Source organism: Cohnella sp. (assembly GCF_041640265.1).
In the GTDB taxonomy this organism is placed as follows: domain Bacteria; phylum Bacillota; class Bacilli; order Paenibacillales; family Paenibacillaceae; genus Cohnella.
In genome coordinates this window covers 1-54,019 of record NZ_JBEQAP010000038.1, presented here as the reverse complement: position 1 = coordinate 54,019, position 54,019 = coordinate 1, and the positions used below count along the sequence as shown (strand labels likewise).

The following is a 54,019-nucleotide window of genomic DNA, read 5'->3' as shown; positions in this document are numbered from 1 at the left end:
CTTGATATTTGGTTGTGATTTACTTTGCGGGTGGTGTCAGCTTCGCTGGTACTGCCCCTATATGGGGCATTGGGCGACCGGTGCCCGTTTCATTTGAGTTATAACCTCCTTGACAAACTGCACCGGAAGGAACGGGCTATCGCGCGAAAACGCGGTTTGCCCGTTTTTATAATTTGCCGGAGCTGATGAACGTCTTTAAGGAAGTGGCGGACATTCAGACAGCGGATATGCTCCAGCTTCCGGTTCCCAAAGCCCACTTCCACAACGTCGCTGTTCCGCCGAGCGATTTTCAGCGTGAGATGGTCGCGGATCTCGCCAGCCGCGCCGAACTGGTGCGAGCGAAGCGAGTAGAGCCGCATGAAGACAACATGCTCAAGATCACCAACGACGGACGCAAGCTGGCCCTCGATCAGCGGCTGGCAAACGCCATGCTACCCGATGACGAAGGCAGTAAAGTAAGCGCCTGCGCGGATAACGTCTTTCGGCAATGGGCCGACAGTCGGGATCAGCGGCTCGCGCAGCTGGTCTTTTGCGACCTTTCCATTCCTAAGCAGGACGGAACCTTTAATGTGTACGACGAGCTGCGGCGAAAACTGACGGAGAAAGGCGTTCCGGTTGAGGAGATCGCCTTCATTCACGACGCCAATACAGAAGTGAAGAAGAAGGAACTGTTTGCCAAGGTGCGAACGGGACAGATTCGCATATTGCTCGGATCGACGTTTAAGATGGGTGCGGGAACGAACGTTCAGACCAAGTTGATCGCGCTTCATGACCTCGATTGTCCGTGGCGACCACGCGACCTGGAGCAGCGCAGCGGGCGGATTATTCGGCAAGGCAACCAGAACAGCGAGGTTCACATCTTCCGTTATGTCACAGAGAACACGTTTGACGCTTACCTCTATCAAACGCTGGAGAACAAGCAGCGGTTTATCTCGCAGATCATGACCAGCAAATCGCCGGTTCGTTCTGCCGAGGACATTGATGAGACGGCTTTGTCCTATGCTGAAGTTAAAGCGCTGGCGACCGGAAATCCGTACATCAAGGAGAAGATGGACCTCGACATCCAGGTATCCAAGCTCAAGCTGCTCAAGGCGAATCATTTAAGCCAGCGTTATGCGCTGGAGGATCGGCTGCTCAAAATGCTGCCGCAACAGTTCAAGTCAACGGAGGAACGCATTGCTGGGTATGAGCAGGACGTGGCCTTGTTCATGCGCGCCCAAGCGTCGGAAAAGGCTAGCAGCGACGATTCCCGTTTTCCCGGTATGACCATCAAAGATTACACCTACTCGGAACGTGCTACGGCGGGCGCTGCCCTGCTGGAAGCCTACAAGGGCATGACCTCTCCCGATCCGCAGGATGCAGGCAGTTACATGGGCTTTTCCTTATGGCTATCGTTTGATAGCTTTGCAAAGGAATACAAGGTGACGCTGCGCGGCGCTTTGGGCCATACGATTACGTTAGGACCGGATGCAGGCGGCAATATGAGTCGAATAAACAACACCTTGTCGGATTTGCCGAATAAGCTCGCCTATTGCCGTGACCAGCTCGCAACACTCAAGCAACAGATGGTAACGGCGAAGGAGCAGATCGAGGCACCGTTCAAGCAGGAGCAGGAATTGCAAACGAAGTCCGCGCGGCTCGCGGAGTTAAATGTGCTGCTGAACATGGACAAAAGGGAAAACGAAGCCGTGGACAGCGTGTCGGATGAAGAACCTGAGCTGCCGGAGCGAAAGGCTGTCAATCGTGAACGCTAACCGGCTGATACGTTCGTGTCCTCCTGGCAACGATGGAATCATCGTTTAAACTACAGGCGGAGAGCCCGGTTCGATGAAATGGCTGATCGTTTCCCTGTTATTTGTTGAGGTAATCTATACGACAATGAAAGCCTGTTGTTGATGGAGCGCAAACAGGCTTTTTATTTTTTCGAAAGGAGTGAGGCTATGAGCTACGTCACCAAAGAACAAATCGAACGTGCAAAGCAATTGGACCTGCTCACTTACCTGCAATGCTTCGAACCTTACGAACTTGTACGGTGCTCGCGCAATGTCTATTCAACTCGAACTCACGACAGCCTTAAAATCTCTAACGGCAAATGGTTCTGGTGGTCGCGAGGGATTGGCGGGCGCTCGGCGCTAGATTATCTCATTAAGGTACGTGGCCTATCGTTTCCCGATGCGGTATTGCAAATTGACGATAATTCACCCGTCTATATATCTTCGGCTGCGCCAATCGTTTCTTCAATTGCGCGGCTGGAGCTTCCCGAACCGTATGAGACTTCAAATCGTGTTATTGCTTATCTTTGCAAACGCGGCATTTCCCGCGACGTAATCGATTTTTGTCTCGACTCGGGACGCCTGTACGAAAGCAGAATGTACCATAACGCGGTCTTTGTGGGATTTGATTTGACAGGCGCTCCGCGTTATGCGGCGATTCGCGGGACAACCAAAGCTCGCTACATGGGTGAAGCGCCAGGCAGCGATAAACGGTATTCGTTCGCTATACCAGCCGATGACAACGGCTCCGAGTTGCATTTGTTTGAAAGCGCAATTGACCTATTATCGTACTGCACCCTTGCTGCAATCTCCGGGAAGGACTGGCGACAATCGCATCAATTATCGTTGGCCGGGATATACAGCCCAAAAGAAAAAAAGGATAAAGGCACTGCACCGGCTGCACTCACCAACTATTTGCAAAGCTATCCGGAAGTGGAGCGCATGGTGCTTCATTTGGACAACGACGAACCTGGCCGTTCTGCGACAGTAATGATTCAGCAAATACTCAGCCAATCTTACGAGATTTCAGATGAACCGCCAATCAGGAAAGACGTTAACGATGACCTGATGATTTATCGTAAAGTGCGCGAGCAGCCAACTCGTTAGCATCGCTCGGTACAATGGTATTCAGCGCAGTGTCGGGTGAAAATAGAGGTGGCTTCAAAATTCTGATTCCAAGGAGGTAGGGCATGAGCGAACAGGACAATAATGAGCTTGCTGAGGAGATTGAAAAAGCACTTTTGGAGGCAGAGGAAGAAGCGCAAAGAAACGATCCGACACGTTTAGACCATCAAACGGTGATGACCAATCTACGCCGGGCAATAAACAAGGAACGTTGATGGAAGCCAACCACCATAACGTTTTACACGAAGACGCTGAGCGATCAGCGTCTTTCGTCTTTTCGATGCCCTTCCCCTTTTTCCCGGCAGGTGCCTTTCAGGGCGACGCGAGACGAATGTCTCGTGTTGCAGCAAGCACTGAATTTGGTCTCCCAAATTCGCTTGTTAGGGGCAAGCCCCTAATACCCCTATCTCAACAGCACGCTGTTTTATCGAGAATATAGGTTTCAACAAGGATCGGTATTTTTCAGGAACGCCAGAAACCATTTAGCGTTTCATTCGGGCTATTTCCTTTGAAGAAGGAAGTGAAAATATGAGAAGACGAGCGATCCGCATTCAGGTATGGGTGAACAATGATGAAAACGCAAGACTTCAGGCGAGTGCGAAAAAATCGGGACTTTCACAGGAGGGTTACATTCGATCTCTGATTAATGGCTATGTTCCGAAGGCGATGCCGCCACCGGACTATTTCGCGATGATGCGTGAGTTGCACGCTATCGGCAATAACCTTAACCAATTGGCCGCGAAGGCGCATGCGACCGGTCATCTGGATCGGGGAGCTTTTCAGCAGGAGGCTGATCACTTACGCCGCGCTGTCCAGCAGATTCAACAGGCCGTGACAGCACCGGAACCGAGAAACGTACCACAAGGAAATCCTAACGTACATCCGCCGTAAAGGGGACAGCACATATGGCGACAACCGCAATATGGGACGTTACCGACCGTCTCAAGCGCGTGCTGGATTACGCCACCAATCCTGATAAGACCGATCAAGCACGTGAAGAGCATGATGACTTGCAGAAGGTGCTCGCCTATACCAGTGCGGATGCCAAAACAGAAAAACAGCTTTACGTGAGCGGGATCAATTGCGATCCTCTTACCGCTTACGAGCAAATGCAGCGAACCAAACGACAATTTCAAAAGACCGATGGCATTGTGGCTTTTCACGGGTATCAGGCGTTTGCACCGGGCGAAACGACGCCGGAAATGGCACATGCCATTGGCGTCAAACTGGCGCAGGAATTATGGGGGGAACGCTTTGAAATCGTGGTATCAACCCATTTGGACAAGGAGCATCTGCACAATCACTTCGTCTTAAACTCGGTGTCGTTTCTGGATGGTAACCGCTATTACGATAACAAAGCCTCTTACACGCTGATGCGGCAAACATCCGATCGACTGTGCAGGGAGCATGCCTTATCGGTCATTGAGCAGCCGGAGCCGGGTAAGGCCAAGCATTACGGAGAGTGGCGAGCGGAGCAGGAAAACAAGCCGACCTGGCGTGGTTTGATTCGCGAGGACATCGACGCCGCTATCGCCGCTGGCATGACGATGACGCAATTCTTCACGATCCTTCAAAAGCAGGGTTATGAAATAAAGTCGAACGTAAAGCATTTGGCGGTACGTCCGCCGGGCAAAGAGCGGTTTGTTCGATTGCGTAGTCTTGGCGACGAATACACGGAGCATGCGATTAAGCAACGCATTCTGCAAAACCAGTTACCGCAGCGTCAGCCACCCATGCCGATGCCGCGGCGCAGGCGAGCAGTCATCGTTCGCAGCACCGTACACATCGGACGCAGATTTAGCGGTCTGCAAGCCTTGTATCTACGTTACTTATTCAAGATGGGTATTCTGCCCCGTTCCCGCGCGTCCCGTAAACGGACGTCTTTTTTATTGCGTGAAGACTTGCGACACCTGAAGGCCATCACGGAGCAGACCAAGCTGCTATGTCGGCATCGTATTTCCACTACGGATCAATTGACGGGTTATCTTGAAGGACTGCAAACGGAGTTGAAACAAGGATACGGCTCCCGCAAAATGCTGTACAACCGCCTTCGCCGTTGCCAGCATCCCGAGCAAATAGAGCTGTACAAATCGCAAATTGCTGAACTTTCCCGACGGCTCGCGAAGCTCCGAAAGGAGGTGAGGCTTTGTACGGGCATCCTTGCCCGATCCGACGAACTGGCAAACAAGCTGCAACGTAACGAGGAAGACCAATCGACACGAAGGGAGGCCAATGTCCATGAGCAGTGGAACCGAGGCGGCCGATCAGGTCGTCAGTATGAGTCTCCGTGGCATTGAGGTCATGGCGAAAATTTCCGGTGAAGGCGCGAAGCATCTGGCTGTTTATTTGTTCGCCGCCCTGCAAGGGCAAAAGCGAACAAGAGGCCGCATTCGTCTGGAAAGCTTGCTGCGCAGTGGCAAGGAACTGAAGGTATTTGCGGTGCGAAATGAAGACTTGCCGACTTTTTGCAAAGAAGCGAAGCGGTATGGTGTCCTCTATTGCGCGCTGCGTGACAAGAAAAATGTGGACGGGCTTTGCGACGTCATGGTACGGGCCGAGGATGCGTCCAAGATCAACCGAATCGTTGAACGCTTCAAGCTGGCGACCGTAGATACGGCCAGCATCAAGCAGGAGATTGTGAAATCCCGCAGCGAGAAGCAGTCGGTCGAGCGTGAAGGGGCGGCGCAACCACCGGAGCAACATGCCGGGACACCCGAAGAAGGAGCCAACGAGTCGCCAGCTTCAAATGAGGGAGCGGTAGTGAGCGAAGATTTTTTGGACGATCTGTTGGGAAAGCCCGAGCCGGCGGCGGAGGTGCAGCCGGTAAACGAGCAGCAGGGAACCGATCAACCGGCGGCCGAGGCGTGGGAGGTCGAGCGAACGGAACCGGAGCGTCCGCTTCCCCTCCCGCCGACACAGGAGGAGAGGACAACGGAACCATCCTCTCCGTCCGCGCCTACCTCCGAGCGCAGCGCGGCATACGAAAGGGTTACGATTGACCCTGAAAAGCCGAAGGAAAAAGTGTCCGTCCGCCAATTGCTGCGTGAAATTCGGGAGGAAAACCGGGCGGCAGAGAGCAGACGGCGGCAGCAGGTGCAGGAACCGTCGTTGCCTAAGCGCAGAGATCGCGGGAATTCGGCGTCCGGCAGTAAAGCATCCGTTCCGATGGCCGGGAGTCGAAAGCGAGGGAAATCGAAATGAGCGAACTGGACGAGTTATTCCAGCCCCAAGTCACGACGGCCTCCGGTCAGCGTGAGCAGCCGTTCGACAAAGAAGCGTGGGCGCAAAAAAAGCAAGAACTGCGGCAGTGGACGTATGAGACGATTGATACTGCCACAGCCGCCATTGCGCAAAACGGCGAACAATTTCAGCATTATCTGGACGTACAAAGCCGTTTTGATCTCTACAGCGTCGCGAATGCGCTGCTTATTTTCGCGCAGCGCCCGGATGCCACTCGCATTGCTGATTTTGATAGCTGGAAAGAACAAGGCGTCTATATCCGTCGCAAGGAATCCGGATTTTACTTCTTGGAGCCAGGCGAGGAATACAAGCGAGAAGATGGGAGTACCGCAATCAGCTACAACCCCAAGAAGATGTTCGATGTTGCGCAAACAACCGCACCGAAAAAGGAATCGCCGATCTACCCGGATGACCGCACGCGCATCAAGGCATTGATGGACCGCTCACCTGTTGCGATTACGATTGGAGATGCCTTGCCTGCGGAGGTTCATGCGCTCTATCAGCCGGATACGCGAAACATCGTGATACGTCGCGGGCTTGGGGCCAGTGACATTTTTCGGGCGCTCGCACAGGAGTTGGCGCATGCGGAGATTGATCGCGGCCATAACGACTACAGCCGCTCCCATTACAATTTCCAAGCTTATTGCGCTGCGTATATGCTATGCAAAAAGTTCGGCGTCGAGACGGCTTCTTTCCGCTTCGGCCGGGTTCACGAACGGCTCAAGGAGTTGGAGCCACAGCATATTCGCGCCGAGCTGACGGTGATGAAGGATGCGGCACACGACATTTCCCGTCGTATGCACCGTATGCTGGCCCAGCAACGACAGCAGCAACCGAATCTCAGCGATTCCACCCGCTAGTCGTGGCATGCTTTTCATTTTTCTGTTGGGAGGAGTGGCGATGAAAGAGGAAGAACGCATCCTGAGAATGGATCATTACGAGCATGGCATTGTCATCAACGCCTTGAATGCGCTCCGCAACGACTTGATCGGCCAGCAGCGGCCGACCGATCCTGTTGACGATTTACTGCTCAAAGCGATTGACGCTCCCTATCAAAAAATAAAGCGCCGGAGTCATCATGCGGCGCGCTGAAACCGCAAGGAGTAATCTTTTACTCTTTGCGGTTTTTTTTATTCCGGTCGTGTGGGCGGCGCTGCTTGCCGCCCCCGCTTTGTCAAAGGGATTACCGGCACTTCTGCTGTATCTCAGCGAGGCGATTAACAATCCCTTCCAGATTCAATGGGTCGAGGATACGCCGCGAAGCTTGTTGCTGTTCACGTTGATTTATGGGATTTCGGTCGGCATCTACTTGGCGTCCCCGCGCAACTATCGGCGGCGCGAAGAGCATGGCAGCGCACGATGGGGCAAGGCCGGACGGATAAATGCCAAGTATCGCGACAAGCAACCGGAACAAAACAAGATTCTGACGCAGCAGGTACGCATCGGCTTGGATGGCCGCAAGCATCGCCGGAACCTGAATGTTCTTGTCGTCGGCGGTTCCGGGTCCGGCAAAACGCGGTTTTACGCCAAGCCGAACGTTATGCAGGCGCATACGTCCTTTGTCGTGCTCGACCCCAAGGGCGAAATTTTGCGCGATACCGGGCATCTACTCAAGTCCGAAGGCTATGACATCAAGGTGCTGGATCTCATCAATCCACGACGTTCGCATGGCTACAATCCATTCGCCTATTTGCAAGACGACAAGGATGTTCTCAAACTGGTCACCAATCTGATCCGCAATACGACACCGAAGGGCAGCAATACCAACGATCCCTTTTGGGAGCGATCCGAGACCGCCTTGCTGGAAGCGCTCGTGCTATACCTCCTATATGAAGCACCGCCCGAGGAGCAAAACTTCCCAATGGTCATGGAAATGATCGCGGCTGCGGAGGTGCGGGAGGAGGACGAAACGTACCAAAGCCCGCTCGATGAACTATTCGAGCGGCTGGCCATGCGCGATCCGGAACACCTTGCCGTCAAGCAGTACAACATTTTCAAGCTGGCGGCGGGCAAGACGGCCAAGTCCATTTTAATTGGCCTCGGCGTTCGATTGGAGAAGTTCAATTTGCATACGATTGCGGGGATGAGCATGGTCGACGAAATGGAATTGCCCGTTATGGGGGAGAAGAAGACGGCGATGTTTGCCGTCATTCCCGATAACGACAGCATCTTCAACTTCATTGTCGGCATGCTCTACACGCAGCTTTTTCAATGCTTGATGTACGAGGCGGACTATCGGCATGGCGGACGCCTGCCGGTTCATGTTCACTTTGTCATGGACGAGTTCGCCAATGTAGCGCTTCCCGACGAATTTGACAAGCTGCTCTCCACGATGCGCAGCCGGGAAATTTCCGTTTCTATCATTTTGCAAAATTTAGCGCAACTCAAGGCGCTGTACAAGGATGCATGGGAATCGATTGTGGGCAACTGCGACGAATTTTTGTACTTGGGCGGCAACGAACAGTCTACCCACAAATACGTCTCGGAGCTGCTTGGCAAGGAAACGATTGATACCAATACCTACGGCCAGAGCAAGGGGAGAAACGGCAGCTACTCGATCAACTACCAGCAATCAGGCCGCGAATTGCTCACACCAGACGAGGTGAGGTTGCTGGATAACCGCTTTTGCCTGCTCTTTATCCGTGGCGAACATCCAGTCCAAGACGACAAATATGATTTGCTCAGGCATCCTCATGTCTCGCTCACGACGGATGGTAACGGTCTTCCCTATCAGCATGGCGGCACGGAACACGCTTTGGACTGGCAATCCGTGTTCCTTCATGCAGACGGGGATTATGAACTTCTTTCGGAAGAAGAAGTAGAGTCGTTATTTTTACGAAGGTATTTATTAACTTTAAAATTAAACCGAAACGGCTGCTGGCCCTGTACATCGTGCTGATCTTAACGGGAACTGTATTCGTCTCCACTGCTTATGCAGAGGGCGATCCGATGACGACAGTCAACAACCTGTCTACTTTTATCTTCGGTTTAATCCGTGCGATTGGCATGATTATTCTCGGTTTCGGCATTGTTCAAATTGGATTGTCGCTAAAATCCCATGACCCTTCTCAGCGCGCAAACGGGTTTCTGACGCTCGCCGGAGGGGTCATTATTACGTTTACGAAGGAAATTCTTACCCTGATTGCCGGATGAGCCTGAAGCTTTGCATGAAGGGGGGCGGACGTTTCGTCTGTTCCCCGTTTACGGAAGGGGTGAGCATGTGTCAAAAAACAGTTGGGTGATCGACAACCTCGAAAATGCCTTGGATACCTGGAACGAAAAGATGAATGAAATTTGGCATCTTGTTACCCAATCACCAGCGGATTTTAAGGGCGGCGGCGTATGGCGAGTGATTATTGATATTCACGGTGCGTTGCAAGCTACGGGATTGGCACTCCTGGTCTTATTTTTTGTGATTGGCGTTGTGAAGACGACCGGCAACTTTGCGGAAGTGAAAAGGCCGGAGATGGCCGTCAAGCTGTTTATCCGCTTTGTGCTCGCCAAGGCGGTCGTAACCTATGGTCTGGAGTTGATGATGGCTCTCTTTACGATTGTACAGGGGATCATCTCAACGATGATGGGACGCTCCGGGTTTGGAGCGACAGAGGCTATGGCCTTGCCGGATACGGTAGCGCAAGCGATTGAAGACGTTGGCTTCTGGCATAGCATTCCGCTGTGGATCGTCACCATTCTCGGCAGTTTGTTCATTACGGTGCTATCCTTTGTGATGATCCTTTCGGTGTACGGACGCTTTTTCCGTATCTATTTGTATACGGCAATAGCCCCCGTTCCGCTGTCCGCATTTGCGGGGGAGCCAAGCCAAAATATCGGCAAGTCGTTCCTGAAAGGATACGCGGCAGCTTGTCTGGAAGGCGCGATTATTTTACTGGCGTGTATCATTTACTCCGCCTTTGCTACCGCTCCTCCAGCCGTCGATGCTAATGCGGGCGCGGTTACGATGGTATGGACATATATCGGGGAACTCATTTTCAATATGCTCGTTCTCGTAGGTACAGTGAAGATGGCAGATCGCATCGTGCGCGAAATGATGGGACTGTAACCACCTTGTGAATGATGGGTGTTATCGGATTGCGGTCAGAAAAAGCTTCAATAGCGCCAAAGCATCCTTACGCTGCTTCTCTGTGCATTGATTGAGCGCAGCCATAATCAATGCTGTTTCATCGTAAGGTGTGGCGTTCTCCTCTTGACCCAGAAGCAATTCATTAGGAGAAAGCTTGAGCAAATTGCAAATGCTGAACATCGTTTCAATGGACATCCCGGCTTTACCTCGTTCAATATCGGCGCAAAATCTTGGGACCCGTCCAATTCGTTCAGCCAGTTGTTCACGAGAAATTTCCAAAGCCTCTCGTTGCTTCCGAATGCGTTGCCCCACCTTCTTTTTATCGTAAACAATCATCAAGCGTCACCTCTTTAAAGGGGATGAGTTTATAACTCCCATTATGGAGAAGCACACAATTGACATAAATGAGATTAAAACTTACTATCGATGTAGTCTTCTAACATACACCATGTTTCATTCAAAAATGTCGGCTCTCACAATAAAAACGGGAGGATGGATAAATGGACGAATTGTTAAGAGAGATGGAAGAGGAGCGGCGAAAGCTGAATACGCTTGGTGAACAGTTAATAAAGCAATCCATTTCTTTATCCGGCCATCAAGCATTTCAAGAGCAAAGTCAGAAGGTCGATCAGCTAGTAGCCCGCTATCATCACATGAAAGCCAAGCGGAAGCAGCAGGTAAGGTATAAGAATTGTGGGGGGAAGCAGGCAATGGAAATTCCACCGTGGTTTCGAACAGCTATTCAAGGTCGATTGGACTACGTTTCTGCACGAATTGAACATCATTCCGATCTAAAGCGTGTTCGTGCTGAAGAAAAGAAAGCATTTCAATCCTTGTTTGCTGGTATGGATATGGAGCGCATGCCTGAATTTGATGTTTGGGAGGACAAACACCATTTTAAGCAAGCGATTATGAATGAGTGGTTATATTTACAAGGGATGAAGGATGGTTTTCAGCTTGCTGTGGAACTATTGAGCAATCCTGTGCCATTTGATGACGACACACTGATCAAACCTGAACGCAACGAGCCTGAGGCGTAGACTGCTCATCCGGGAGGGATAAAAGTGGAAGTGAAAATCAACCGGGAAATCCGGGATTATACGGAAAGCTTGTTCTTCGGACTGTCCTTGCGGCAGTTCTTTTTTTCTGTTCTGGCGGTCGCTGCGGCGATTGGACTGTATTTCGGGCTGCGTAGTCATTTCGGACTGGAAACGCTCAGTTGGATGTGCATATTGGGGGCAGCTCCCTGCGCCGCGCTCGGGTTTATCCGCTATCACGGTATGACGGCGGAGCAACTATTGTGGGCGTATGTGAAGTCGGAGTTTCTGATGCCAAGACGGCTTGTCTTCCGCTCGACCAACATATACTACGAAGCGCTAAAAGGAAGCCTGCACAAGCGTGAGCAAGAAAGGATGAAGCGCAATGATTAAGACGCTCAGGCGCACCATGAAGCAGGACAAGGAGCGGTCTGTCATTCCCAAAAGCGTACAACAAGCGATCCCGATCCGCGCCATCTGGCCGGACGGGATTTTTGCTGTCGGCAACAAGTTCTCGAAGTCGTTCCGTTTCGCGGACATAAATTACGCTGTCGCATCGAGAGAGGACAAGGAGACGATGTTCCTTTCCTACTCCGAATTGCTTAATTCGTTTGATAGCGGCGCGACGACGAAAATTACGATTCACAATCGGCGGCTGAATCAGGCAGATGTGGAAAGTTCCATTCTTATTCCGCTCCAGCACGATGAGCTGGATGTGTATCGGCAGGAGTACAACGACATGTTGCTAGGAAAAGCAACGGATGGCAACACCAACGGGACGATTCAAGAGAAATACATCACCATCTCCGTGGTTAAAAAGAACGTGGATGAAGCTCGCCATTACTTCGCGCGGGTCGGCACGGAGTTGACGGCGCATTTCTCTCGTCTCGGCTCGAAATGTACCGAGCTTGATGCGACTGACCGCCTGCGTATTCTGCATGACTTCTTCCGGATTGGAGAGGAAGCCGATTTTCGCTTCGACATGCAGGAGATGATGCGGAAGGGACACGATTTCAAAGATTACATTAGCCCGGACACCTTCGAGTTTGCCAAAGATCATTTTCGGATGGGCGAATACTACGGTCGGGTCATCTTTCTGCGTGATTACGCCAGCTACATCAAGGACAGCATGGTAGCCGAACTGTGCGACTTGAACCGCAACTTGCTTCTGTCGCTCGATGTGATCCCGATTCCGACCGACGAAGCTGTCCGCGAAGTGGAGAAGCGACTGCTCGGCGTGGAAACGAACATTACGAATTGGCAGCGACGGCAAAATCGCAACAACAACTTTTCCGCCGTCGTCCCCTACGATATGGAGCAGCAGCGCAAGGAGAGTAAGGAATTTCTTAGCGACCTGACCACGCGCGACCAGCGGATGATGTTCGGACTACTTACAATGGTACATGTCGCGAACAGCAAAGAACAACTTGATAGCGATACGGAAACATTGCTCACGACGGCCCGCAAGCATCTGTGCCAGTTTTCCACGCTCTCCTATCAGCAAATGGATGGTTTGAACACGGTGCTGCCGTATGGGCTGCGAAAGGTTCATGCTTTGCGGACGCTCACGACTGAAAGTACGGCTGTCTTTATCCCGTTTCGAGCGCAGGAGATCATGCATCCAGACGGCATTTATTACGGGCAAAACGTCATCAGCAAAAATATGATCGTCGCCAATCGAAAGCAACTGCTGAATGGAAACAGCTTTATCCTTGGCGTATCCGGTTCCGGTAAAAGCTTCGCCGCGAAACGGGAAATCGTCAATCAGATATTGGCGAGCGATGACGACATTATCCTGATTGACCCGGAGCGGGAGTATTCCGCTCTGGTAAATGCGCTGGGTGGCGAGACGATTCATATTTCTGCTACTTCGTCGAACCATATCAATGCGATGGATATGAACCGGGATTATGGCGATGGAGCCAATCCGATCATTCTTAAATCGGAATTCGTCCTGTCGTTGTGCGAGCAGTTAATCGGAGGACATCAGCTTGGAGCCAAGGAGAAGTCGCTCATCGATCGCTGTACCGCCGCTGTGTACCGCAAGTATTTGCGGAGCAACTATAAGGGACAGCCGCCGACATTGCAGGATTTTCGTGCGGAGCTGCTCAAGCAAGCAGAACCGGAGGCGCAGGATATCGCGCTGGCCATTGAATTATTTACTTCCGGCAGTCTGAATACGTTCGCCCAATCGACCAATGTCAACGTCCACAATCGGCTGATTTGCTATGATATTCTCGACTTGGGCAAGCAGCTTCTTCCCATCGGCATGCTGGTCGTACTCGACAACATCTTGAATCGGATTACGCAAAATCGCGCTAGAGGCAAGAATACGTTTATCTTTATTGATGAAATCTACCTTCTGTTCCAGCACGAATACAGCGCCAACTTTCTGTTCACGCTCTGGAAGCGTGTCCGAAAGTATGGCGCTTTTTGCACAGGTATTACGCAAAATGTGGACGATCTGCTACAAAGTCATACAGCCCGCACCATGCTTGCAAACAGTGAATTCATCGTCATGCTGAATCAGGCCAGTACCGACCGGATGGAGCTTGCCGAGTTGCTCAACATTTCGGACCTGCAACTGTCCTATATTACGAATGTTGACGCCGGGAATGGTCTGATGAAGGTCGGCAGTTCCCTCGTACCGTTTAACGATAAGTTTCCGCGACACACGAAACTTTATCGCCTGATGACGACGAAGCCTGGGGAATAGCGACTTGAAACAAGAGGCTGTCAAGGCTGAAGTAAATACTTCTTAATCTTGACAGCCTTACGCTAAGCGTATCTGAATAAAACATAATTTATATTAATGTCTCCACTTGATATGCCAGTCATCTTTTTGTAAAAGCTATCTCAAAACTTATCAATATTGTTGTTCTACTCTTCAATCGAACTCCCTCCCAACATAATGGGACCAATTATTTTACAACAATAACTGGACACTGTACTCTCTTAACCACTTTATGACTTACGCTACCCAAAACAAATTCCTGTAAGGCATTTAGCCCGCGGCTTCCTATAATGACCAAGTCCACTTTTTCATTGTTTGCATATTCTACAATAGCTGGACCAGGATCGCCGGTAATAATCTTTGTTTCATGTTTGACATTTTTAGAAGAAAGTTGCTCTACAATAGGGAGCAACTTTTGATGTCGTTTCAACTCTATTTCCTCATGATTTTGAGAATGTAAGACTTCACTTTTAATTTTGGATAAGTCCGCCACAAATAGGATTTCAACGGTGGAATCTGGAATCAAGGATGCAATTTTCGCAGCCTCCTGGGCTGCTCGAATAGAGTTTTTTGATCCATCAGCAGCGAGTAAAATGCGTTGATACATATTCATCTTCCCTTCATTAGTGTGCTTTTAGTTGAGCATTTGCATCTTGGTATACGGCTAACTTATCTATAATTTTTTTACTAGATGCATTTAGTCCTTTAATCGTGACATGATAATTGTTTTCACGATATTTGATGACTACTTTATCTACTGCGCCTACGCCAGAGTCGTCCCAAATGTGTGCATGAGAGAAATCAATAACAATATTTATATCCTCAGCGATATTAAAGTCAAAGGCTTTTATGAAGCCTTCCACAGAGGCAAAGAACAATTGACCCGTTACCTCAAATACGATTTCTTTGCTGGTCTGTCGTCTTCTAACCTCTAGTTTTGAAATCTTGGCCACAAAGAAGATAGCGCTAAGAATAACACCGGCTATAACGCCTTTGGAAAGATCATGCGTTGCAACAACAATAATTACGGTAGTCAACATGACAATGGCATCCGTTTTTGGAGCTTTTCGCAAATATGAGAATGAGGACCAATCAAACGTACCAATCGAAACCATGATCATAATTCCTACTAGTACAGGCATTGGAATTTGTACAACTAACCCACCTAATACAAGTATTAGGAATATGAGGAATAGACCAGCAACCAAAGTAGATAATCGACCGCGTCCTCCTGATTTTACATTGATTACGGACTGTCCGATCATAGCACAACCTGCCATTCCACCAAAAAAACCAGTAACTATATTCGCAATTCCTTGTCCTCTGGATTCTCTGTTCTTATTGCTTTCGGTGCCTGTCATATCATCGACAATAGAGGATGTCAGCAACGATTCTAATAATCCGACGATGGCTAAAGCTATTGAGTAAGGAAAGATGATTTGTAACGTTTCAAAGTTAAACGGAATGTCTGGAATAAAGAAAGAAGGCAGGGATTGAGTGATTCTCCCCAAATCTCCAACCGTTCCTAAATCTAAATGTCCCCAGATGGCTACTGCTGTAAGGATAATAATGGCAATCAAAGGGGCAGGTATTGCTTTGAAAAATCTAGGCAATACATATACAATAACTAGGGTTATAGCTACAAAAGCATAAGTCATAGTCGATATCCCCACAAAATGAGGGACCTGTGCCATAAATATCAGAATGGCCAGCGCGTTAACAAATCCGATCATAACTGCTCTAGGAATAAACTTCATTAATTTTGCAATCTTGAGTACGCCGAAAATAAGCTGTATGATCCCAGTGAGTATAGTGGCGGCCAACAAATATTGTAATCCATATTCTTTTACTAGAGGAACCATCAATAGAGCCATTGCGCCGGTAGCGGCGGAAATCATCCCTGGACGACCGCCAACAAATGCGATAATAACTGCGATACAAAATGATGCATATAAACCAACCATGGGATCGACACCAGCAATAATGGAAAAGGCAATCGCTTCTGGAATGAGAGCCAGGGCGACGACAATACCGGCAAGTATGTCCCCCCTGATGTTGGAAAACCATTCCCTTTTAATTTTTTCAACCACGTTTACTTCCACTCCTTATTTAATTTAGTGTGACTTTTAACTCTCATAAAAGTCAGGTTCCGTAGTAGGCAAAGCCATTTTATCATCAAAAGGACCAAAATGGAACCTTTTTGGACCTTTCTTTCGTGTTATGCTTTCATAAAGTCTTTGGCTGTAAGGGGGCATGGTTATGTTAATTGGTTATTTGAGACCTTATCAAGATGATGTAAATTGTAAAATCCAGTTAGAGATTTTGATGGAACTCGGCTGTGATCGTTTTTTCACTGAGGAGCATTCGTCTGCTAAAAAAAGAGTAATGTTAAAAAAAATGATAAACGAACTGCAATCAGGAGATACAATTGTGGTTGCAAAGTTGTTCTCATTTGCCGATTCTACACGGCACCTTGCCGAGTTATTAAATCAATTAAGGCAAAAACAAGCTTATCTTTATTCCGTTGGCGAAGGCATAGATACTAACCATTCATCTGGCTATTCATTTCATGATAGCGTAAACCATTTATTGAATTTTCAAAGCGATGTCATTAGTGAGAATACTAAAAAGGGATTATATGAGGCGAAACAAAAAGGAATTAGGGCTGGCCGTCCGCGAAAGCCCGATGAGAATGTGAAACGAGCCATTCATATGTATCAAAGTCAAAAATATAGTCTTGCACAAATAAAGGAAGAGACAGGAATTAGTAAAACTACGCTATATCGCTATTTGGAGAGCTGATCTAATAGCAGTCCAATAAGGACTGCTATTAGGGGTAGTACCAACGTAGTTGTCACCACTCGCAAACAAATGGAAATATATGTTAATTTCTATTAACTGATGAATTAACCGTTGGCTGCTTTTTTGATTGCTTACTATACAAGCCTTTGAGTAACGGTGGTGTGGCTATGGTTGTGAGGATAACGACGATAACTAGGGCTGTAAAATATTTTTGGTCAAGGAGATTTGCACCTAAACCGGTTGTGGCTAAAATCAGAGCGACTTCGCCGCGTGAAACCATACCGGAACCTATGATAAGCGATGAATGCATGTTAAAGCCGGTTAGCCTAGCACCAAGTCCAGAGCCGATAAGCTTGGTCAGAATAGCAACAAGCGTCAGCGCAACTATGAGACCGAGTTGGTTGAAAAATCCATCAAAGGAGACGGAAAGTCCGATGCTTACGAAAAAAACGGGTACAAAAACGACATAGGCGAGGGGCTCTATTTTATTCTCTACCTCGTGCTTAAATTCCGTTCTTGAAACGGCAATGCCAGCAGCGAACGCCCCGATAATTCCAGCGATGCCCAAGTATTCTCCGCCATAAGAGAAGAATAGACAGATAACCAGCGCGGTGCTGACAACCGGCTCAGTTATTTTGAGATGCGAGAACTTGTTCATGATAAACGGAACGATTTTCCAGCTCAAGAGAATCACCAGAGCGAAAAGTATAATTTTCTTTAAAATTACCGTGCTGATGCTGATGTGCTCGGTGGTTAAAAAGCTCATCATGACGGCAAGCGTTATGACGACTAGAATGTCATCGACAAGTGCGGCGCCTAAAACGGTCGTACTCTCGCGGCTTTTGAGCTGCCCCAGTTCTCGGAAGGTCTGAACGGAAATGCTGACGGACGTAGCCGAGAGCAACAAGCCAAGAAATATAGCATAGCCATTCTCGAGACCGATTACGATTCCAGTGATATAGCCACCTAATAGTGGCAGAACAATACCGCCTACAGCAACGGCAATGGACGAATTACGGTTATTATTAACTCAACTTTCGCAGAGCCAAAATCGGATTAATGGCAGGTACAGCGTGGGTTTGAGATCGATTGAATAGAGTGCTTGACGGAAATAGAAAAACACCACTTCGTTTGGTAAAGTGAGAGTGTCGAGCTTCCACTACCACACAGAAGAGGTGTCTCCTACATGATAGAGCAAAAGCAACCACTGGATCAACTGCCAAAAGAAATCAAACCGGCTTTTCAGGAACTAAAAGTCCTCAAACACTTGAATGCTGCGGGATTCAAAAAGAAATTTGGATTTACCTGTGCTTATTTGTTTCGTATTGTATTTGTCTTGTTGTTCCACCAGAAGAACTGGTTTCGTCTGCTGGAAAGCAACAAAGGCGAGACGTTTCCCGGCAAAGATACCATCTACCGGTTTTTGAATCACAGCGGGTACGCGTGGCGACGATTTTTATTGTCGCTGAGCACCGAAACCGTTCAGCGAGTCGAGAAACTGACCTCTGACTGCCGACAGACGGCGTTCATCTTTGACGATTCCATGTTCGAGCGTAACCGGAGCAAAGCTGTCGAAATGCTGGCGCGATTCAAGGATCATGCGACCGGCGCGTTCTATAAAGGATTTCGCATGCTGACAATGGGGTGGTCGGACGGGCATTCCTTTATCCCTATAGACTTTGCTTTGCTGAGTTCCGCGAAGTCCGGCATTAACGGCATGATGGAAGGAATCGACAAGCGCAGCTCCGGCTACAAACGCCGTCAAGAAGCGTTGTTTTCTGCCCCTCAAGTGATTGGTGCCATGCTGGACCGTGCCATTCAGTCAGGCGTTTCAGCCTCATTTGTGCTCATGGACAGTTGGTTTACACATGCACCGCTTATTAAGGAAGTCCTACGCCAGGGACTGCATGTGATCGGGATGGTGAAGAACGATAACAAACGTTACATCATGGGCGACGAAAGACTTTGCCTGAAGGCGCTGTACACAACTGCGCCGCGTCTCGAAGGCAAGAACCGCCACATCCTTCGCCAGATTCGGGCGGAGCTTGCCCCCGGCATCCCGGTGACGGTTGTGTTTGTCCGTCATCGTTCCAAGAAGAACGAGTGGCTCGCGATCCTTTCGACCGATCTAACCTTGACCGCCCAGGAGATCATCCGGATTTACGGGATGCGCTGGGAGATCGAAGTATTTTTCAAGTGCGCCAAGTCTCTCCTACGTTTGCAAAAAGAGTTTCAGGGGCGATCCTACGACCTGCTTGTCAGTCACACGACAATTGTCTTCTCCCGCTACATTCTGCTCGCTTGGCAACATAGACAGAGTACGGACCAGCGGTCTTTTGGAGGACTGTTTTATTTGCTTTGCGATGAAGTCGGTACGCTTGACTGGGCTGTTGCATTGCAACAACTGGTCGATTTGATCAACGAAGTCGCCACAAAAGCTGGAAAGAAGATCACCACTTTAATTCAGCGTCAACTCCAGCAATGGATTGTTGCTTTGCCCAACTACATCAAGGCTTATCTGCCGATTTCAAGCTGCGAAAGTTGAGTTATTAAGCTCTTTAAGATCCGTTTCCAGTCCGGCCATGAACATAAGCAGTAGAACTCCAATATGACTGAACGCTTGGATGACGTCCGAATCTTGAACCCAACCGAGTACGGCGGGTCCGATAACAACACCAATAATGAGTTTGCCTAACACCGATGGTTGTCCTAGTCTTACGGCAATATCTCCTGCAATTTTGGTGCTCAATTATGATAAGCATTAACTGAAAAAATAATTCCATGAGGCCATCCTTTCTCTAAAAAACACAGAAAGAGCCTGTTCATTGAACAGACTCCTCCTAGTGTTCCCGTATGCAATTTCCTTTATTATATCATGTTTTAAATGTTTCGGGAAGAATCCAAGCAAGCAAACGAATCAAACCGGAAGGTTACGTTTCGTTCAAAATAACTCTCCTCTTTATAATTTTTGAAGGTTCTTTTTCTCTTGAGCTCTGATTGATGCAAGGGTTGTCCCTTCTCGCACCGTAATAAAATGTGATTTGGATATGCCTATTCGCTGGGATGTGTAGATTCCGGTATGGCCAGCGAACAAGTAACTTACTATACAAGCAATAAACATATAGACCCCACCGTTCGCGCCAAATAATTCAATTCCCATAAAAAAACAAGCAATGGGGGTGTTGGTTGCACCACAAAACACGGCAATAAAACCTAATGCGGCTAAAAAAGGACCGTACAAATGTGAGATGTCGGCCAGAGCGTTACCTAATGTTGCCCCGATTGCAAATAATGGAGTAACCTCTCCACCTTGAAAACCAGATCCCAATGTTAGCGAAGTAAAGACTAATTTCCAAAGGAATGCAAAAGGAGAAACGTCTTCTTCGAATGAGTCTTGAATGAGGGGAATACCCAGACCTAAATAATCTCGTGTTCCGAGTAAGTAAACCAAACCAATAACGATGAATCCACCAACAGCGCTTTTAATCATCGGGTTTTTAAAAATTTGGCTGTACCATTTTTTTAGAAAATGGGTTAATTCACTAAAGAAAATACTCGTTAATCCAAACAGAATAGAAGCAAATACAACTTTAATGATCACGATGAACGATAAAGCCGGTATTTCTCCGACCTGATAATGAATATGGGAAACGCCCCAAAATGAGGTTGTAATCAAATTTCCTACAAAGCTCGCAACAAATGCGGGGATTAGAGCTTCATATCGAATGATTCCAATAGCAAGAACCTCTAGACCAAAGACTGTACCGGCTAATGGGGTTCCGAATATCGATCCAAAACCGCCACTGATCCCACAGATTAACAATATTTTTCGATCCACGGCATTGATTCGCAACAGTCTTCCGAACCATTCGGACAAACTACCACCCATTTGTACAGCCGTGCCCTCTCGACCGGCAGAACCACCAAATAGATGAGTAATTAAAGTGCCAAACAAGACAAGTGGTGCCATACGAAGAGGTATCGTTTCATTGCCTTCATTGATTTGCTCCAAAATTAAATTATTACCCTTAGCGCTGTTTTTTCCGAATTTGAGATAAAGATAACTGACCAAAGCACCTCCTAAGGGCAATAAATACAACAACCATGGGTATTGCATCCTAAGATTCGTTACATGATCCAAACTGATAAGGAATACAGCTGAGGCTGTACCTGTCAATACTCCAACCCCACTGCCTAGAATAATCCATTTAATGAATCCCCTGAGGAGTGCCAAATGCACAAATTTTTCAGAATAACTAGCCCATCTCAATCGTAATTTTTTCATACGTTTACTCTGCACCCCTTTTATGTTTTATGCCGAAAAACAAACAGACTCCTACCAGCATGAAAAATCACTGGTAGGAGTCATTAGCCGTTTCCGGCGGTTATGGCGAACTCCATCGCCTTATGAACTTGATAATATAATAGCCGGGTTTCCATTCTTGGTCAATCATTTTCGTAATTAATGGACTATATGGGTTTAATCCATTTAAAGGAGCGGTATCTCCAATATAATATTCCTGCACGGATATAATTATCTAGTGCAATTGCACTCCAAGCCCCAATAAGCCCCCATCCCCAATAAACCCCAAATAGGTAAACACCCAGAGTCCTTATTGCCCAAATACCGATCCAAGTGACGTACATAGGGTACTTTGTGTCTCCCCCTGCTTGTAGAATTGCTGTCAATGACGTAACAATCCCTGTGGCAGGCTGAGCTATAAGATCGATCAACAATACTGCGATCATTAAATGAATAACCTCTGAATTGGTAGTAAACCATTCCGCTGCACCAAAAGAACATAACCAAACGATTAAGAGTACACCGGTCATGATGATTGATGTAAGGCTGATAGCAATATTTCCATACCTCTTCACATGGTCTAACTTCCCAGAACCGGTATTTTGTCCAATCAATGTAGTCGTTGCAACAGCAAGACCGCTACCTACGATTGTAGAAAACAAGGTGAAGTTCCCTGTCAACGTATGTGCTGCATAAATGTCTGTACCCATACGAATAATCATGCCAAAATATAATATTTGGCCAGACCGCATGAACAAACGTTCCAACATAGCGGGTATACCGATACGAACTATACGTAAGAACAGATCGGTTTGGATAGACCAAAGCCGGAGGTCTAATGGGGGAAGAAGATTTTTTCGATTCATTCCTCTCAATAACAAACCTACTCCAATCATACGTGATAAGACGGTTGCGATCGCCGCACCTGTTAGGCCGAAGCCCTCGAAAAACAAACCGAAAATGAGTATGTAATCTAGGACAATATGAATGAGATTCATCCAAAGTCCTGCATGCAACGGTGTTTTGGTATCCCCGGTTCCTCTTAGAATGGCACCCATGGTGAAAACAAGAGCAATGAAAATGGAAGGTATGGATATGATGCGGAAGTAAGAACTACCAACATCGACAACAGCAGCACTCGCCCCCATTAAAGACAGGAGATCAGAGGCAAAGAAAAAAGAGAGGAAGCCAAAGATGATTCCAATACATGAGGTTAATATAAGGGCATGACTTACGATCACCTTCGATTTTTCCTTATCCTGTTCTCCAATGGATCTTGATATAAATACAGCGGTAGCGGTGGCCACGGACATAAAGACGGCAAAATAGATTTGTAATATCGCATTGGTAACGCCTACAGCTGCCACCTCTATTAGACCAAGCTTGGAAATGAATAAGCTATCGACGAACCCGACCATGCTCTGTAGAAAGTTTTCAACGATTGCTGGCCATGCTAATACTAAGAAAGTAACGACAAATGACGTTTTTTTCACCAAGTCCATTCTCCTCGTGATGAAGAAAGAACAACTCCCCAACAGTAATGACAGCCTATATTCGTGTTCAAAAAACATTAAGTCATAGGTTGGACATAGTTCCATTTCATATTTTTTAAATCGATATTCCAACACATCCATCTCGGGGTAGTACCGGCTTAGCTGTTACCATACGTAAACATATGGTATTATACGTTAATTGGTATATTAAGACAAAATATGACGATGCACATGGATCGATCACGTTAAAGACTCATATTTCTCCAACGATCTCCCCTGTCTTGGATATGTCATATCCACCCAAGCCCTTCACTTCTTCCCGAAACTCGACCGATTGGATGACGGACAGCAATGTTTGAAAGTTTGATTTCTTCAAATCATCTCTATAAAAAACGAGATCATACCGTTCTTTTTTTAAAGGAACAAACTCCACTCCTGGAACCTGCAACGCCGCCTTTTCTGTTCCCAATCCGACATCAGCAATTCCCCTGGCTATAGCGCTTGCGACAGCGATATGACTCATTTCCTCATTCCTGTGCCCCACAATTAACCTAGAATCCAAATTTAAGTTTCGGAATTGTTCGTCTAAGAGCACCCTGGTACCGGAACCTTTCTCCCGGTTTACAAACGTAATATTTTCATTCATCAGGTCCTTCCAATCTCTAATGACTTTCGGATTACCGGGAGCAACATAAAAACCTTGAGTACGGTACACCAAGTTCACAATGACTGCATGTTGACCAGGCAAAAAACGTCTAACATAGGGAATATTGTATTCCTCAGTTTCACCGTCCCAAAGATGAGTGGCTGTTATATTGGCTGTTCCCCTGTATAACGAGAGGAGTCCGTCTATACTTCCCACGTAAGAGCGTAAAGAACGCAACATAGGGTTCATTTTTTCTAGATGACGGGCTAATACATCTAGAACAATATCTTGTCCGCACATGATTAAGCCTTGGTTTTCTAAAATTAATTTCTCAACAGACACCTGCATGTTAGTACTGTTTACCTTCACAGGTGATTGAGATGAACGCGTATACGCCTCAAGATCTGAGGGGCTGATCCTTATTTTTTTCCGACACGATAGGAAGGAAGTTCCCCGCGTTTTATGAGTTCATATACCGTTCCTTTAGAGATTTTCAGCGTCTTGGCAATTTCTTCAGGAGAGTATGATAATGAATCCGTCATTTCGGCACCCCATCACAAAGTATTTATTTCGTCTTGTCAACTATTCTAACATATCGTAAACTATCCATAAGTACGGTATAGTTCTGTTTCGTACCGTTTTGTTATGTATTGCCCTTCGATAGCATCATGTTTTATTATAAAGTATTTGTTCGATGGTGCACATGGACTAGCTAAATACAGGTTGTAGAAAGGGGTGTGGATAGGAATGAGAAGAATAGCTTTGCAATTGGCTTTGGTAGGCATACTGTTGTTTACGATCATCGGATGTAGTTTCGGGGGAAGGGAACAGGCACCAAGTCCCCAAGCATCCTTACCGTCAACGAAGGTTGAACATAAATTGACGGTCGCAGCAGCCTCAGATTTAAGTTTGGCGTTCAAAGAGATTGGACAAGCATTCGAAAAGAAAACAAATAGCAAAATTGAATTTACTTTCAGTTCCACAGGGACATTGGCACAACAAATCGAAAATGGTGCTCCCTTTGATATATTTGCCGCGGCTGACATTAGCTTTGTTAATGACCTAAAGGCGAAAGGGAAGATTATTGCAGATACCCAGCAGCTTTACGCTCAGGGTAGGATTGGCTTGGCAACTACCATGAAAAGTACACTGCAGGTTAAGGAGTTGAAAGACTTTCTTGATCCTCAAATAAAAAAAATTGCTATAGCTAACCCTGACCATGCACCCTATGGTTTGGCGGCCAAGCAGGCTCTCCAAAAAGCAGGACTATGGGATCAGCTGCAGGATAAACTGGTATTTGGTAAAAATATCTCCGAAACTCTAACCTTTATTACAACGGGTAATGCGGAAGCGGGAATCATCGCACAGTCTATAGTTAAGGAAGACGAAACACGCTTTCGACTTATCGACACATCACTATATGAACCGTTGAATCAATCCATTGCCGTTATTAAAGATACGCGTGAGGAAGAACTGGCCAGGCAATTTGTAGCCTATGTCAATGAACCCGAGAGTAGAAAAATCATGCAGAAATATGGATTCGCTCCTCCGCCAGAGTCTAAAAATGAATGAGTTGAATCTGTTCCCCCTGCTCCTATCGCTCAAGGTAGCTTTCATGGCTGTAATTGTTGGTTTGATTTTGGGTCTGCCCATTGCCCTTTACTTAAGCAAATCAAAAACCAAGTTGTCGGATTTAATCGATACCCTAATCACGCTTCCGGTCGTCTTACCCCCAACCGTATTAGGGTATTATTTGCTTGTTCTTCTTGGGAGACAAAGTCCGATCGGGCAATTCTTGGAGGAACGGTTTCAGCTTATGATTGTGTTTACACCAACTGGTGCCGTGATAGCGGCATCTGTCGTTTCCATTCCTTTTCTGATTAAATCGGTAAGAACAGCCTTCTCCGAAATCAACAGGGATCTGATTCATGCCGCAAAACTGCTCGGAAGAAGCGAATGGAGCATTTTTTTCAGTATCACCGTGCCGCTTGGATGGCGTGGAATCGTTTCGGGCGTTATACTGGCTTTTGCCCGGGCGCTTGGTGACTTCGGTACGACCTTGATGGTTTCCGGAAGCATACCCAATAAGACACTAACGATGCCGATTGCGATTTACGATTCTATGCAATCGGGAGATAAAGAGATGACCAATATGCTAGTCATGATTATGACGAGTGTCGCAGTCGTGTCCTTATTTTTATTAAATCGATTGGAGAAAAGATGGGGAAGGAGATCAGGTTGACATGTTAGATGTAACCTTTTCCAAAAAAATGAAAGGTTTCTTTCTCTCCTCCACTTTTTCAGCCGGTCAAGAAATACTGGGGGTCCTTGGACCGTCTGGATGCGGAAAAAGCTTGACCTTGCAATGTATTGCTGGGTTAACTTCTCCGGATGAAGGCAAGATACTCTTAAACGAGAGAGTTCTTTTTGATTCCAGTCGAGGCATTCATGTTGCCCCCAGGTTCCGTAAGATTGGATATGTGTTTCAGCAATATGCTCTGTTCCCTCATCTTACAGTAGCGCAAAACATCGCATACGGCATTCACCATGTGGCGCGTAAAGAACGGACAAAAGATGTTGGTGAGATGATCAAAAGAATGCATTTAACCGATCTGCACGATCGCTATCCAAGCCAGCTATCGGGAGGACAGCAGCAGCGCGTCGCCCTTGCTCGGACTCTTATTACGAAGCCTGAGCTGTTACTTTTGGACGAACCCTTTTCAGCAGTCGATAATCATGTAAAGCATTTTCTGGAACAAGAACTCCTTGAGGTAATCCGAAACAACTACTCCGGAACCGTTCTCTTAGTCACTCATAACATTGACGAGGCATACCGACTTTGCAATCGGATTATGATGTACGCGAATGGTCGTATTGTACAGATCGGAACGAAAGAGGAGATTGTTCATCGGCCTGCCAATTTGACCGCAGCCCAAATCACGGGATGCAAAAATTTATTGCCAGTTGTCAGTGAAGGTAAAGACGGTAATCATTGGATTTTCCGCTCTAAAGGGATGCAACTCAAAATTAAAGTATTCGAAACGATTACTTCGAAAAAAATAGCAGGTTTTAGGTCCCATCATGTCCGGCTAAGTACTGAACCAATCTACGCAGTCAATAGTTTTCCTTGTCGTATTGCAGATGTTATAGAGGGTATATCTAGTGCAGCGGTTTGGGTAGAGTGCTTGGGGAACCGGATTCAAGTAGAAGTTCCACTTGAGGAATGGAAACTACTAAACATTCATCAATTTTATGAGGTTTATATTCATATTCCGATAGAAGACATCTTCCTTGTCGATGAAGAGGATCTATCCTGAACAGAAGGAAATGAGAAATGAAGATGAAAGGTAAAAAATCGGTGCTTGCTTTGTTTACGGGAGCCCCTATCGGTTGTTTAGGCGGCCTGATCGGACTAGGAGGTGCGGAATTCCGCCTTCCCGTGTTGATGGGATTATTTAAGTATTCAGCACGACAAGCCGTTGCTCTGAACTTGGCAGTTAGCCTTATCACACTGTTATCATCATTAGTTTTTCGGCTGCCGAACGCACCCTTAAATCAACTTGTTACACACATACCTGTCATTCTCTCGCTCATTGCTGGTGGTATGATAGGGGCTCATAAAGGGGCGCAATACTCCAAAAATTTGTCAGAACGGGCACTGGAAAAAGTTATTCTGTATTTGCTCATAGGTATTGGCTTACTACTAATTACAGAATCGTTCTATCCAGTTGTTACAGGCGGTTTACCCATGCCAGCCCTGCTCTCTATTGTGGTAGGAGTCGCTTTCGGTTTAGGCATTGGAGTCGTCAGCAGTCTACTTGGCGTTGCTGGTGGAGAACTAATCATACCCACATTGATTCTTATTTTTGGGTTGGATATTAAAGTTGCCGGAACGGCCAGCATCATAATTAGTTTGCCTACAGTCTTAATCGGGTTGCTTCGGCATCGTTCCAACGGAGCATTTACGGATAAACAGGAAATAAGAGCGCTTGTCCTTCCGATGGGTATTGGTTCAATTATAGGCTCATTCATTGGTGGGACCCTGATTATATATGTATCCGGTGGAATCTTAAAATTGTTTTTGGGGACTATTTTAATCGTCTCCGCATGGAAGATGTATCTTAAGACAAAACGAAAGCATTCAATATAATGATTCATCTGATGGTGTTGCTTCTAAAAGGAGCAACACCATTTTTTTTGCCTCTATCGAAGTTTCGAATTAATTTTTGGAAACGGAACATCGCTAATTCTCAGCTTTTTATTGTGTAGCTTTTGGTGCTAACCTATACTGAAAATAATAATAAAGTGCCGATCTCCATCCAATGATGAAACGCTACTGAACCTTGAATTTACGGCTCGGTGGACGTAGTACCCAAGATACTACAATAAGTACAAGAAAGATTAATGGTGAAGCAATTTGAAATAGGCTGTCTCCTACGAAGGCGTGTGATGCCGACGCACCAACAAGATCGAAGACAAAGCCCGCGTAAGCCCATTCTTTTAGGCGTGGAAAGCGCGGTATTACGATAGCGATTGACCCCAAGATTCTTCCAATTCCCAAAAAAATTAAGAAGTAGACCGGATAACCGAGATGGTTCATTTCCGCCACTTGATGCTCTCCATGGGTGATAAAGAGTAAGCCACCGATGAATAAAAGCCCCGCACCTAATATGGTGGTTATCCAATATGCGGTTGTTTTCATTTTTCCGTCTATCATTTGCTGATCTCCTATGATTGTCCGGTTATCATGTTTATATTTGATTGAATGTCCGTTTGCAAGAATGCTTTTGCTTCTTCGTTTCCTATCAGCTGTAGCAAAACCGGTTCCTCTTCATCCCTAGCGATAACCGAAAATGTTAAAAACGGACAGCATTTCCGTTCCATGCTTACCCATTCATTGATGAGCCGAAGCGTTTCCGGGTCTCCTGGGAAGTGATATTGGTTCCCGTCTTCAAGCTCCGTAATGCCAAGCCTTCTTGTTTCGAGCTCTCCCCAAATGCTTTTGTACTCTACCCGCTGTTCTTTTGTAAAGACCGTGTGGCAGCAAGCGACCGGTATTTCTTTGTTCATGTTCTTTATCTCCTTTCACTTTGCGCAGGACTTGCAGTTGCATCCTGTTTTTATGCAAGCTGATCCGTTTGCCTTGCGCCTCTGATAAATAAAGACTCCTGCTATCACAAACGTAAGAGCCATACCTGCCACAACAAACGGATTCAAAAAGAAAGATGATACCCATAAGACAGCGGCACCCCCAAGCAGCGGCAACGCGCAGCACAATGCGCATGCACCTAATAATCCAAGCCCGGCGAGCCAATCCCCTTTTTTCATTTACATCACCTTTCAATTGAAGTTATAATATATTTTAATCATAAAACTTAAAGTTAACTTTAAGTCAAGAGGTGTTGTTATGGCTGGACTTAGCATTGGGCAGCTCGCGGCAAGGGCAGAAGTAAACGCATCGACACTGCGTTACTATGAGACCGTTGGGTTAATTCCTGCTCCGGAGCGTAAAAACGGCCAGCGCCGGTATGATGAAAGGCTGCTTGACCGCATTAATTTCATTAAAGTCGCTCAACAAACCGGATTTAGCATCCAGGAAATCGCTGTTTTATTAGAGGGCTTTGAAACAGATGATTCGCTTACCGAGCGATGGGAACAGATGGCGAAGCAAAAACGCTCTGAACTTGAGGAAAAAAAGAAACAAATCAATTCCATGATACAAATTCTAGAAAACGGTTTAAGCTGTAAGTGTCTTACTTGGTCCGAATGTCTAGAGAAGATAGAAAATAACGGTTCGTGTTAGGAAGGGGCAGAGGCGAGAAGTGGTTTCAAGAGAACAATTAGAAAAGAATCAAGTATGGCTCTATGCTTTAGCACTAATTATTGCCGCTGGATTAGGCTTGTTATGGCCAGAATCCAGCGCAAGATTAGATCGTATGATTTCATTCGTACTTGCCATCTTAATGTATGGAATGTTTGCCCAAATACCGTTTTTTCGTTTAAAAGAGGCACTAACGAATCGAAAGTTTATTTACGCGCTACTTATTATGAATTACATAGCTGTACCTATCATAGTTTGGGGGTTAACTCGGTTTCTTCCAACCGATCCATCCTTACTATTAGGTGTATTTCTTGTTTTGCTTACTCCGTGCATTGACTATGTCATTGTCTTTACACATCTTGGCCGCGGGAACGAGAAGCTTGTTTTGGTTTCAACACCTTTACTCTTTGTTACCCAAATGCTTTTATTGCCTATTTATTTATGGCTATTTATGGGCAAGAAAGCGGCAGAAATTGTGAGTGTCGAGCCGTTTCTCGAAGCATTTTTAGGTCTTATTGTTGTTCCACTAGTACTTGCTCTACTTACCCAGTGGTGGTCAAGGCGACGACTACACGGAGAACGTTTTCTTGATGCTACAGCATGGCTTCCTGTGCCTTTTATGGCACTAACCCTTTTTGTTGTCGTTGCATCGCAAATCACCAAACTATATACCTCTTTTGATTTTATTAGCCAAGTGATTCCTGTCTATATAGCATATATGGCCATTACACCGGTTATTGCGCGTATAGTTGCTCATATATTCCGTTTAGATACCGGAGCAGGACGGGCTCTTATCTTTAGTGCAGGAACTCGTAATTCTCTTGTCGTTCTTCCTTTTGCTCTGGCTCTACCCGAGCCTCTGAACGGGATAGTGTCTGCTGTAATCGTAACGCAAACAATCGTAGAACTTATCGGGGAACTAATTTATATTCGTTTTGTTCCAAAGGTCCTTTTACGAGAACGGGATGGAAGAAAGCATGCAAAATAGTCATGTTCTCGTCCGTGCGCTCATTCAAATCAGCATAAGGAGTGATTTCTAAATGGATTGCTGTGCACCATCCAACAATACAGGAGCCGCAAGAACTGACTGCCCTTCCTGCGGTGAAAAGGGCAAGAACATACAGCTCATTACGCTAAAATCATTGCTCAAGGCTTCGGCATTAGAAAAAATCGAGCCAGAGAACTCTTACGGTTTCTGCTCGAACTCTGTTTGCTCTACCGTCTACTTCAGCATGAACCATTTGCAAACATTCGCTGAGAGCGACCTTAAGGTGCCTGTGTACCAAAAGAACCCGAGCATGAATGTGCCTGTGTGTTACTGCTTCGATTGGACGAGAGATCGACTTCTTCAAGCGGCAGGCACCCACCAACAACCTGCTAAACAAATCAAAGTTCATGTTCAGGCGGGTCGCTGTGGTTGCGAGTTAAACAACCCCCAAGGGGCTTGCTGCCTAGGAAACGTGAATGTTTTTTTAGGAGGTCTTAACAAGGGTTAATTCCGTTTAGCAACATTTATTTGGAAAGTGCCTTTGATAAAGACGAAATGGTACTGCCCCTGATTAATCAAAACAATGATCGCAGCTCCTTCCCCGGTGGCTGCTATTTTCTTTTCCAACGTTGATACTGCGATAACATTCGTCATTTAAGATCAAACTATAAATAAGCAAATAATTATATTACTATTTACAACGGTCAGGGGAGTGTGGGAGAATGAAACGGGATGTTACACGGATTTATTTCCTTTGCGGGCAAAATCGGTGCCGAAGTCAGATGGCCGAAGCCTTTGCCAAGTTTTATGGCGGGGATCATGTAGTGGTGGAGAGTGCTGGATTAGATCCTTCCAAAGAAGTGCATCCTTACACCATTGAAGCTATGCGTGAGGTAGGCATCGATCTTTCCCAGCATGTTTGCAAAAAAATTGATATGAAATTTTTTCTAGCATCGAATGCCATCGTTAAGCTATGCGAACAAATTGTGGAGCGCTGTCCTATCGTACCGTTCAAGATCATGAACGTCGAGTGGAACATCCCTGACCCGTTGGCCGTAGACGGCGGCAGCCTGGAAGACGTGAGGAGAGCGCGTGACGAGATTCGAGAGAAAGTGATCGGGTTGTTAAAAGGGATGGACATTCCCGTCGCTTAAAAGGAGTGAAGCAGTTGAGCAAACTAGAAGAAGTAGCGGATGCCTTGAAGCTATTGGGGGACCGGAACAGACTCACTATCGTAGCCTTGTTGCAGGTGAAGGAACTGTGCGTGTGCGAGATCGTGGACATTTTGAAAACGAGCCAGCCCAATATCAGTCAGCATATACGCAAGCTGCGGGACGGGGGCCTGGTCAAAGAGTCGCGCAGGGGACAGTGGGTTTATTATTCGCTCTGCCTGGAAGACAAGCCTTATATTTTGGATATTCTAAAAGTAATCCCTTCGCAAGCCACGCTGATTGAGCCTGCCGTTTGCGAAACCAACGATTGCTGTACGTAGTTCAGGAGGAAGCATAAATGGTTTATGTGGCGATTTTCATTTTCTTGGTAACGTTGCTTTTTGTCATTTGGCAACCGAAAGGATTAAATATCGGCTGGTCGGCAAGTGCCGGAGCGATCCTTGCTTTGCTCTTTGGTGTGGTCAGCTTCGCGGACGTCGGCACCGTAACCGGCATCGTGTGGAACGCCACCTTGGCGTTTGTGGCTATTATTTTAATCTCACTGGTGCTGGATGAAATCGGATTTTTTGAGTGGGCTGCATTGCATATGGCGCGGCTGGCACGCGGAAACGGCCTGCTCATGTTTGTATTTATCATCCTGCTGGGATCGGCGGTTGCCGCCCTGTTTGCCAATGATGGTGGGGCCTTGATTATTACCCCGATTGTGCTCGCCATGGTCCGGGCACTTAAGTTTGATGAAAAGATGATCCTGCCGTTTATTATTGCCAGTGGGTTTATTGCGGATACGGCATCTTTACCGCTTGTTGTCAGCAACTTGGTGAATATTGTATCCGCGGATTATTTCAACATCGGTTTTGCCGAATACGCGAGCCGCATGATTGTTCCGAATTTCTTTTCCGTCATTGCGAGCCTCATTGTGCTGTATCTGTATTTCCGGAAAAGCATCCCGAACACTTACAATCTTACGCAACTGAAAAGGCCGAAGGAAGCCATCAAGGATATGCGGCTGTTTAAGTTATCTTGGGTCATTTTAGCCGCGCTGCTCGTTGCGTATTTCATCAGCGAATTTTTCTCGATCCCTGTATCCATTATTGCCGGGGCTGCCGCGATTGCCTTTTTGTTTGCGGCAAGAAAAAGCCCTGCGATTCATACCTGGAAACTGGTAAAAGGGGCTCCCTGGGCTGTCGTGATCTTCTCTATCGGCATGTATGTGGTCGTTTATGGCTTGCGCAATGCCGGACTTACGGATGCGCTGGGCAGCGTCATTCAAGCGGTCGCAGACCAAGGGTTATTTGTGGCTACCGTAGGAATGGGCTTTATTGCAGCTATCCTGTCGTCCATTATGAACAACATGCCCACGGTCATGATCGATGCGCTGGCCATCCAAGGCACGCAAACCGAAGGATTCATTCGAGAGGCGCTGATCTATGCGAATGTGATCGGTTCGGACTTAGGACCGAAAATTACGCCAATCGGCTCACTGGCTACGCTGCTTTGGCTGCATGTCCTATCCACGAAAAACGTGAAAATCAGATGGGGCTATTATTTTAAAGTCGGCATCCTGCTAACCATTCCCACATTGTTCATTACGCTCACCGGCCTTTATGTATGGCTTTATGTTCTTCAGACGTTACAGGTGAATGTATGGCTATGTATTGCGGCGATTGTGGTCGTCCTTGTGATCGTTACAATGATCGTGAAGTCTTTTTTGGGAAGTAAACAAGCGAAAAGAGTTCATCACGGCGATTAACAAATTGAAATCAAAAGGAGATTGTTCACCATGGAGAAAAAACCGCTCATTTATTTTTTGTGCACCGGAAATTCTTGCAGAAGCCAAATCGCGGACGGGTTTTTAAACGCACTAGGCGGCAACAAATATGAAGTCAAAAGCGCAGGTCTTGAAGCACATGGATTAAATCCGCGCGCGGTGCAAGTCATGCAAGAAGCTGGCGTGGATATTAGCAAAAACACCTCTGATGTGATCGATCCGGACATTTTGAATCGTGCCGATTATGTCATTACCCTGTGTGGCCACGCCGACGAGCATTGCCCAGTGATCTCCAACAAGAACGTAACGAAATGGCATTGGGGTTTTGATGATCCGGCAAAAGCAACCGGAACGGAAGACGAAATCATGAACCAGTTCCGCAATGTTCGCGATTCGATTAAGAGCCGGATTGAACAATTCGTCAAAGAAGGGAAATAAGGTGGCGACGATGATCAAACGAATGCATGTTGCTTTAAACTGTACGGAGCTGAACAAGTCTCTGGACTTCTATCGCGCTTTTTTTGGGGCAGAACCGAGTAAGATTAAAGAGAACTACGCCAAATTCGAGTTAGAAGAACCGGCGCTTCATTTTTCGCTCAATGTACGCCCCTTTGAACAAAAGGGTGTACTGAATCACTTAGGGTTTCAAGTGAATAATACGGAAGAAGTGCTGGCCATGGGGGAGAGGCTTCGTCAAAGCGGACTGCTGCTGATTGACGAGATGAATACCACATGCTGCTATGCGGTACAGGATAAAGTTTGGGTGTATGATCCGGACGGCAACGCTTGGGAGATTTTCTACACAAAAGAAGATTCCGAATTCGAATCCGCCGGAGAAGCCAGGGATTTGTCTTTGTGCTGCGCCCCGCCAGCAGCCCCGGTTCTGATTGAGTTTGGATCGTTTAAAAAAGGAGTATAGTCCATGGCGTCTGAAAAAACCTACCATGCTTTGATTCCGGATAAAATATTCATGGGTGCGGCAAGTGACGTGGAATCGATGGTGAAAAATGAAGGGATCGACGTGATCGTGGATCTTCGCGGCGAAGCGACGGAATGCGCCTATCCAGCGGCGAGTGCGAAATGGATTCAAATTCCGTTAGCAGATCATGCCGTTATGCCGCAAGAAAAAGCCTTCGAGCAAGCGATCCAGGCCGTCACCGAAGCTTATCGCCAAAACAAGAAAGTTGCTTTTCATTGTGGCGGAGGAAAGGGACGGACCGGTACGGTAGCCGCTGGCACCTTGCTTGCCTTGGGATTAAGCGATACGCTTGACGAAGCCGAAGCCAAGGCGAAGAGCATTCGCAACATCATTGATATTAAGCCATCACAGAGAGAATCATTGCATAAGTTATATCCCGGTAAATAAGCAAGCAGGAGACCACTCAGCCGAGTGGTTTTCTTTTTGTGATTAAAAACATTTGCAATTTGCAAATAAACGTTGTATAACTAAAACATGAGGTGAATCACAGTGGAAAATGTTCGCGAACTATTTCAGATCATGACACGCCGTTTTGGGTTTCTCAATAAAAATTGCTGCTCCGCCGGTGGCTGCGATATTTCCTTAGTGCAAAGCCATATTCTTTACGAGATCGATCGTCAGCATCAACCGTCCATTCAGCAGGTAGCCGAGGCGTTAGGGACCGATATTACGACCTTTAGCCGACAAATCCAATCGTTAATCAAAATGAATTTGGTGAAAAAAACGCCCGATCCGGACGACCGCAGGGTGTATGTGCTTTCGCTCACGACAGAAGGCAAATATGTAGCCACAACGATTGACCAGCAATGTAACGCTTATTTAGCAGAGATTTTCTCTCACATGAACGATTTTGAAAAAGAAACGGTCATTCGCTCCATTAAGCTTTTGAATGAAGCGATGTCAAAATCCAGCCTATGCTGTTCCACCCCCATCGGGTGATTTCCTTTCTCTTATACTTGTAATTTGCAAATAAATCGGAGGATGTTGGGTATGAATGAGGTATTGGATACGATTGTCATTGGAGGGGGGCAGGCGGGTCTTGCATCCGGCTATCATCTTCAGAAGAAAGGACTTCGATTTCTGATTTTGGACGCGAGTGACGAGGCGGGCGGTTCGTGGCCGCGTTATTACGATAGTCTCAAACTGTTCTCCCCGGCACGCTTTTCGTCGATGCCAGGCATGAAGTTCCCCGGCGATCCGAATGGTTACCCCAAGCGTGATGAAGTCATTCGTTATTTACAGGATTACCGGGCAAGTTTTCAATTGCCGGTCCGAACCAATCAGCGCGTAGCATCGGTCGAAAGGGATGGAGAAGGGTTTACGGTCCGTACGATGGTAGGGGATACGTTTCGGGCGCGCACCATCATTAATGCGACCGGCTCCTTTCACAATCCCTATACGCCAGTTGTGCCGGGGCAGGAGGCGTTTCAAGGCCGCACACTTCATTCCTCCGAATATCGGAATCCGGAGCCATTTCGCAATCAACGCGTAGTGGTGGTCGGGCGCGGCAATTCTGCCGTACAGATCGGTGTTGAACTGGCCGAGGTGAGCAAGACGTCTTTAGCGGTACTCCGGCCGGTCCAATTCATGAAATCGAGGCTGTTGGGTCAGGATGTTCATTTTTGGATCAAACTGATTGGGTTTGACACCTTTCCATTTTGGCGGTTCGGGAAAACCGCGCCGAGTTCAAGTGCGGTGAACGATTCGGGCGGGTACAAAGAAAAAGTAGCGGCAGGAAATCCGGATCAACAACCGATGTTCACATCCTTTTATGAGGATGGCGTCATTTGGCCGAACGGGACAAAAGAGCCGGTGGATACGGTGATCTTTGCGACAGGCTACCGGCCACATCTTCCCTACCTTCAAGCGATTGGCGCGCTGGATGCGGAAGGAAGGCCGTTACATCAAGCAGGCATAAGCGACGTTCCGGGGCTTTATTATGTGGGGTTGGAAGGGCAGCGTTCCTTTGCTTCTGCTACCTTAAGGGGGGTGGGGCCGGACGCACAGTTTGTTGTTAAAAAGCTTTTGCATCATCTTAAACACTGAATACTTATATTTTTTGATAAAAGGATGGGACCGACTTGAACCTCAATTGGTTTGCTGCGGAAATGCTCATGAAACAACGCCAAAGGGAAATCGAACGATCGGCTAGAGAAGCGTGGAAATGGCCAGACGCTATGCAAAAGCAATCGGTCCGATTCTTTAGTAGGCGGCCAATCATTCGTGCAACACCAACGGCTTGCTGCGCTGCGAGCTGCTGTTGATTGTATAAAAAAACTAAGGAGTGATCTTTCATGAATCAAGTGAGTAATGATCAAATTCGTCAAAACGTTCGGAATCGGTATAAAGAAATCGCCTTACAGGACGTAGGGGCGGGGTCTTGTTGTACGCCAGCGCCAGCCAATGATTGCTGTGGTTCAGCCGCGGATGTTTCCGCTAAAATGGGCTACTCGTCAGAAGAATTAACAGCCGTTCCGGATGGGGCGAATCTGGGCCTCGGCTGTGGCAATCCGCAAGCCATTGCCGCTTTGCAACCGGGAGAAGTCGTGCTGGACCTGGGCAGCGGCGGCGGGTTTGATTGCTTTCTTGCCTCCCGTCAGGTGGGCGCTTCCGGCCGCGTCATTGGTGTAGATATGACACCGGAAATGGTCAGCCGCGCCCGCGAAAATGCCAGCAAAAGCGGATTTACCAATACAGAATTTCGGCTAGGCGAGATCGAGCATCTGCCGGTTCAGGACCACTCGGTTGACGTGATTATTTCAAACTGTGTCATTAATCTGTCCCCATCGAAGCAGCAGGTTTTTGACGAGGCGTTCCGTGTGCTGCGTGACGGCGGCAGACTGGCCATATCGGATGTCGTGGCAACAGCCGATTTTCCGGAAGAAATCAAGCAGGATATCGACCGTATCTATTCAGGGTGTGTTTCAGGAGCTTCCTCCATCGGCGAACTGGAGGCCATGCTTACGCAAAGCGGTTTTACCCAAATTGAAATCGAACCTAAAGATGAATCCCGGACGTTCATCAAGGATTGGATTCCAGGCGCAAATGTCGAACAATACCTGGTGTCCGCCGCAATACGTGCCATCAAGCCTTGAGCCATGACGGGCCGAGCTGTTACAGCTCGTATTGAGCCGAACATGTTACGGCATTAAATAATAAGGCGCTGCCGGTTAGCTGGCAGCGCCTTCGCCTTTGCTTAGCGTATATTTTCGTTAAAATGTGGCGAGACCCCCAAAAGAAGAGGGTTGCGCTATGTTCGAACATACGTTAATAAGGTGTGACACCAAGCAAACTTTTTGGCATCTATTGAAATATGGTAAAATAAATCAATACAAATATGTCGAATAGACTAGGAAAAAAGGCAAACCTGATCGAAAGACAGGGACGCAAAGCCACGGGTCTTCTGCACTAGTGCAATGATCGCCGGGTTACCCTCTCAAACACACCAAGATGACAAGCAGGCACGCCAGTGAGGGGGCGTGTCTTTTTGTCATTTGAAATTAAAAGAGGTGATCGATTATGAACAAACAAACAAGCTTTTCTGTAGAGATAAAAGATATGATCCGTAGGAACGGGAGTATCAAAGTATTACTGGCGGATGGTGACCTAGCTTGGCAACAGCGACTCGCTATGTTGCTTGAATCCGAGCCAGATATTTATTTATCTAACATCGTTTCGACAAAAGAGGAAGCGATTCGAGCGAGTGTACAATTAGACGTTGACGTCATGATCTTGGAAATGATTTTGAATTCGCCCAAACGAGACGGGCTGGACGCCGCAGCGGAGATTCTCAGAAATAAAGAGTTACCGATTATTGTCCTTTCTTCGATACATGATCCGGAAGTCATGGTCGATGCAGTTGTTGCCGGAGCGGTCAATTATATTACAAAGTCCAACTATATGGACATACCGGTTGCGATCAGAGAAGCGCACCGACGTCAGTCCTCTCTCCATGCGGATGTCGCGAAGATAATCCGTAGTGAGATCGAGCTTATAAAGCGAAAAGAATTGCATTGCATGCTCACACCTACGGAAAAAGAAATTTTGCAACTCATAGGCTTGGGCTATCGACAGACAATTATCAGAGAATTACTTGGCATTACTTCGAACACCCTAAAATCGCACGTTCGGCATATCACTCGTAAATTCGACACCCGATCCATTCGAGAAGCTGCTGAGAAGGCGAAACGAAGAGGTCTGTATGATCAGCACTATGCTACTTGATTTAATGGGACTGAAATTGAAACAAGCTTTGGGAAAATTCGAGGATTTTCGACAAAAATATCATGGCAGAGGGTGACAAAAAGATCACCCTCCCCATTCGAACTAATAATAGGTAAAATGAAAGGGGAATCTGAGGAAAAATAGGAATATTATCCCGTACCAAAGGAGGTGAAGAGAAAAAAGATGAATGCTGGAGATTGTTGTCGTGAATCGGAGTCTGAAGTAAATCAAAATGGGACAGGCTCTCGTAAAATGAAGAGGATGGTGCCTTTAACTTACGAAATTATGCGGCTGTCCCCAATATAACAATGAAGGGATGATCGTCATGTATCAATTAGAAACGGAGCGTGAATTATGTTTATTAACATGGATTGATTTGCACTTCATTCAGCAGTTTTGCGGAAGGAGAGTTGTAGTATTTCTTGGAATTGGGGAGGGTGTTTGATGAATCTTACTCAACAGTCCATCCCCTATGAAAAAGTGGAAGCATGGCTTATGTCCTATAGTGATTGGAAAGCAAGGTTGGAATATGCGCAGGCAGAGCTTAAGCATATTCCGGGATTAACGAGGGCTTTGCATGAGTGGGTGAATCATGGCAATGGAAGAAAACAAGAACCATTGTTGCGTACGGTCATTCATCGGATTGAGATCACTGAACATGAAATCCCGTTGCTATTATCGAGAATCGGATTGATCGATTACGCTTTCTCGGCTCTCACCACAGAGGAAATTTTGTTCGTTCGTCTACGATATTTGGATAAACTGGCGCTTTCGGTCATTATGGATCGCATTGCACTTTCCCGCCGCGCGTTCTTTTATCATCGGAAGCGAATTCTGCATAAAGTATATCGAAAAATCAAAGATCGGGCAGTCCTGTTGGAACTGGATTCCTTTGGAGAAGACTGATCATATCATTACTTCAGAAGATGCACATACGCATCTTCTATTTTTATGGTTCGTGAATTGAAGAATATCACCTCAATCCCCCATCTTTTCAAACAGGCTCTAGGGTCTACCCCCATTTTTAGCAGTCAGTTCAATCTCTCCGAGTACGATTAACTCCTCACCAAGAGATGAGATGCCGTGAATCTTTCTTGCACCGAACATGCACCGAACACTGCACTAGATTTGCTCTTGTTTTGCACGAATTGTGCACCCGATATGCACGATTTTCCTGATACGATGATAGTATAGCAAGCTTAAGGGCAGCCTACAAGATCATCGGCTGTCCTTTATGTTTGTGAAGCGAGGATTGACGAAACGGGCATAACTTGTTCCATGGTTTCGTCATGTTTCCGCATTAAGTCGTACAATCATACCGATGAAAGGAGGGCGATGATGCGGTTCCTATTAATCTGTAATTTAGAAATAGGTTGACATGCCATCCTGAACTGGATACATCTGTATTCATTCTATGCGCATTACTTTGCATTCCAGCCATTGAGCGCCGCTTCATTTTTTGCTGCGACCAGCAAAAAGAAGCGAAGCGCTCTTTTTATTTTCTGATTGAAACCCAAAAGAAGGTAGCTATTACAGTGACGAGTGCTCAAGGCATGTGATTCGGGACAGTCAAAAAGGAGCGTTTGAACTAAAACGTAGGACAACACCATCATAAAACAGACTGGCTATTCCTCTCGCAATGGTGTTGCCATGTGAGGAGGGAAATTGATATTATGTGCCCCACGTTGCATGCAATGTCAAACCACGATTTTTTTATTTATTTTTATTATTCGTATTGCTCATAACGCCTCAACGATGGATATTACTATCAGACTTGGCTGCAATTCAGCATTGGATTGCTGAGCGGCAAGGTCTTTTTTATTTTTGTAACAAAATCAACAATCGTTTTAAAGGGAGCGTTGGCTGTCGCTCTCCCCCTCCATTTTGGTTTGTCCACAAACCAAAATGGAGGGACGAATATGAAAAGGATTAATTTGCGGGACATGTATCCCTTTATCAAAACGGATGTATGGATCGACTTAGATGATGAAGTGGCACAAGAAATCCGCCGTTTCGACTTAAACGAAAGCGCATACAAATTGCGCACCTATCGTCATCGCGCTTATTATTCGCTTGATCGGAACGACGGTATAGAACAAGATGTTCTTTTCCTTTCGATTTCCCCGGAGGAATATTACGAGCGTAAGCTTTCCAATGAGCAGCTTTATGCGGCTATGTGTCGATTGCCGGAAAAATCGTTCAGACGAATTTATGCTCACTTCTTCTTAGGCATGAGCAAAGTAGCGATTGCCCAAGCTGAACAAGTTGATGAACGGGCAGTACGAAAATCTATTGAACGCGGCTTAAAACAAATGGCGCAGTTTCTCAAAAAAATGTGATTGCGGTAGGTCAAAGGGTCCGATTTGCTTGCCAAAATGAACAGATAATTAGAGAGCTTTATGTAGGCGGCGGCTGGTTATAACCAGCCGCTCATTTTCCATGAGAGGGGCAGGTAACAATGATTCCGATTCGATTTCGAGATGCTGAACACGAAAGTTTCTACTATCGGATGCTGGATGAAAGGAAATGCAGCGACGGCTATCATCGGGCACTTTTCTACACATTAGGTATTTCCCGCGATACTCGGAGTCATATCCGCGATTTGTTTGATTTTTCTAATGGGGGCATTAAACCCGGAGGTCTCGCAGCCTCGTGGCAAACTGGTAGTTCTATCCGCGTGTGCAGGCTTGCTTTTAATCTGTGGAATGGCTGGACGGAAAAAGGTGGGGAACGCTACTCTACTCCCCACGAATTATTCGATTGCAGCTACGCTCCCTATTTTTTTGAAGCGATTCAACTTCGTTATCCGGATTATTGCCGAAGCCAGGAGAAGGTTTTCAAGCGGCTAAACGAACAAGTTCGCTGAACGGCAACCAGCTAAGGGGGTGGAATAGATGAAGGATATTAAAACAAGGACTATTGTGAAAGACATTAAACGTTTGGACAGACTGCCAAACTTGATGGATCATGTAAAACATTCGAGCACCCGCACAAAACAGCATAAAGACGATGACAAGACGACTTCACAATCTCCAAATGAATATGCACAGCACCATTCAACATCGGCCATAGATAAAACGGTACGTTTTCAAATTGGAACGAGCGTGGTTGCTAGCAAAAGATTGATAAGGCTCATTCAAAAAAGGCGGACAAAGTCAGAGGCGGATACGGTATCGATGCAGAACCCCGCTGCTATAATGACTAAGCCTTCGGGTACACATCAATTGCGACTTGCCCGTAGGTTGCATCTCCGAAAGCCGGTAGATGGGAAATATCTCTTGTCAACTAACCACCAATCAAAAAAACAACGCTTTATACGGAGCCGGGTCAATGCCCGGCTTTTGCATCCTCTTCGCAAAAATAGCTTTACTAACCGAATTCTAAATCGGGAAAGTAGGGATCAAGAACCGGCCGGGAAAAAAGGAGCATTTGCCGCCGCGGCATCTCATTCAGCAAATGTACGCGTGAATCGTCCAAAAGCGCTAACGTCCGAAAGCTTGAGGAAGCGGCATTTCAGGCCACCGTCATCCAGAATCCCCTTCGCTTTATCCAAGCAAGCAGGCTATACGATAAAACGTAAAGAACGGAAGTTCAAGACATTATCGCCATTTATTAAAACGGGACAACGGCTAGGGCAGGCTAAAAGCCATTCTGATAATCAAGCGGAAGGAAAAATGAATAGCGCCAGGACAGCACAGCGGACTGCACAGATGACGATGACTGCCCGCCGCTCCATTCAAAGGGCGCAAGCTGCAGCGCGATTAAATCTTCGGATTATTAAAATGGTAGTGAAAGCGGCCGCTTTGCTTGTCAAAGGGGTAGCCGCGCTTTTGGGGATTAGTAGCACCGTTATTGTATTGCTGTGCATTGTTATGGCTATAGCTTCTGTCATTTCCTCTCCGTTCAGCATCTTTGTTTCCGGTGAAAACACGGATGCCGATGTAAAGCCGCTTTCCCGAATCGTTCAAGAGCTGGACATTGAGTATGCCGACCGACTGGCAGAAATACAGCAGTCCTCTGGCCGTGTAGACCGGGTGGAGTTTCATTACCCCGGCAGCGCGGACAACACGCGAATAGATAATTGGATGGATATTATAGCCGTTTTTGCCGTGAAGACTGTCATGGATTCAGAAAACGGAATGGATGTAGCAACACTTGATGCAACAAGGATTGGGATCATCCAATCGGTGTTTTGGGACATGAATCAACTGGAATCCCGTATCGAAACGATCGAACATACGGAAAGCGTTACGGTAGAGCATGAAGATGGGACTACCAGCGAAGAGACGACTACCAGCTATGAACACATTTTGCATATTACCGTTTCGAGCAAAACTGCGGAGCAACAAGCTGAATCTTATCACTTTACAAATGAACAGATGGACATCATGAAGGAAATGATGTCTGGAGAGTTTCGGCCACTCATGTTTGCGATGCTGGGTAAAGAAACGGATATTGGCTTGACGCCGGGGCAGCTTGCGGATATTGGGCAGCATTTGCCCGAGGGAGAAATAGGCAGCGAAGTCGTCAAATTGGCGCTAACTCGTTTAGGCGATCCGTACAGTCAACCGAAGGCCGGACAGGATAACTTTACAGATTGTAGCTATCTCGTTCAGTGGGTTTATCGACAGCTAAGCATTAACCTGCCAAGAACCGCAGCAGAACAAGCAAAATTTTGCGTAGAGAATGGTATGACAGTAAGCGCGGCGGACCTGGTTCCTGGCGATCTTGTATTTTGGAGCTACGAGAATAATGGTAGGTTTATGGATATTACCCACGTTGGAATTTATGCGGGGGATGGCAAGGTGGTGGATGCTTCCTCTAGTCAGGGGCAGGTAGTGTATCGCAATTTGTTTGATTCGGACAAGCAAGTGTTGTTTGGAAGGCCACATATTGCGAACGGTAAGTAAAATCCTTTGGGAGACAATCTGCCGATTTCTACTATATATTAAAGAAGCTCTTATAGAGGCAATCACGAAAATGCACGAAGATGTGCAAATTTGATTAGAGGGACAATCTGCCGCGCTCATTCCGAGCGCGGCTTTGCTTGCTGCCACTGAGGAGATATGGTTTGTAGAATCCTTAAACCGGGCGAAGCCGCGCACGCGCTTCTTCAAGGCCATTGAACGATGGATGCTGGATCGGTGCGTTGGCCGTATCCGCGCTAGGCGCCATCTTGTGCAACAAGACTTGTCACACGGTCACTCTCTTTCGGTTACCCCCAGTCTCTTAAAGAAATGAACTAATTGAATGAAGTCCCTCTCGACTAATACGCTCCCCGAGTTTATTAAGACCAAAAACCATGAGTGAGCGAGCGTATGTATAAGGCGTGGTGGTCTCAGGATATAACGTCTTTAGAAGAAGAGCCAGTTGTCCATCACTATCAAAGCTGCCGATATTATAATTTGATCCACCAGCATCAGGAACTTGAAATGTAGCTGGGTTGATTTCGTCAAAATGATTTTTCAGTGCGTAAGCCAAAGCGAATTTTGCAACTGTAGACGTATAGTCAAAGTATTTTGAAGCAACTAACTGTTCAGCTACTTCATTAGCATAACGCGATAAACGAATGTTCACGAGATCTTCAGCCAAATTAACTCACCTCATTTTGATTCATGTATTATTCAACCCGTGTGAAAAAGGATGTCTGACGAGTCAATCGATACTCTTTATTTAATGCGTTCCCGAGAGTGAGTCGTGCTGTTTGTTCATCAATTTCATGGGTATATGCTAATAGCACAATCTGATCCGACATTGATGGCAGCACTTTAGTGATGTTTTCTTTATGAATAGGGTCAAGTCTGCCGAAAGGAGAATCCATAATAATTGGGCCGCGAAGAGGAGCGTTTTTGTGCAACGCTCCAATAAGTGCCAATGCTACGATGTGTTCAAAACCTGCCGATCTGAAAGGTGGCTTTTCTCCCGTTTGATGAATTATGGATAGACCATAGTTCTCATTTATTTCTAATTTTACATAATCGGGATCATTGCTAATCTTCAGGAACAGTTCGGTTGCATCTCGTTCAACATCCGATTTCAGTTTATCTCGATAAGCATCTATCCCTTTTTCGAAAATACTGTGTATTTGTTCACAGATTTCCACTCTACGTTTTGCGGCCAACATAGCGGTACCAGTTGCATGTCGATTAAGTTGCCCTTCAAGTGTTGCCAGTGAGCTTTGGGCTTCTGCAATTTTGTCTCTTTCATTACGTTTCCCAGCTTCAAGATTTTCTATCTTCGCATGGCATTGTGCATGTTGCTGAGCTAATTCAGACAAACCTTCAATATCGCCATAGCGTTCGATATCTTCACGTACAGTTTTAAGCTGACGGTCATCCCGGCTGATTTCAACGTTAACACGGCTAAGCTGTTCTTCATAAACTTCAAGTTTTTCTCGGAGGCTTGGATAAAGCATACTCTTCAGAGTTGCCTTACGAGCGCGAAGAGCATGTAAATTTGTTGCTTCCTCAGGGGTTAACCCACCATATTCAGACTCTTTACGCTTTATTAGGTTTTGCATTCTCGCAAGCAGTTCCTCGTTGATGTCTTGATCGCAAAGTTGGCAGTGTTTCTCAGATACTGCTCGTCGCATCTCTTCGAGGAAATTTTCCGCAGTACTTTGGGATTTTTCTTTGTCCTCCAAATTCTTAGCTTCCTCATCCAACATGGATAGTACCGTCGAAACACGCGCACCAATCAAGCCCTTCCATGCATCTTTTGTAATAGCACAAATTGAAGTTAAAAGACTGTTTCTTAATTCCTTGTTTTTTTCAATGGAAATCTCGAGATCTTCTTCATTAGCTAAAAGCCCTCGTATACGTTCCGTCTGAGACAGTTTATCTGCTAGGATATTGCGATTACTAATCTCTTCTGTTAGAATGTCACACAAACGGTCATACTCGGAGCGGTGTTCTTTAAGTTTCTCTTCAAGTACTGCAATTTGTGATGCGATTTGCTTAGTTTTGTTGTCGTTTTGAGCTGCTCTGTTTTTGGAAGCTTTGTATTCATCAAGGACGCTTTCTACATCGATTGCTCCGTTCGTTAGTACAGGGACACCCAGAATTTTTTCGATAGATTCTTTGATTTTTGCACCTGCATCGGTTTCATCCAAAAGAAGTTCTTCGTACTCTTGTAGTAACTCTCCGTCAAACAAGAAAAACCTTGAAACTTGTTCCGGCATGATGCTATTTAGCACATGATCGCGCTCTTCTCCAGAGAGAAAGGAGCCATCCTGCTTAAGATAAACCGCTTGCTCATAGTCGTCATCGTTTGCTGGCTTAACCGTGCCGGGTCTCAGCTTATATTGCCGAGTCAACTCATAGCTTTTCCCGTTGTTTGACATCCGCAGAACTACCTTAAATCCATAGTTCCCCTCAGAGCGGCTCTCAATATTAGAGATATTGGTCAGACCTTTAATGATCCCACGACGGTTCTGAATTTTCCCAAATAAAGCATAGCGAAAAACATTTAGAAGGGTGGTTTTTCCGCGACCATTGTTGCCCCAGACAATAGAAACGCCATTCTTGTCTGTGAAATCAATGGTTTGACTACCCTTAAACGGTCCGAAATTTTCTATCGTCAAACTTAAAAAACGAAGCATTAAATAATCACCTCAGTCTGTCGTGGTAACTTCTCTCAAGTAATCATCTATTATCTTTTTGGTATCTCTCCTGCCTAGTGTACGATCGTCTTGGTTTTCAAATTGTGCAATGACTACTTCCCGAATGATTTCAGCAGGTATGTCAGGGTATTGTTCTGATCGAATCGTCTCCAACACTCGGAGTAGTTCTTCTACCTCAATTTCATTCCTCATCATCCTCAATTCCTCCGTCTTTTAGACTATTGTAGTCGATTTGAAAATCTATCGCTATATTTTTAAGATCAGTTATGCAAGCAGGATTTTCAGCGCTCTGGCCGAATTGGATAGCTCGTGATAATTCTGCCGTAATGATTGAAAGACTTTTATCAGTATCAGAATCGGATATTTCTGGGATTGTAATGGCATCGTACAGATGAGCAAAGTACTTGTTCGGTGCTTTTCTGAGAATACGACCTCGACGTTGGATGAACTCCCTCGGATTCTGCGAAGAGGCCAAAATTAAAGCATGGGTTGTGGAAGGGATATCTACTCCTTCATCCAGGCATTTTATTGAGACCAGTACGCCGCCGTTGTTTTCAAAGTAGGATAAAGTTGTCTCGCGATCCCCCAGCATCTCCGCATAATATTCATATGTATCAAATCCAGCGTGCGTAGCACCAGTTAGAACAGACTTTAATTGAGTGATATTGTCACAATAAATGATCCATTTCTGTCCGTAGCTGTAGTTTTTTCTGAGAATATCAATAGCGAGTGGAACTTTACCAGAAGCATTTTTTACTATACGAGCACGTTTTATTAGAAGTCGCTGAAGCTGTGAATTGCTGAAGATATCTGAGTCTTTACCTTCTTTTACTCCACTACGCGCGATAAGCTTGCTTATTTCAGTTGAAATCTCATTCCAAGCTTGCTGTTCGATTACAGTGAGCGATAACTTTTGTGGATGGTAAAAATAACGTGTCAACACGCCACTGTTTATAGCATCTTCAAGAGTAAAGGGAGGGGGGATTATTCCTCCAAAGTATTCAAACAGCGCTGCTGTTCCAGCGGGATCGCCGTATCTATATGGTGTCGCCGATAATCCTAATCGGGCTCCCGTAGTCAAAGTAAGCGCCTGACGGCGTTTAGGACTGCCGAGCCTGTGCATTTCATCAGCTACAAGGAATAGATGCTCTCCCTGAGCAATGTTCTGAAGAAAAAGACTAGAACAGGCCGTATCCATAGTTGCTAGTATTATCTTATATTGATTTTTTCGCGAAGACGTCCATGAAAAAAGGGAACCTGGTTGTTTCCACTCGTTATTACCGTCACCACATAATAAATAGAAGATATCAAGGCCTACGATGGTTTCTCTAATTTCTGAATACCATTGTTTTAATAAATCACGGGAGGGGACAAGGACTAAAATAGTCTCATGCCGCTCTAATGCATCTCGTATCGCACATATAGCTGTAAATGTTTTTCCACTACCAGTAGCATGTTCAAAAATACCCCTGCGACCATTCTTCAACCATGCCTCAAGTGCATTAATTTGATGAGGACGTGGTGTTTTAGTACCGGGTCTTTTATCTGGCTTCCATTTTTGAGAGGCACTTTCGGTGACCTTTATTTCATCTAAAAGTTTTTGCCAATTACAATCTTTTGCTTTTTCACGCAGTATGTCTTTTACAGCCGAAGGAAAATCATACACAGTTACATCATCGACAAGGTTCGCCCAGAGACGTTCAAACATCGATTGAGCATCTTCAACTCTACTCTTGTCACGGTCACCAACCCAATTCGGAAACACATCGATTGACTCGATGTTTCCATCAGACGAAAGTCCTTTATATGTTTCGTTCATGGAACCACGAAATCCTACCGAATTACCCTTCCTGTCATAAAAAACACCTACTTTATCATGAAAGAGGCGCTTGACGCTCGCATTTGAAGTGTCTCCTACCACAGCAATCTTCACATCAACAACATTAGTCGAGACTAAGTAGGCTAACAGTTGGGCCGGTGCAGACAGTGAGGGACTTGAAAATAGTGATTGAACCTCTTCTTTGATAGAAGTAGCGAGAATTTCATTGTTACGGGCTGAATATCCTTTATCCATTGCCTCGTGATCCTCATCCGAAATATACGGCGAACAAATAATCCGTATTTTCCCCTGATTGAGGATAAACTCTCTTAAGGCATCCCAAGCGATAATATAGATTGTGCTTCCAAAATATCCAGATATCCGATCATAATGAGAGGCAACACGCATGCAGGGCAAATAAAATTCTTCTGCGATATCATTTTCTACTTTGTTATACGCAGTTTTGAAATCATATGCATCAAGTGTCATGGGATGCCTCCAAAATGTCTCGGCTCATAATGTCCATTCGCATTTCAATCGCAGATAACAGATATCGTGGCCGTGCACCCAAAACGATTTCATTATTTCCACGAGTGCTGGCGGATACTGGTATGCACAGAGCTTCAATTATCGTTTCAGCTTTAATTTGAAAGTTAGCACTGTACGAAAAGTCTGCATGTTTTGTGGCATCCCACAGAACAAAAACACCGTTCGTAATTTCATCTGACAGGCAAACATATGCTGCCAAAAGAGCCATACGTCCACCGGAATAATCAAAACTCCCGCGTGTTCCACGTTGTTGATCAGGAACAATAACTTGTATCTTATACTCATCAAGAGCGCGGCCGCCGGGAGGATTAGTGCAATTATATAAGTACACACGCAACCTCAATGGATATGGTTTCCGAAGATCAATTATTAGCGGCTTTGCATCAAGATCTTCTGTATTGAGCACGGCATCACCGAGGCTATCCACGAATAAGCGGTTAAGTTGGGTTCTTCCCAATTTTTGAGATTTTGCGCTCATTGTCCTCCGCCTTTTAAATCATTTCTCTAAATCGTTTCTCAGCGTCCGCAACATGTAACTCTACTAGATCAAACCCTACAAACTTTCGTTTAAGAGCGAGCGCTGCTACGCCAGTAGTCCCACTCCCCATCCACGGATCAACAACCAAGTCTCCCGGTCTTGTTGTCGCCTTAATATACTTTTCAGGTAAATAAAGAGGTTGCGCAGCTTGATGACCTAAGATACGCGATGAAACCCCGCCTTGTATAATATTTGTTGGAAGCGCTCCAAGAGGATGGGGCTGAATGCGCTTATTCTTCCGAACATACGAAAGACCGTTAGAACGTGGCTTATACTCGTAGCCTTCGTACGTTTTGACACTATGGGACTCGTAAGGCCGACGTATATCATCAAGGTTAATCGTCCATTTGGGAGATATGGAGAACCATAGATTTTGTTCATAAGCATCTTGGCAGGCTACCCGCAATCCGGTAGGGACAGGGTTTTCCTTCACCCAAATTTCAATGTCTACGCAGTGAAGACCCCAGTGTTCTTCAAGCATAATAGCTAACTTTTCAACCACTAATGATCTTTTAGTTGCCGTTTTTGAAGTTGCTTTTTCACGGTTAGCTTTAATGTTTATCACGAGAAAACCATCATCTCTAAGCTTTTTTATAGCAGCTTCAATAAAAGGCGATATTTTCTCAATGTATTCGCTCGATTTCCAGACACCATAATCGCGTTCTGCATTTGGATATGGAGGCGAACCATATACAAGCTTTATTGATTTATCCGGTAGTTGCAGCAGACCTTTAGCGCCATCGCAGCAAGATACAGCATATTCCGAATGCTCCAGGCGTTCAATCACCTCTGCTCGCTCCTTCAAACTCTATATTCATTCTCGCAGAAGCTAGTTCACAATAATCAGGATTTGCATCAAGCCCGATCCATCGTCTATTATTTCGAGCTGCAGAAATAGCAGTTGTACCTGATCCAGAAAAAGGATCAAGTACAATATCGCCCTCATTTGTACCAGATAGAATGAAAAATTCAGCCAATTTCTCCGGGAATCTGGCCGGATGGGATATTCCCCGTTCTTTACAAAGCTTAGCGAAAACATCGTTACTATTGGTATTTCCTATTTCAATGACCGAACCGGGGTCGGAACCACCGTTATCGTTCCACACTTTTTCGCAATCAAAATTGTGTGTACTTGGGCGTGTATTTTGGTTCCGGTCACCTTTTCCTTTCCCTTGCAAATATTTCAGCATGTCCTTTCCATAAGGTTTGCGGATCGGGTCAAGATTGAATGTCCACTCCGACCCTTTACTGAACCAAAAACAATGTTCATGTGATTTTTTAGTTCTTCCAAACCCCCCCCGAGAAAATACGTTTGGCGGAGTAGCTGGATTGTACCAGATGTAGTCGCGAACAAGATGAAATCCAATTTCTTTGCACAAATATAAAACCAATTCAAAAACAAATAAATGCTGATACCCATTCACTACTTTATCACTAATATTTAATACAAAACTTCCATTATCTTTAAGTACACGATGTATTTCTTGCGCTTTTGGAGCAAACCATTGAACATATTGATCCGGTGATATTAACGAATCGTCAGAACCGTAGTCTCGTTGGTCTGCATACGGCGGTGATGTAAGTACCAAGTCAATACTTCCTTTCGGAAACTCTTTCAAAATATCTTCACAATTGCCACGAATAAAAGAGTTTTCGAGACCTTCTAAACTCCAATGCATTTGCATCTGCTCCACCTTGCACCTCTGTCCTGATCGTTACATCCGGTTGGATGTAACGATCTTCTAATTTTTGTTCTTTAGAATCGCCAAATGTGTTCATTTAGTCACGATTGTTATCTTTGGTTATCTCCATGATATCGGGTATGTCGCAATCTAAAGCTTTGCATACCTTTACAAGAACATCCGTTGTAACGCTCTCATTTTTCCCGAGTTTTGCCAGTGCGTTTGTGCTTATACCAGATGAAGCTCTGAGATCTTTCTTTTTCATTCCACGATCAATCAATAGTTTCCAGAGCCTCTTATAGCTGACATCCACTCAAATCACCTCACAAAACATTATGTATAATTATACGTTAAATCGATGGATAATCAATAAAAAATTGATATTCTCAATTTTTTGCGAAATGGGAGTTGAGATTGAAGTGTTTAAACACGATCCATCTCGCGTACTTCACTCATTCCATTTGAAATCTTTCCCTTACTGATAGGAAAATTAGCAATCGGGTCCGATTTTGCATGAAAAATGAAATGAATAGTAGAGGGAAAAGTTTCGTTGCCCTCCTTGCACCTTGAAAATTTCATACGTTCTAATCCGGTACATTCCCCGCACACCTATATATAGGTAAGCCAATTTGCAGGTGCGCCATGACCACTTTGCCTGTTCTTTTTCCAGTATACGCTGGTGGAGATGATGGCGGAGAGCGAGCGATTTCTCCATGCAATTGTAAATGGTGGTTCCATTTATGGCGACGATCATGCGGAGGGATAATGATACTTCCGTCCAGCCACAGCTTATCGCAATGGGGGCGGCTTCCAGCGATCCTGGGAGAGGTGAGAATCCTATGAGAGCGGCGACACCACCGTTCATCGGATTGGATATTTAAGCGAGAAACCAAAACAGAGGCGGAGTGCAGGGATGTGCATGATGCTGTAGCACATCTCTGCTTTTCGCTGTTTCTTGAAACGTAGGTGAACCGTATGGGAGGTTAGTTTATGCAGCATAAGGTAATTCGATATAGCATGCAAATCGCGATGCTGAGACAATTGTTAGCTTTGTCGCTGATAAACGAGCATGAGTTTCATGTATTAAAAAACAAAACCATGAGAGACTATGGTATCCAATCTGACCTTACCTCTTGATTCGCACCTTTGTTAATCAAACGAAAATTTATTACGCTGTAAGCGTCATAAATGCGAATCAAAGGAGGAGCTCATCATGTCTATTGCAGTTGAAGTCATTAAGGCAAACCGAAAACTGTCAGATCGCACTGGAGGAAAATCGGAAATTCTTCGTGTTGCTCCGTATGCCAGAGTGAGTACAGACACCGAAGAACAGTTAAGCAGCTATAAATCGCAAGTTTCATATTATACGGAAATGATTAATCAACGCAGCGATTGGATGTTGGTTGACATCTATGCGGATGAAGCCATTACGGGTACACAGGTAAAGAAACGGGATGACTTTCAACGATTAATTACCGATTGCTTGAATGGAAAGATTGATATGGTCATAACCAAATCCATATCGCGGTTCGCAAGAAATACGGTAGATACGTTAAGGTACGTTCGGATGCTTAAAGAAAAAAATGTTGCCGTATTTTTTGAAAAAGAAAATATTAATACCCTTACAATGGACGGCGAATTGCTGCTCACCATTTTGAGTTCTGTCGCTCAGCAAGAAGTTGAGAATATCTCATCGAATGTCAAAAGAGGACTAAAGATGAAGATGAGCCGCGGCGAACTGGTAGGCTTTCAAAGCTGTCTTGGATATGACTACGACCCGGTTACGAAGCGGATAACGATTAATGAAGATGAGGCTGAAATTGTACGTTACATTTTTGATCGTTATATTTCGGGCATTGGCGCGTATATGCTTGCGAAAGAATTGACGGAGCTGGAACATAAAACAAAACGCGGAAATATCGAATGGTGTGATACAAGCGTTTTAGGTATCATTAAGAATGAGAAGTATAAGGGCGACGTTCTTCAAGGAAAGACCTTTACGCTCGACCCTATCACTAAACGAAGACTTGATAACCGTGGAGAAGAAGATCAGTATTATATAAAAAATCATCACGAGCCGATTATCAGCGAGGAAATTTTTGAAAAGGCTCAAGATATACTTCATCGTCGTGGGGAAATTCGTAACAAGCTGGAAGCAGGCGGTAAACGGGAAAAATACAGCAGAAAGTTTGCTTTCAGCAGCATGCTGGAATGTGCTTTCTGTGGCGGTCATTTTTCGCGGCGGAGCTGGAATAGCGGGACAACGCATGAAAAGACCATATGGCAATGTTCTACTAATACGAAGAAGGGAAAGAAATATTGTCCTCATAGCAAGGGGATTGAAGAAAAGATAGTTGAAGGTGCTTTTGTTGAAACGTACAATTTGGTTTGTGACAACCATAAAGATGTGTTGGACGAGCTTTTAGTAAGAGCGGAATCTGTCCTGACCGAGCAGGACAGCCAAAAACAGTTGACTAAAATCATTAACGAAATTCAGGCTCTTGAGAATAAGCGTTGCAATTTGATCGACTTGCATCTGGACGATAAGATAGATCGACCAACATATGAGCGTAAGTATGCAGAACTTGAATCGCTCTTGAACGAACTGCTTGACGAAAGAGCGAAATTAGAGGAATCTGCACAAAATGAAGTCGATGTTGAGAAAAGGATAACCCATTTTCGTCAAGTGCTTCGGTCGAATGCGGTTCTGCCTACGTTTGATCGAAGTGTACTTGAAAGTGTTGTCGATAAAATCGTGGTTGGAGAAAATTGTGATGATAGCAGCACTAATCCGTACAAACTAACTTTTATATACAAAACAGGCTTTAAAAGCAGTGTCCAAGCCCAGATGAAGAGCCAGAATCAAAAAAAGCCTTCATTAAATGAGGGGGGTGATCCATGTTCCTATTCCCAGCACAACACATGTGGAAGTCGTTTGTTCCTTGATTTATAAGGGGGTTGAGTGATAGTTGAAGGTATTTGGGGACGCGGGGGGAAAACGGCCTTGTTCTCGAAGGGTGCCATTTAATGCGTAGCCCCGCATATGTTATCATCAAAGTAAGCTACTGGTTGTGATTAAGTAATGAAGCTGGGAGCGTGAAGAGATGAGCGTATCCAAGGAGACGATATATAAACTGATCGCAGAGATTCCGCCGCAAGATATTGAGGAAGTGGCGGACTTTATCGGGTACTTGAAAATGAAGCGTGAAAACAGCATGTTGAAAGAGCTTAGTCAATCAGCTGAAAGCAGTTTGGATTTTTGGCATAACGATATTGACGATGAGGTATGGAATGATGCTTAGCTAAGGCGACATCGTGCTCATTCCTATTCCATTTAGACCCGTTCTTGTAATGTCAAACAATGATTATAATCGGCGATACCAAGATGTGATCGTTGCGGCGATTACGTCTAATGTTACAGATCGGGAGTATCAGATCATCATTACAAATGATGTGATGGCTGAAGGTGAGCCTAAAGTGGATTCTGCAATCCGTACCGTTGAACACTCCCCCACTTACGCATTTGCGTTGAAGTGGGGGATTCTTGCGTAATCACCTCATCCGAAGTGAAGTTGAGCAAGCGATCCCTGCGGTTCCCGCAGTTCTTGTTGACCTGGAAGTTTCT

59 protein-coding genes, 2 pseudogenes and 2 riboswitches are annotated in these 54,019 nt (G+C 45.8%); of the genes and pseudogenes, 42 read left to right on the top strand and 19 right to left on the bottom strand.

Annotation, left to right across the window (positions count from 1 at the left end):
* Positions 1 to 173 precede the first annotated feature (173 nt).
* The 11 genes from ACESLK_RS21950 (at position 174) to ACESLK_RS21900 (ending at position 10,197) form a co-directional block, all read left to right on the top strand.
* Positions 174 to 1,754 (top strand): helicase-related protein, encoded by a 1,581-nt coding sequence (locus ACESLK_RS21950; protein ID WP_373231846.1) that lies wholly within the window; start codon positions 174 to 176, stop codon positions 1,752 to 1,754.
* A 186-nt stretch (positions 1,755 to 1,940) separates the two neighbouring features.
* Complete coding sequence (locus tag ACESLK_RS21945) at positions 1,941 to 2,879, top strand: DUF3991 domain-containing protein (RefSeq protein WP_373231845.1); 939 nt, start codon at positions 1,941 to 1,943, stop codon at positions 2,877 to 2,879.
* An 83-nt stretch (positions 2,880 to 2,962) separates the two neighbouring features.
* Positions 2,963 to 3,112: a hypothetical protein gene (locus ACESLK_RS21940; protein WP_373231844.1), complete on the top strand. Its 150-nt coding sequence runs from the start codon at positions 2,963 to 2,965 to the stop codon at positions 3,110 to 3,112.
* Between the two features lie 313 nt (positions 3,113 to 3,425).
* Entirely contained in the window at positions 3,426 to 3,788 is a 363-nt protein-coding gene (locus ACESLK_RS21935; protein ID WP_373231843.1) for a plasmid mobilization protein, read from the top strand.
* Between the two features lie 14 nt (positions 3,789 to 3,802).
* On the top strand, positions 3,803 to 5,194 hold the full coding sequence (locus tag ACESLK_RS21930) for a relaxase/mobilization nuclease domain-containing protein (protein WP_373231842.1): 1,392 nt from the start codon (positions 3,803 to 3,805) through the stop codon (positions 5,192 to 5,194).
* On the top strand, positions 5,136 to 6,098 hold the full coding sequence (locus ACESLK_RS21925) for a PcfB family protein (RefSeq protein WP_069202417.1): 963 nt from the start codon (positions 5,136 to 5,138) through the stop codon (positions 6,096 to 6,098). The genes ACESLK_RS21930 and ACESLK_RS21925 overlap by 59 nt, the downstream gene beginning before the upstream one ends.
* On the top strand, positions 6,095 to 6,997 hold the full coding sequence (locus ACESLK_RS21920) for a hypothetical protein (protein WP_373231840.1): 903 nt from the start codon (positions 6,095 to 6,097) through the stop codon (positions 6,995 to 6,997). The genes ACESLK_RS21925 and ACESLK_RS21920 overlap by 4 nt, the downstream gene beginning before the upstream one ends.
* 40 nt (positions 6,998 to 7,037) lie before the next feature.
* Entirely contained in the window at positions 7,038 to 7,229 is a 192-nt protein-coding gene (locus ACESLK_RS21915) for a hypothetical protein (protein WP_021877380.1), read from the top strand.
* Positions 7,216 to 9,036 carry a VirD4-like conjugal transfer protein, CD1115 family gene (locus tag ACESLK_RS21910; RefSeq protein WP_373231839.1) on the top strand — a complete coding sequence of 607 codons (1,821 nt, stop codon included), beginning with the start codon at positions 7,216 to 7,218 and terminating at the stop codon, positions 9,034 to 9,036. Before ACESLK_RS21915 ends, ACESLK_RS21910 begins: the two co-directional genes overlap by 14 nt.
* The gene (locus tag ACESLK_RS21905; protein WP_380029462.1) at positions 9,030 to 9,290 is read left to right on the top strand and encodes a glutamyl-tRNA amidotransferase; all 261 of its coding nucleotides are present in this window, start codon (positions 9,030 to 9,032) and stop codon (positions 9,288 to 9,290) included. The genes ACESLK_RS21910 and ACESLK_RS21905 overlap by 7 nt, the downstream gene beginning before the upstream one ends.
* A gap of 67 nt (positions 9,291 to 9,357) precedes the next feature.
* Entirely contained in the window at positions 9,358 to 10,197 is an 840-nt protein-coding gene (locus tag ACESLK_RS21900; RefSeq protein ID WP_483862625.1) for a VirB6/TrbL-like conjugal transfer protein, CD1112 family, read from the top strand.
* Between the two features lie 21 nt (positions 10,198 to 10,218).
* Here ACESLK_RS21900 and ACESLK_RS21895 read toward each other — a convergent pair whose 3' ends face one another.
* A complete protein-coding gene (locus ACESLK_RS21895) occupies positions 10,219 to 10,554 on the bottom strand; it encodes a helix-turn-helix domain-containing protein (RefSeq protein ID WP_373231837.1) in 336 nt (111 codons plus the stop codon).
* A gap of 164 nt (positions 10,555 to 10,718) precedes the next feature.
* On the opposite strand from ACESLK_RS21895, the gene ACESLK_RS21890 reads away from it, so the two are divergent.
* Genes ACESLK_RS21890 through ACESLK_RS21880 form a run of 3 tightly spaced genes read left to right on the top strand, consistent with a single transcriptional unit; the run spans position 10,719 to position 13,971 of the window.
* Positions 10,719 to 11,258 (top strand): hypothetical protein, encoded by a 540-nt coding sequence (locus ACESLK_RS21890; RefSeq protein ID WP_373231836.1) that lies wholly within the window; start codon positions 10,719 to 10,721, stop codon positions 11,256 to 11,258.
* 30 nt (positions 11,259 to 11,288) lie between these two features.
* A complete protein-coding gene (locus ACESLK_RS21885; RefSeq protein WP_483862624.1) occupies positions 11,289 to 11,648 on the top strand; it encodes a PrgI family protein in 360 nt (119 codons plus the stop codon).
* Complete coding sequence (locus tag ACESLK_RS21880) at positions 11,641 to 13,971, top strand: VirB4-like conjugal transfer ATPase, CD1110 family (RefSeq protein WP_373231835.1); 2,331 nt, start codon at positions 11,641 to 11,643, stop codon at positions 13,969 to 13,971. The genes ACESLK_RS21885 and ACESLK_RS21880 overlap by 8 nt, the downstream gene beginning before the upstream one ends.
* 205 nt (positions 13,972 to 14,176) lie before the next feature.
* Here the strand turns inward: ACESLK_RS21880 and ACESLK_RS21875 are convergent, their stop codons facing one another.
* Both ACESLK_RS21875 and ACESLK_RS21870 read right to left on the bottom strand, forming a co-directional pair.
* The gene (locus tag ACESLK_RS21875; protein ID WP_373231834.1) at positions 14,177 to 14,596 is read right to left on the bottom strand and encodes a universal stress protein; all 420 of its coding nucleotides are present in this window, start codon (positions 14,594 to 14,596) and stop codon (positions 14,177 to 14,179) included.
* 16 nt (positions 14,597 to 14,612) lie between these two features.
* Positions 14,613 to 16,079 (bottom strand): SulP family inorganic anion transporter, encoded by a 1,467-nt coding sequence (locus tag ACESLK_RS21870; RefSeq protein WP_373231833.1) that lies wholly within the window; start codon positions 16,077 to 16,079, stop codon positions 14,613 to 14,615.
* A gap of 169 nt (positions 16,080 to 16,248) precedes the next feature.
* Here ACESLK_RS21870 and ACESLK_RS21865 point away from each other — a divergent pair, with 169 nt between their 5' ends.
* Positions 16,249 to 16,791, top strand: a complete 543-nt coding sequence (locus ACESLK_RS21865; RefSeq protein WP_373231832.1) for a recombinase family protein — start codon at positions 16,249 to 16,251, stop codon at positions 16,789 to 16,791.
* 82 nt (positions 16,792 to 16,873) lie between these two features.
* On the opposite strand, the pseudogene ACESLK_RS21860 reads toward ACESLK_RS21865, so the two are convergent.
* Positions 16,874 to 17,821: pseudogene (locus tag ACESLK_RS21860) on the bottom strand (cation:proton antiporter); the annotation flags it as partial.
* Between the two features lie 156 nt (positions 17,822 to 17,977).
* Here ACESLK_RS21860 and ACESLK_RS21855 point away from each other — a divergent pair.
* Positions 17,978 to 19,336, top strand: a complete 1,359-nt coding sequence (locus tag ACESLK_RS21855) for an IS4 family transposase (protein ID WP_373231831.1) — start codon at positions 17,978 to 17,980, stop codon at positions 19,334 to 19,336.
* On the opposite strand, the pseudogene ACESLK_RS21850 reads toward ACESLK_RS21855, so the two are convergent.
* The 5 genes and pseudogenes from ACESLK_RS21850 to ACESLK_RS21830 form a co-directional block, all read right to left on the bottom strand.
* Positions 19,325 to 19,574: pseudogene (locus ACESLK_RS21850) on the bottom strand (cation:proton antiporter); the annotation flags it as partial. The gene ACESLK_RS21855 and the pseudogene ACESLK_RS21850 overlap by 12 nt on opposite strands.
* A 176-nt stretch (positions 19,575 to 19,750) precedes the next feature.
* A complete protein-coding gene (locus ACESLK_RS21845; protein WP_373231830.1) occupies positions 19,751 to 21,076 on the bottom strand; it encodes a voltage-gated chloride channel family protein in 1,326 nt (441 codons plus the stop codon).
* A 67-nt stretch (positions 21,077 to 21,143) separates the two neighbouring features.
* Positions 21,144 to 21,205: riboswitch (Fluoride riboswitch) on the bottom strand.
* Positions 21,206 to 21,261: 56 nt separating this feature from the next.
* Complete coding sequence (locus ACESLK_RS21840) at positions 21,262 to 22,587, bottom strand: MATE family efflux transporter (RefSeq protein ID WP_373231849.1); 1,326 nt, start codon at positions 22,585 to 22,587, stop codon at positions 21,262 to 21,264.
* 253 nt (positions 22,588 to 22,840) lie between these two features.
* Complete coding sequence (locus ACESLK_RS21835) at positions 22,841 to 23,602, bottom strand: substrate-binding domain-containing protein (RefSeq protein WP_373231829.1); 762 nt, start codon at positions 23,600 to 23,602, stop codon at positions 22,841 to 22,843.
* A 50-nt stretch (positions 23,603 to 23,652) separates the two neighbouring features.
* Complete coding sequence (locus ACESLK_RS21830; RefSeq protein WP_373231828.1) at positions 23,653 to 23,775, bottom strand: helix-turn-helix domain-containing protein; 123 nt, start codon at positions 23,773 to 23,775, stop codon at positions 23,653 to 23,655.
* Positions 23,776 to 23,980: 205 nt separating this feature from the next.
* Here ACESLK_RS21830 and modA point away from each other — a divergent pair, with 205 nt between their 5' ends.
* Genes modA through ACESLK_RS21810 form a run of 4 tightly spaced genes read left to right on the top strand, consistent with a single transcriptional unit; the run spans position 23,981 to position 27,383 of the window.
* Positions 23,981 to 24,805, top strand: a complete 825-nt coding sequence (gene modA / locus ACESLK_RS21825; protein ID WP_373231827.1) for a molybdate ABC transporter substrate-binding protein — start codon at positions 23,981 to 23,983, stop codon at positions 24,803 to 24,805.
* Complete coding sequence (gene modB / locus ACESLK_RS21820) at positions 24,798 to 25,475, top strand: molybdate ABC transporter permease subunit (RefSeq protein WP_373231826.1); 678 nt, start codon at positions 24,798 to 24,800, stop codon at positions 25,473 to 25,475. The genes modA and modB overlap by 8 nt, the downstream gene beginning before the upstream one ends.
* Position 25,476: 1 nt before the next feature.
* A complete protein-coding gene (locus tag ACESLK_RS21815; RefSeq protein WP_373231825.1) occupies positions 25,477 to 26,550 on the top strand; it encodes a sulfate/molybdate ABC transporter ATP-binding protein in 1,074 nt (357 codons plus the stop codon).
* Between the two features lie 17 nt (positions 26,551 to 26,567).
* Positions 26,568 to 27,383, top strand: coding sequence for a sulfite exporter TauE/SafE family protein (locus ACESLK_RS21810; protein ID WP_373231824.1), 816 nt, complete (start codon positions 26,568 to 26,570; stop codon positions 27,381 to 27,383).
* A gap of 183 nt (positions 27,384 to 27,566) precedes the next feature.
* Here ACESLK_RS21810 and ACESLK_RS21805 read toward each other — a convergent pair whose 3' ends face one another.
* Both ACESLK_RS21805 and ACESLK_RS21800 read right to left on the bottom strand, forming a co-directional pair.
* On the bottom strand, positions 27,567 to 27,950 hold the full coding sequence (locus tag ACESLK_RS21805; protein WP_373231823.1) for a DoxX family protein: 384 nt from the start codon (positions 27,948 to 27,950) through the stop codon (positions 27,567 to 27,569).
* Between the two features lie 11 nt (positions 27,951 to 27,961).
* Positions 27,962 to 28,303 (bottom strand): hypothetical protein, encoded by a 342-nt coding sequence (locus ACESLK_RS21800; RefSeq protein WP_373231822.1) that lies wholly within the window; start codon positions 28,301 to 28,303, stop codon positions 27,962 to 27,964.
* 337 nt (positions 28,304 to 28,640) lie between these two features.
* Here ACESLK_RS21800 and ACESLK_RS21795 point away from each other — a divergent pair, with 337 nt between their 5' ends.
* The 17 genes from ACESLK_RS21795 to ACESLK_RS21715 all read left to right on the top strand — a co-directional run bounded on the left by ACESLK_RS21795 (position 28,641) and on the right by ACESLK_RS21715 (position 43,095).
* Positions 28,641 to 29,036 carry a MerR family transcriptional regulator gene (locus ACESLK_RS21795; protein WP_373231821.1) on the top strand — a complete coding sequence of 132 codons (396 nt, stop codon included), beginning with the start codon at positions 28,641 to 28,643 and terminating at the stop codon, positions 29,034 to 29,036.
* A 19-nt stretch (positions 29,037 to 29,055) separates the two neighbouring features.
* Entirely contained in the window at positions 29,056 to 30,042 is a 987-nt protein-coding gene (locus ACESLK_RS21790; RefSeq protein ID WP_373231820.1) for an arsenic resistance protein, read from the top strand.
* 52 nt (positions 30,043 to 30,094) lie between these two features.
* Entirely contained in the window at positions 30,095 to 30,550 is a 456-nt protein-coding gene (locus tag ACESLK_RS21785; protein WP_373231819.1) for a putative iron-sulfur cluster-binding metallochaperone, read from the top strand.
* A gap of 214 nt (positions 30,551 to 30,764) precedes the next feature.
* On the top strand, positions 30,765 to 31,196 hold the full coding sequence (locus tag ACESLK_RS21780; RefSeq protein WP_373231818.1) for an arsenate reductase ArsC: 432 nt from the start codon (positions 30,765 to 30,767) through the stop codon (positions 31,194 to 31,196).
* Positions 31,197 to 31,210: 14 nt separating this feature from the next.
* Entirely contained in the window at positions 31,211 to 31,534 is a 324-nt protein-coding gene (locus tag ACESLK_RS21775; RefSeq protein WP_373231817.1) for an ArsR/SmtB family transcription factor, read from the top strand.
* Positions 31,535 to 31,551: 17 nt separating this feature from the next.
* Positions 31,552 to 32,964, top strand: a complete 1,413-nt coding sequence (locus tag ACESLK_RS21770) for an arsenic transporter (RefSeq protein WP_373231816.1) — start codon at positions 31,552 to 31,554, stop codon at positions 32,962 to 32,964.
* 30 nt (positions 32,965 to 32,994) lie between these two features.
* Positions 32,995 to 33,420: an arsenate reductase (thioredoxin) gene (gene arsC / locus ACESLK_RS21765; RefSeq protein WP_373231815.1), complete on the top strand. Its 426-nt coding sequence runs from the start codon at positions 32,995 to 32,997 to the stop codon at positions 33,418 to 33,420.
* Positions 33,421 to 33,430: 10 nt separating this feature from the next.
* Positions 33,431 to 33,901: an ArsI/CadI family heavy metal resistance metalloenzyme gene (locus ACESLK_RS21760; protein WP_373231848.1), complete on the top strand. Its 471-nt coding sequence runs from the start codon at positions 33,431 to 33,433 to the stop codon at positions 33,899 to 33,901.
* 3 nt (positions 33,902 to 33,904) lie between these two features.
* On the top strand, positions 33,905 to 34,348 hold the full coding sequence (locus tag ACESLK_RS21755) for a protein-tyrosine phosphatase family protein (protein WP_373231814.1): 444 nt from the start codon (positions 33,905 to 33,907) through the stop codon (positions 34,346 to 34,348).
* A gap of 102 nt (positions 34,349 to 34,450) precedes the next feature.
* Positions 34,451 to 34,900 carry a MarR family winged helix-turn-helix transcriptional regulator gene (locus ACESLK_RS21750; protein ID WP_373231813.1) on the top strand — a complete coding sequence of 150 codons (450 nt, stop codon included), beginning with the start codon at positions 34,451 to 34,453 and terminating at the stop codon, positions 34,898 to 34,900.
* Positions 34,901 to 34,951: 51 nt separating this feature from the next.
* On the top strand, positions 34,952 to 36,007 hold the full coding sequence (locus tag ACESLK_RS21745) for a flavin-containing monooxygenase (RefSeq protein WP_373231812.1): 1,056 nt from the start codon (positions 34,952 to 34,954) through the stop codon (positions 36,005 to 36,007).
* Positions 36,008 to 36,255: 248 nt separating this feature from the next.
* Positions 36,256 to 37,056, top strand: a complete 801-nt coding sequence (locus ACESLK_RS21740) for an arsenite methyltransferase (protein ID WP_373231811.1) — start codon at positions 36,256 to 36,258, stop codon at positions 37,054 to 37,056.
* Positions 37,057 to 37,311: 255 nt separating this feature from the next.
* Positions 37,312 to 37,397: riboswitch (cyclic di-GMP riboswitch) on the top strand.
* Between the two features lie 83 nt (positions 37,398 to 37,480).
* On the top strand, positions 37,481 to 38,185 hold the full coding sequence (locus tag ACESLK_RS21735) for a response regulator (RefSeq protein ID WP_373231810.1): 705 nt from the start codon (positions 37,481 to 37,483) through the stop codon (positions 38,183 to 38,185).
* A 444-nt stretch (positions 38,186 to 38,629) separates the two neighbouring features.
* The gene (locus tag ACESLK_RS21730; RefSeq protein ID WP_254366596.1) at positions 38,630 to 39,091 is read left to right on the top strand and encodes a hypothetical protein; all 462 of its coding nucleotides are present in this window, start codon (positions 38,630 to 38,632) and stop codon (positions 39,089 to 39,091) included.
* A gap of 1,013 nt (positions 39,092 to 40,104) precedes the next feature.
* The gene (locus ACESLK_RS21725; protein ID WP_076119645.1) at positions 40,105 to 40,524 is read left to right on the top strand and encodes an RNA polymerase sigma factor; all 420 of its coding nucleotides are present in this window, start codon (positions 40,105 to 40,107) and stop codon (positions 40,522 to 40,524) included.
* Between the two features lie 119 nt (positions 40,525 to 40,643).
* Positions 40,644 to 41,051, top strand: a complete 408-nt coding sequence (locus ACESLK_RS21720) for a DUF6075 family protein (protein WP_373231809.1) — start codon at positions 40,644 to 40,646, stop codon at positions 41,049 to 41,051.
* Positions 41,052 to 41,079: 28 nt separating this feature from the next.
* The gene (locus tag ACESLK_RS21715) at positions 41,080 to 43,095 is read left to right on the top strand and encodes a C40 family peptidase (protein WP_373231808.1); all 2,016 of its coding nucleotides are present in this window, start codon (positions 41,080 to 41,082) and stop codon (positions 43,093 to 43,095) included.
* Between the two features lie 319 nt (positions 43,096 to 43,414).
* Here the strand turns inward: ACESLK_RS21715 and ACESLK_RS21710 are convergent, their stop codons facing one another.
* From ACESLK_RS21710 to ACESLK_RS21675, 8 genes are all read right to left on the bottom strand, one after another.
* Positions 43,415 to 43,777: a hypothetical protein gene (locus ACESLK_RS21710; RefSeq protein WP_373231807.1), complete on the bottom strand. Its 363-nt coding sequence runs from the start codon at positions 43,775 to 43,777 to the stop codon at positions 43,415 to 43,417.
* 28 nt (positions 43,778 to 43,805) lie between these two features.
* A complete protein-coding gene (locus tag ACESLK_RS21705; RefSeq protein WP_373231806.1) occupies positions 43,806 to 45,785 on the bottom strand; it encodes an AAA family ATPase in 1,980 nt (659 codons plus the stop codon).
* Between the two features lie 12 nt (positions 45,786 to 45,797).
* The gene (locus ACESLK_RS21700) at positions 45,798 to 46,001 is read right to left on the bottom strand and encodes a hypothetical protein (protein WP_373231805.1); all 204 of its coding nucleotides are present in this window, start codon (positions 45,999 to 46,001) and stop codon (positions 45,798 to 45,800) included.
* Positions 45,988 to 48,114, bottom strand: coding sequence for a DEAD/DEAH box helicase family protein (locus tag ACESLK_RS21695; RefSeq protein ID WP_373231804.1), 2,127 nt, complete (start codon positions 48,112 to 48,114; stop codon positions 45,988 to 45,990). Before ACESLK_RS21695 ends, ACESLK_RS21700 begins: the two co-directional genes overlap by 14 nt.
* On the bottom strand, positions 48,104 to 48,652 hold the full coding sequence (locus ACESLK_RS21690; protein WP_373231803.1) for a hypothetical protein: 549 nt from the start codon (positions 48,650 to 48,652) through the stop codon (positions 48,104 to 48,106). Before ACESLK_RS21690 ends, ACESLK_RS21695 begins: the two co-directional genes overlap by 11 nt.
* A gap of 13 nt (positions 48,653 to 48,665) precedes the next feature.
* Positions 48,666 to 49,499: a DNA-methyltransferase gene (locus ACESLK_RS21685; protein WP_373231802.1), complete on the bottom strand. Its 834-nt coding sequence runs from the start codon at positions 49,497 to 49,499 to the stop codon at positions 48,666 to 48,668.
* Positions 49,492 to 50,397: a DNA-methyltransferase gene (locus tag ACESLK_RS21680; RefSeq protein WP_373231847.1), complete on the bottom strand. Its 906-nt coding sequence runs from the start codon at positions 50,395 to 50,397 to the stop codon at positions 49,492 to 49,494. The genes ACESLK_RS21685 and ACESLK_RS21680 overlap by 8 nt, the downstream gene beginning before the upstream one ends.
* Before the next feature lie 94 nt (positions 50,398 to 50,491).
* Positions 50,492 to 50,707: a helix-turn-helix domain-containing protein gene (locus ACESLK_RS21675; protein WP_373231801.1), complete on the bottom strand. Its 216-nt coding sequence runs from the start codon at positions 50,705 to 50,707 to the stop codon at positions 50,492 to 50,494.
* A gap of 427 nt (positions 50,708 to 51,134) precedes the next feature.
* On the opposite strand from ACESLK_RS21675, the gene ACESLK_RS21670 reads away from it, so the two are divergent.
* From ACESLK_RS21670 to ACESLK_RS21650, 5 genes are all read left to right on the top strand, one after another.
* Positions 51,135 to 51,275, top strand: a complete 141-nt coding sequence (locus tag ACESLK_RS21670) for a hypothetical protein (protein ID WP_373231800.1) — start codon at positions 51,135 to 51,137, stop codon at positions 51,273 to 51,275.
* Positions 51,276 to 51,384: 109 nt separating this feature from the next.
* Positions 51,385 to 51,531 carry a conjugal transfer protein gene (locus ACESLK_RS21665; protein WP_255654295.1) on the top strand — a complete coding sequence of 49 codons (147 nt, stop codon included), beginning with the start codon at positions 51,385 to 51,387 and terminating at the stop codon, positions 51,529 to 51,531.
* Positions 51,532 to 51,607: 76 nt separating this feature from the next.
* Positions 51,608 to 53,347, top strand: coding sequence for a recombinase family protein (locus tag ACESLK_RS21660; RefSeq protein ID WP_373231799.1), 1,740 nt, complete (start codon positions 51,608 to 51,610; stop codon positions 53,345 to 53,347).
* A gap of 151 nt (positions 53,348 to 53,498) precedes the next feature.
* A complete protein-coding gene (locus tag ACESLK_RS21655; RefSeq protein ID WP_373231798.1) occupies positions 53,499 to 53,696 on the top strand; it encodes a DUF2281 domain-containing protein in 198 nt (65 codons plus the stop codon).
* Positions 53,697 to 53,709: 13 nt separating this feature from the next.
* Positions 53,710 to 53,946, top strand: coding sequence for a type II toxin-antitoxin system PemK/MazF family toxin (locus ACESLK_RS21650; protein WP_373231797.1), 237 nt, complete (start codon positions 53,710 to 53,712; stop codon positions 53,944 to 53,946).
* Positions 53,947 to 54,019: the final 73 nt, after the last annotated feature.

What these genes read in the sequence shown, in the direction of transcription:
- ACESLK_RS21880 (WP_373231835.1), top strand. Translation starts at nt 11,641, where the DNA reads ATGATTAAGACGCTCAGGCGCACCATGAAGCAGGACAAGGAGCGGTCT.
- ACESLK_RS21695 (WP_373231804.1), bottom strand. Translation starts at nt 48,114, where the DNA reads ATGACACTTGATGCATATGATTTCAAAACTGCGTATAACAAAGTAGAA.
- ACESLK_RS21855 (WP_373231831.1), top strand. Translation starts at nt 17,978, where the DNA reads ATGATAGAGCAAAAGCAACCACTGGATCAACTGCCAAAAGAAATCAAA.
- ACESLK_RS21760 (WP_373231848.1), top strand. Translation starts at nt 33,431, where the DNA reads ATGATCAAACGAATGCATGTTGCTTTAAACTGTACGGAGCTGAACAAG.
- ACESLK_RS21755 (WP_373231814.1), top strand. Translation starts at nt 33,905, where the DNA reads ATGGCGTCTGAAAAAACCTACCATGCTTTGATTCCGGATAAAATATTC.
- ACESLK_RS21845 (WP_373231830.1), bottom strand. Translation starts at nt 21,076, where the DNA reads ATGAAAAAATTACGATTGAGATGGGCTAGTTATTCTGAAAAATTTGTG.
- ACESLK_RS21925 (WP_069202417.1), top strand. Translation starts at nt 5,136, where the DNA reads ATGAGCAGTGGAACCGAGGCGGCCGATCAGGTCGTCAGTATGAGTCTC.
- ACESLK_RS21930 (WP_373231842.1), top strand. Translation starts at nt 3,803, where the DNA reads ATGGCGACAACCGCAATATGGGACGTTACCGACCGTCTCAAGCGCGTG.
- ACESLK_RS21830 (WP_373231828.1), bottom strand. Translation starts at nt 23,775, where the DNA reads ATGACGGATTCATTATCATACTCTCCTGAAGAAATTGCCAAGACGCTG.
- ACESLK_RS21670 (WP_373231800.1), top strand. Translation starts at nt 51,135, where the DNA reads ATGGCGACGATCATGCGGAGGGATAATGATACTTCCGTCCAGCCACAG.
- ACESLK_RS21890 (WP_373231836.1), top strand. Translation starts at nt 10,719, where the DNA reads ATGGACGAATTGTTAAGAGAGATGGAAGAGGAGCGGCGAAAGCTGAAT.
- ACESLK_RS21730 (WP_254366596.1), top strand. Translation starts at nt 38,630, where the DNA reads ATGAATCTTACTCAACAGTCCATCCCCTATGAAAAAGTGGAAGCATGG.
- ACESLK_RS21740 (WP_373231811.1), top strand. Translation starts at nt 36,256, where the DNA reads ATGAATCAAGTGAGTAATGATCAAATTCGTCAAAACGTTCGGAATCGG.
- ACESLK_RS21915 (WP_021877380.1), top strand. Translation starts at nt 7,038, where the DNA reads ATGAAAGAGGAAGAACGCATCCTGAGAATGGATCATTACGAGCATGGC.
- ACESLK_RS21680 (WP_373231847.1), bottom strand. Translation starts at nt 50,397, where the DNA reads ATGCAAATGCATTGGAGTTTAGAAGGTCTCGAAAACTCTTTTATTCGT.
- ACESLK_RS21700 (WP_373231805.1), bottom strand. Translation starts at nt 46,001, where the DNA reads ATGATGAGGAATGAAATTGAGGTAGAAGAACTACTCCGAGTGTTGGAG.
- ACESLK_RS21720 (WP_373231809.1), top strand. Translation starts at nt 40,644, where the DNA reads ATGATTCCGATTCGATTTCGAGATGCTGAACACGAAAGTTTCTACTAT.
- ACESLK_RS21910 (WP_373231839.1), top strand. Translation starts at nt 7,216, where the DNA reads ATGCGGCGCGCTGAAACCGCAAGGAGTAATCTTTTACTCTTTGCGGTT.
- ACESLK_RS21815 (WP_373231825.1), top strand. Translation starts at nt 25,477, where the DNA reads ATGTTAGATGTAACCTTTTCCAAAAAAATGAAAGGTTTCTTTCTCTCC.
- ACESLK_RS21810 (WP_373231824.1), top strand. Translation starts at nt 26,568, where the DNA reads ATGAAGATGAAAGGTAAAAAATCGGTGCTTGCTTTGTTTACGGGAGCC.
- ACESLK_RS21945 (WP_373231845.1), top strand. Translation starts at nt 1,941, where the DNA reads ATGAGCTACGTCACCAAAGAACAAATCGAACGTGCAAAGCAATTGGAC.
- arsC (WP_373231815.1), top strand. Translation starts at nt 32,995, where the DNA reads ATGGAGAAAAAACCGCTCATTTATTTTTTGTGCACCGGAAATTCTTGC.
- ACESLK_RS21935 (WP_373231843.1), top strand. Translation starts at nt 3,426, where the DNA reads ATGAGAAGACGAGCGATCCGCATTCAGGTATGGGTGAACAATGATGAA.
- ACESLK_RS21655 (WP_373231798.1), top strand. Translation starts at nt 53,499, where the DNA reads ATGAGCGTATCCAAGGAGACGATATATAAACTGATCGCAGAGATTCCG.
- ACESLK_RS21865 (WP_373231832.1), top strand. Translation starts at nt 16,249, where the DNA reads ATGTTAATTGGTTATTTGAGACCTTATCAAGATGATGTAAATTGTAAA.
- ACESLK_RS21785 (WP_373231819.1), top strand. Translation starts at nt 30,095, where the DNA reads ATGGATTGCTGTGCACCATCCAACAATACAGGAGCCGCAAGAACTGAC.
- ACESLK_RS21715 (WP_373231808.1), top strand. Translation starts at nt 41,080, where the DNA reads ATGAAGGATATTAAAACAAGGACTATTGTGAAAGACATTAAACGTTTG.
- ACESLK_RS21780 (WP_373231818.1), top strand. Translation starts at nt 30,765, where the DNA reads ATGAAACGGGATGTTACACGGATTTATTTCCTTTGCGGGCAAAATCGG.
- ACESLK_RS21875 (WP_373231834.1), bottom strand. Translation starts at nt 14,596, where the DNA reads ATGTATCAACGCATTTTACTCGCTGCTGATGGATCAAAAAACTCTATT.
- modB (WP_373231826.1), top strand. Translation starts at nt 24,798, where the DNA reads ATGAATGAGTTGAATCTGTTCCCCCTGCTCCTATCGCTCAAGGTAGCT.
- ACESLK_RS21795 (WP_373231821.1), top strand. Translation starts at nt 28,641, where the DNA reads ATGGCTGGACTTAGCATTGGGCAGCTCGCGGCAAGGGCAGAAGTAAAC.
- ACESLK_RS21705 (WP_373231806.1), bottom strand. Translation starts at nt 45,785, where the DNA reads ATGCTTCGTTTTTTAAGTTTGACGATAGAAAATTTCGGACCGTTTAAG.
- ACESLK_RS21940 (WP_373231844.1), top strand. Translation starts at nt 2,963, where the DNA reads ATGAGCGAACAGGACAATAATGAGCTTGCTGAGGAGATTGAAAAAGCA.
- ACESLK_RS21805 (WP_373231823.1), bottom strand. Translation starts at nt 27,950, where the DNA reads ATGATAGACGGAAAAATGAAAACAACCGCATATTGGATAACCACCATA.
- ACESLK_RS21660 (WP_373231799.1), top strand. Translation starts at nt 51,608, where the DNA reads ATGTCTATTGCAGTTGAAGTCATTAAGGCAAACCGAAAACTGTCAGAT.
- ACESLK_RS21735 (WP_373231810.1), top strand. Translation starts at nt 37,481, where the DNA reads ATGAACAAACAAACAAGCTTTTCTGTAGAGATAAAAGATATGATCCGT.
- ACESLK_RS21745 (WP_373231812.1), top strand. Translation starts at nt 34,952, where the DNA reads ATGAATGAGGTATTGGATACGATTGTCATTGGAGGGGGGCAGGCGGGT.
- ACESLK_RS21690 (WP_373231803.1), bottom strand. Translation starts at nt 48,652, where the DNA reads ATGAGCGCAAAATCTCAAAAATTGGGAAGAACCCAACTTAACCGCTTA.
- ACESLK_RS21800 (WP_373231822.1), bottom strand. Translation starts at nt 28,303, where the DNA reads ATGAACAAAGAAATACCGGTCGCTTGCTGCCACACGGTCTTTACAAAA.
- ACESLK_RS21770 (WP_373231816.1), top strand. Translation starts at nt 31,552, where the DNA reads ATGGTTTATGTGGCGATTTTCATTTTCTTGGTAACGTTGCTTTTTGTC.
- ACESLK_RS21665 (WP_255654295.1), top strand. Translation starts at nt 51,385, where the DNA reads ATGCAGCATAAGGTAATTCGATATAGCATGCAAATCGCGATGCTGAGA.
- ACESLK_RS21920 (WP_373231840.1), top strand. Translation starts at nt 6,095, where the DNA reads ATGAGCGAACTGGACGAGTTATTCCAGCCCCAAGTCACGACGGCCTCC.
- ACESLK_RS21895 (WP_373231837.1), bottom strand. Translation starts at nt 10,554, where the DNA reads ATGATTGTTTACGATAAAAAGAAGGTGGGGCAACGCATTCGGAAGCAA.
- modA (WP_373231827.1), top strand. Translation starts at nt 23,981, where the DNA reads ATGAGAAGAATAGCTTTGCAATTGGCTTTGGTAGGCATACTGTTGTTT.
- ACESLK_RS21725 (WP_076119645.1), top strand. Translation starts at nt 40,105, where the DNA reads ATGAAAAGGATTAATTTGCGGGACATGTATCCCTTTATCAAAACGGAT.